The sequence below is a fragment of the Bradyrhizobium sp. genome (assembly GCF_030646015.1).
Lineage (GTDB): Bacteria > Pseudomonadota > Alphaproteobacteria > Rhizobiales > Xanthobacteraceae > Bradyrhizobium.
The window spans coordinates 1-55,910 of sequence record NZ_JAUSLT010000068.1 but is presented as its reverse complement, the minus strand read 5'-3'; the positions used below and the strand labels follow the sequence as shown (position 1 = coordinate 55,910).

The following is a 55,910-nucleotide window of genomic DNA, read 5'->3' as shown; positions in this document are numbered from 1 at the left end:
TCAGCTATAGCGCTTGCTCGCGGCTCGCTCCACTTACCCTCCCCTGGAGGGGGAGGGTCGGGTCGCATGAGCGTAGCGAAATGCGAGACGGGGTGGGGTGATCTCTCAACTCGCGCACCTGTTCGAAACGAGAGACTGTCACCCCACCCCGGCGCTACGCGCCGACCCTCCCCCTCCAGGGGAGGGTAAGGGCTGCCGCCGTCATCTCTCCTTCGTCGCGCGCTCCAGGAATTTCACCAGCGCGGCGCGGTCGGCTTCCGAGCCGATGCGCTGCTCGGGCATCTTGGTGCCGGGCGTGTAGGCCATGGGGCCGACCTCGAACAATCTGGAAACCGTCTCCGGCGTCCAGACGATGTCGAGGCGCTTGAGGGCTTCGGAAAAATGATAGCCCGGCGCGGTGGCGATGCGGCGGCCGAAAATGCCTGATAGTGTCGGTCCCGCCCGGTTGGCCTGATCGGGCCTGAGGGTGTGGCAGGCGACGCAGGCGCGATAGATTTCCGCGCCGCGGTCGCCGGCATAGGGGGCCAGCGGATCTGCCGCCGCTTCCACCAGCAGCGAATCGACGGGCTCTCCGGTCACCGCGTTCCAGCGCCGGATGATGCTGTCGGCGCCGCCGGTCAGCAGCGTGCGGCTGTCCGGCATGAATGCGACCGACCACACCGGCAGCCCGGGGCCGACCAGCGTGCGCGCCAGATCGCGCGTCCTGCGATCGATCACGGCCACCGAGCCGCCGATCCCGGCGGCGGCCAACCATGCACCGTCAGGCGAAATCGCAAGCGAGATCACCGGCCGTGGCCCGGCGGCGGCCTCGCCGGAGCGTGTGCCATTGCCGGTGAGAAAATAGATCCTGCCGTCGGCGCCGCCGGCCGCGATCTCGCCGTCGCCGCCGATCGCAACCGCATTGAGCGGGCTCGGTATCGTCACCACGGTCGCGGCGGACGGACCCGACAGCGGCCAGATCCGCACGGTCAGATCGTAGCTGACGCTGACCAGCGTGCGGCCGTCGGGTGAGAACGCCACGCCGTTGACGTTCTGGGTATGGCCTTCGAGCGCGCGCGCCGGACCGCCCGCCAGCGGCCACAGCCTGACGGTTCGATCCCATGACGCCGAGGCCAGCGTCGCGCCGTCGGGGGAAACCGCGAGCGCCGCGATCGGCGCCTCATGGCCTTCCAGCACCGCATCGGGCTCGGCCTTGCCGGCCGTCCAGATCGCGATGCGCCCGTCGGCGCCCGCGGTCGCCGCGCGTCCATCCCGCAGCAGCACCACCGCGTTGACGGCGTCGGCATGGAAACGCAGCACCTGTTCGGCGGCATTGCGCGCCAGCGACCAGCGGATCGCGGTCGAATCAAAACTGCCGGTCAGCGCGGTTTGCCCGTCCGGCGAAATCGCCAGCGCCCGCACCGGCCCGCCATGGCCGCGCAACTGCGCCGAGGCAGGGCTCACCGTCAGGGGCAGAATGACCAGAAGGGTGGCACAGGTCAGCGATGTGAAGCGGGTTTTGCGGCCGGGATTTGACATTGACGGCGATCGTTTCGTCGGTTCGTGCCGTCGTCAAGGGGCCGCTCTTCAGGTTCCCGTAATCGCATGCCCGGGCTGCGCGTCATCGCATGCCCGGCTTGTCACGATCGAGGCCCTTGGCGCCGAGATCGTCGAGATAGTCCTGGAACCGGCGCTCGGCGTTGATGCCGAGATCGCGCAGAAACGCCCAAGAATAGATGCCGGTGGCGTGCATGTCGTCGAACCCGAGCCGGACCGCGTAATTGCCGACGGGATCGACGGAGAGGATGGTCACGTTGCGCTTGCCGCCAACGGTCTTGCGTTCCGCTTCGGAATGACCCTGCACTTCGGCCGACGGGCTGGTGACGCGGAGCAATTCGGCGGAGAGGTCGAACGCCTTGCCGTCGTCGAAGCTGACCTGCAGCGACCGGCGATCCCTGGTCAGCCGGATTTCGACCGGCCAGGCAGCGGAAACGGCTGGTGAACTCAACGACGCAATCAGCCCGGCACCATCAGGTTGTTGCCGGGGTCGCCGACCCTGGCGCCGCTGGTGGAGAAAGCAGAAGAAACCGGCTGCTGGATGCCGCCGAGAAATATCGCGGTGCCGACGGCGACGACCGCCGCAAACACCAGGGCCGCAAGAAAGACTTTCATGACACTACCCCAAGAATTCTGAATTGGACCGGCTGAACTATTCAGCCGGCATGGCTCGCGGGGTGGTTCCCGATGGCGCCTGTCCCTTGGCCTGCTCTTCCTCGACCCAGAGCGAGTGATGCTCCTTGGCCCAGTTGAGATCGACCTCGCCGGTTCCCATCGCATCGAACGCGCCCTCCATCCCGATCGATCCGATATAGATGTGCGCCATCATGGCGGCGATGAAGAGCATCGCGATCACGGCGTGGATCACGGTCCAGAACTGCAGCGTCGTCACATTGGCCGGAAGGTAGGGGAACAGCAGGAACCAGCCGGACACCGACATCAGCGCGCCGCCGATGATCACGATCCAGAAGATGCCCTTCTGCCCGGCGTTGAAGCGCCTGGCCGGCGGATGCTTGTCTTTGAACAGGACGCCGCCGCCCTGCTTGAACCACTCCAGATCGACCTTGCCCGGGATGTTATCCTTGATCCAGATCAGGAACATGATCACGAGGCCGAGCATGAACGGGAACGCCAGATAATTGTGGGCCCATTTGGCGTAGGCCGACATGGTCGCAAAACCTTCGGCGCCGAACAGCGGCAAAATCAGGCTGCGGCCGAAACTGATGTTCAGGCCCGACAGTGCCAGAATGATGAAGCAGCTTGCCGTCAGCCAGTGGGTGAAGCGCTCGAACGAGGCGAAACGCAGGATCGTGGTTCCCGCGAAACCGCGATGGATGCGAATCTTGCCGCGCACCATCAGGAAAATCAAAAGCGCCGCGAACATTCCGACAATCGCGATGCCGCCGATGATCGGCAGCTTGCTGCGGTGGAAGTCGCGCCAGTCGCGGCCGGCCGGCTGGATCAGGCTGGCGGACATCGCGTCCGGAATGCTGACCCGGCCGCTGATCTTGTCGCCCTCCTTCAGCGCGTTCAGGAGCTTGTCTTCCTGCACCGCTTCGGCCGTGGGCTTGAAGGAAAGTTGCGCCGCGGCCGGTTGGGCGACCACGAAAAGCAGCGCCAATGCGGCGCATAGGACCTTGAGAGTTGAAAGTGAGCCTGGCATTTGCACAACGCCCTTTCGGTGTCTTGAGATCGGTGCTTGGTTACGCGAGCGCCGCCGCAACCGGGGCGGCGCCCAAATTGCATCAGCCGGTCGGCGAATCGCTGTAGGCGGTTTTCCAGCCCCACATGCCCGATCCGTAACCGCGCTTCATCACGCGCTCCTTGTAGATTTCGGCGATGATCGCGCCGTCGCCCGCGAGCAGCGATTTGGTCGAGCACATCTCGGCGCAAATCGGCAGCTTGCCCTCGGCCAGACGGTTCTGGCCGTACTTGGCATATTCGGCCGGCGTGTTGTCCGCCTCCGGTCCGCCGGCGCAATAGGTGCACTTGTCCATCTTGCCGCGCGAGCCGAAGTTTCCGACCTTCGGATATTGCGGCGCGCCGAACGGGCAGGCGTAGAAGCAGTAGCCGCAGCCGATGCAGAGGTCCTTGGAGTGCAGCACCACGCCGTCGGCTGTGGTGTAGAAGCACGACACCGGACAGACCGCGGCGCAGGGCGCGTCGGTGCAATGCATGCAGGCCATCGACACCGAGCGTTCGCCGGGCTTGCCGTCATTGATGGTGACGACGCGGCGGCGATTGATGCCCCACGGCACTTCATGTTCGTTCTTGCAGGCGGTCACGCAGGCGTTGCACTCGATGCAACGGTCGGCATCACACAGGAATTTGACGCGAGCCATGATCTATTCTCCCCTCACGCCGATTGAATCTGGCACAGTGTCACCTTGCCCTCGTGCATGGCGGTGACCGGATCGTAGCCGTAGCTGGTGATCGTGTTCACGCTTTCGCCGAGCACGATCGGATCCGAGCCCTTCGGATAGTTGCCGCGCTGGTCGACACCCTGGAACCAGCCGGAGAAGTGGAACGGCATGAACGCCACGCCCTTGCCGACCCGGTCGGTGACCAGCGCCTTGACCCGCGCCTTCGAGCCGTTTTCCGGACCGAGCACCCAGACCCAGCCGCCGTCCTTGATGCCGCGCTCGGCGGCATCTGCCGTATTGACCTCGACGAACATGTCCTGCTGCAACTCGGCCAGCCATTTGTTCGACCGGGTTTCCTCGCCGCCGCCTTCGTATTCCACGAGACGTCCCGAGGTCAGGATGATCGGAAATTGCTTGGCAAGCCCCTTGTCCACCGCCGCCTTCTGAATCGAGAAGCCGAGATTGGCCATGCGGAACTGGCGGCCGTCGGGCCGGGTCGGATATTTGGCGACCAGTTCGGGGCGCGCGGTGTAGATCGGCTCGCGGTGAACCGGCACGGGATCGGGCAGGTTCCACGCCACCGCGCGGGCCTTGCCGTTGCCATAGGCCATCACGCCATGCTCCAGCGTGACGCGAATGATGCCGCCCGACAGGTCGACCGCCCAGCCGACGCCGTCGGGATTGTTGCCGCCGATCTTGTTGATGGTGGCGAGTTCGGCCTCGGTGAGATCCTTGTCCCAGCCGAGCTTCTTGAGCACGCCATAGGTGAATTCGGGATAACCGTCGGTCAGTTCCGAACCCTTGCTGTAGGAACCTTCCGCCAGCAGATTGACGTTCTTCACCGAACCGTCCGGCTGCTTCTCTTCGTAGACGACGCCGAAGCGTGCGCGGAAGGTGCCGCCGCCGTCCTTGGCGTGCAGGTTGGTGTTGTAGAGCGTATGGGTTCCCGGATGCTTGATCGCCGGCGTGCCCCAGCACGGCCAGGGCAGGCCGTAATAGTCGCCGCCGACCTCAGGCACGTCGGCCTTGGCGCGCAGGGTCACCAGGTCGAACTTGTCCTGGTTCTTCATGTGGGCCTTCAGCCGCTCCGGCGACTGGCCGGAATAGCCGGTCGAGAAGCCGCCGCGGTTGATTTCCCGCAGCAGATCCTCGGGCACCGGGCGCTTGTTCTCCACCTTGATGTTCTTGAACATGCGGTCGGCAAAACCGAGCTTTTCCGAAATCCGGTAGATGATCTCGTAGTCGTCCTTCGATTCGAAGATCGGCTTGACGACCTGCTCGCCCCACTGCAGCGAACGGTTGGAGGCCGTGCGCGAGCCCGAGGTCTCGAACTGGGTGCAGGCCGGCAGCAGATAGGTGCCGTTCTTGCGGTTCGAGATCGCCGCGAAGGTGGTCGGATGCGGATCGGCGACCACGAGCAATTCGAGCTTCTCGATACCCTTCACCATTTCGGTCATGCGCGGCACGGTATTGCCGCCATGGCCCATGATGAACATGCCCTTCAGGCTGTCGCGCTGATCGACATCGTCGGGATTGGCGAGCGTCGCATCGAACCAGCGGGTCGACGGGATGCCCGGGGCTTCCATGTTCTGCTTGCGGGTGCGGGCCGGGCGGCCCGATTTCGCCGGCACTTCGTCGAAGCGCGCCTGCAGATAGTCGTATTCGACTTCCCAGACCCGGGCCCAGTGCTTCCAGGCGCCTTCGACCAGGCCGTAATAGAGCGGCAGCGTCACGATATCGAGACCGAGGTCGGTGGCGCCCTGCACGTTGCAGTGGCCGCGGAAGATGTTGGCGCCGCCGCCGAAGGTACCGACATTGCCGGTCGCCAGCAGCAGGTCGCAATAGGCGCGGACGTTGGCGGTGCCGACGGTGTGCTGGGTGCCGCCCATGCACCAGATGAAGGTCGAGGGCCGCTGCTTGGCGAAGGTCTCGGCGACCTTCTTCAGCTGTTCGCCGGGGATGCCGGTCACCTTCTCGACTTCTTCCGGCGTCCACTTGGCGACTTCGGCGCGGATCTGGTCCATGCCGTAGACGCGCTGGGCGATGAACTGCTTGTCTTCCCAGCCGTTGTTGAAGATGTGGTGCAGCATGCCCCAGATCACCGCGATGTCGGTGCCGGAACGGAAGCGCACATAATCGGTGGCGTGGGCCGCGGTGCGGGTGAAGCGCGGGTCGAGCACGAACACGTTGGCGCGGTTGATCTCCTTGCCGGTGAGGATGTGCTGCAGCGACACCGGATGCGCTTCGGCGGCATTCGAACCCATGAAGACGATGGTCTTCGAGTTCCGGATGTCGTTGTAGGAGTTGGTCATCGCGCCGTAGCCCCAGGTATTGGCGACGCCGGCGACGGTGGTGGAGTGGCAGATGCGGGCCTGGTGATCGATCGAGTTGGTGCCCCAGAATGCCGCGAACTTGCGGAACAGGTAGGCGCCTTCATTGGAGAATTTCGCCGAGCCGAGCAGATAGACGGAATCGGCGCCGGATTTGGCGCGGATCTCCATCATCTTGTCGCCGATCTCGTTGATGGCGACGTCCCAGGAGATTTTCTGCCACTCGCCGTTGACCAGCTTCATCGGCCATTTCAGGCGGCGGTCGCCATGCACGAGCTCGCGCACCGCGGCACCCTTGGCGCAATGCGAGCCGCGATTGATCGGTGAGTCCCAGGCCGGCTCCTGGCCGACCCAGACGCCGTTCTGCACTTCGGCAATCACGGTGCAGCCGACCGAGCAATGGGTGCAGATGTTCTTCTTGATTTCGGTCGGCGCGCCGACGATTTGCGGACCGGCCTCTGCCTTGCGCACCGAGCCGAGCGGCATCAGGCCAAGGGCGGCGCCTGCTCCGGCGGCGAGGCCGGACCGGCGCAGGAAGGTGCGGCGGTCGAGCACACCAGAGGCGAGGCCGGCGGCGATACCCTGCAAACGCGCGTTGCCTGCGGATCCATCTCTTCGCTTCATCAACATGTGCGTGATCCCATCAGTAGCGGTTGACGCGATAGTAATTCTTGACGTGATCGGATTCCTTGTAGCGGGCCTTGACCCGCTCGGACTGCGACTCGTCGGCGATGGCCTCGCTGCCCGCCAGCGGCACCACCGCTGCGGCCGCGACCGCCGATCCGCCCATCATGAAGAAACGGCGACGGTCCACGACTGCGGCCGTCTTGCCTTCGCCTGATGGCGCCGTGCTGTCGGATGGCTTGCGCATTGCAATCTCCCCTTTCGCTTGCCTTCTGCTGTCAGGACAGCGTGAAGGCCTCGGATTCCAGTTCCATGTAGATGCGGCCGACGCGCCCGACGGTCCGGTAGAATTTGGCCGACTGCGACATCTCGAGATCGGCGAACATCCGCGCCGCCCACGGCTTGAGATGACGCTCGAAGAATCGCTGCTGTTCGCTGAAGTCGGCCTCGAAGTCGCCGCGCGCGAGGCCCGACATCACCTCAAGCAGGATCGCGACGTGATCTTCCGGCTCCCGCGACGGGCCGGCGCGCTCGATCCCGAGCCGATCGAAATCCTCGCGCACCCGCGCCAGCGGGCGCTCGTGCAGAAAACCGGTCAGGTAATAGGAGGCATAGGGCAGCAGTTCGCCGCGGCCGAGCCCGATGAACAGGTCGAAGAATTCCTTGCTGACGGTGCGATCATCCGTTGCCGCCGCCGCCACCGAGAGTTCGATATGCGCGATGCCGAGGTCGGAGGCGTCGCCCTTCAGCGTGGCGACGCGCTTGAGCGTCTCCGCGTCGGGCGCCTTGCCGAGCAGCAGCGACAACAGGCCGTATTCCGCGGCGCGCAGCTGATCGATCTCGTCGATTTCGGGTTTCGATGTCACCTGATCCTCGGATGGTCCGTAGAGATCGGGGCGAAGAACGGTTCGTTGCACCCGTGTCAGCGCTTCGACCGCGAGGACCCGTTCGGCAGGAATCCGCGACCATGCCGAAACCGAAGGCTGCGCAATGCCGATCCCCCGCGCGAGAGATGCGACGCCGCCTGCTGCCTTGATGGCTTGTTCCAGTCCGGCCTCACGCATGCTGGACCGCCTTATCCCCCGTGTGCCTCTTAATCGGGCATACAATTTAGAACTGGAATTATTCCAGTGTGAAATCTGTAACATAGGCAGAGCCTATGTCTGCAAAAACTTTTGTCTAAACAGTCGGTTTTGCCGAGCCATGGCGTCGCACCGGCTGTTGCGGTGCAGCAGGAGCTTCCTCTGACGGATGAGTTTCGACGCTCACATTCTGGGCCGACGAAATAGCTGCGTCGTCACTCAGCCTCAGCGCTTCGCCAGGCAATCCCGGTTCGGGGGCAGGCGCGGCGACATTTTCCAGCGTTGGTTCGGGATCGCCGGGTGCTTTTTCTGACTTGGCGGCAGAGGTGACAGGTTCGGCCGCCGGTCCGTCGCCCATGATCTGCAACACCATCCGCGCGACATCCATGCCGGCGCTGATCTCGCTGGTGCCCGGCACGCCCCCGGGCGTGTTCCAGTCATAGGCGTATTCGAGCGCGGGGTTGACGTAATTGCGGATCGCCGGATCCAGCGCCCAGGATTTTCGCAGCGCCGCATTGCGCAGATGTTCGGGGACGCCCTTCTGCAGGAAGCCGGTGATATCGGTCGCGCCCGTCATCTCCTCCAGCTTCGGCAGGCTGGAGAGGTCGAATTCTTCCGCGGCCTCGGCTTCGGCCACCGGTGCGGGCGGGATTTCGGCCGCAGGTGCTGGCGCATCCGGCGTGGGTTCCGGCTGCTTTGCCTCCTGCTTGCGCTGCGACCACCGCGCCAGAAAGCCCTTGTCGTCGTCCTGGTCCGGACCGCTCATGAGCGCCCCGTTCCCTGATCCGACGGATCATCCCGCATGCCGCCGCGTTCGCCGCTCTTGCGATCGCGCTTGCGCTTGTGGAACGCGCGCTCGACGTGGAACTGGTCGACAAAGGCCGCGATCCACGCCGCGATCTCCGGCGGCATCGGCACGGTGCCGATCACGTCGCAACCGCTCTCGAAGATCGCTTCGCCTTCGGTCGGGTCGGCGGTGACCTTGGTCAGTTCGAGCTCTGGCCCGCCGTCCTGGCGCCGCAGCGCGATCCAGATCCGTGGCTCGCCGTCGGCGAGGTTGTCGCGGTAATTGGCGGTATCCGAACTGAACAGGTCGATGCTGGCCGCGCCCGCATAGTAGATCGTCGCATCGGCGTCGCTGGACAGCACGGTCCACGGCGCCGTGTCGGGCACTTCGTCGAGGATCATCGCCGGCGACCACATATGGTCGATCCAGGGATTGTCGATGGCGCGGCGGCGCAGCACCACGCCGACCTGGCGGGAGGTCTCGGTCAACGCCATGCCAGATCCTCCATTCTCCAGCCGATCATGCCACGTTCGCGGTCGTCGCGAGCGGCAATCCCGCGACCAGATTCTGCGGCTTCAGCCGCACCACCCTGTCGGCGCCGCAGGCCAGAATGAGATAGACCGGCCTGGTGCCGACGCGCTCGTCGACCAGCCTTGTATCCTCGATGGTCAGGCGCATCAGCGCGATGATGCGCTCGGCGGCATTGCCTTCCAGTTCAGCCCCGTTCCACAGGGCGTTGCCGATCTTCGTGCCCTCGCTGTCGAGGCCGATGAACCAGCGCCAGTCGCGGTCCTCGATCGAGGCCACGGTCTCGACCTTGACGGCAACGCCGAGCAGGTGGGCGATCCAGCGTTCGATCACCCGGGCGAGTCCGGCGCGCGCCTTCGGATTGCCGCCGATGTTCATCACCATCGCGTGGGCATCGGAACGCGACCAGTAGGTCCAGGCGTTGTCGTCGTCCATCACGTCCATCTCGCCGAACGCCTTGGATGGAGCCAGCATCGCGGTCAGCGGTGAGGAATGGATGTCGGCCTGCGCGTGCTGCTGCGCCTCGATCACCTCCGCGTCGGCCAACAGCAGCGTGCCGTCGTGCACGGTGGCGAGCTGGCTGCGGAAGAACAATTCGGCGGCGCGCAGCATGTAGGGATCGTCGCAGCCCTCCAGCGCGTTGCGCAGGATCAGGTGGCAGAGCTGCGACAGGAAGATCGGCGGCATGTCGCCGGCGCCCTTGCGGGCCAGCGCGACATACACCGCCTCCAGCGACGGCGCCGCCACCAGCCGGTCGCGGAAATTCACCATGAAGGTCCAGTTTTCCCGCGCGTCGGCGTCAGCCAGCGCGGCGATATCAGCCGCAGCAACCGGGCGCAGCGGATCGGCCAGCAGGTGCGCATGCAGCCGCAGCTCGGCCGGGCAGGCGTCGGCCGGCGGCATCAATTCGGGCCGCGCCAGATAGGCCATGATCAGTTCGGGCGTCGCGATCAGCCCGCCATGATCGCCACGGCGGGTGAGGTGATGGCCGGAGGCGACCCAGAACTCTCTCATGTGCGATCCCTGGTCATGCGGTCAGTTCCGATCAAGCCCATCAGATCGACCTTTTCTTCCGGCTCTTCGTCACCCTCGACCTCGTGAAAGGTAAAGGCGCTGGCATGGGCGTGCAAGGAATCGGCGTGGCCCGCGGTCTCGCGCGGCCGCAGCGTGCGAAAGCGCTCGCGGATCTCGCCGTCCTCGACGCTGCGCTGCACCGCGAGCAGGGTCTGCGGGGCGTGATCGCACAGCGAGGCCGCAAACGCGACCTCTTCCTCGGCGGCCCCCCGCGCCGCGGCAAGATCCGGTGCGCCGAATTTTTCCAGCAATTGTGCCGCGAGGCGCTCGACCACCGTCTCGCGTTCCGCTTCGCTCGCCTCGGTGACGATGGCCAGCGTCGACCAGCCAAGACTGTCGACGCCGAGAAAGCCCGAGCGCAACGCCACGCGCGCCTTGGGGCCGAGCGCGGCGGGGTCCTGGTTCCAGAACACGAACGCGCCGGAGACCGCCCATTCGCCGGGCTCCGCCGCCCGCTCGAATACGAAGGTGTCGGACGGATCGAGCCGGATGGTGCGCGGCAGTTTCAGCATCGCCGCCTCATCCGAGCTTTGGGCCGCGCGCCTGGCGGTCATACCAGTCCGCCCGCGCCAGCGCCGCCAAGAGGCTGGTCCGTTCCGGCGGTCCCTTTCCGGCGGCGGTTCGCACCAGCAGATCGCCATTGACGTCGATGCCCCTGATCTCGCCGGCCTTGGCCAGCGCGAGCCGCGACAGATAGTCCCGGGCGATCGCCTCGAATCCGCGTTCTTTCCAGCGGTCGAACGCGGTCATCAGGTGCCGCGCAAAGCTTTCGATGATCGCGTTGGTGTCGACCATCTCGAAACCCTCGCTCAACAGCGCTACGCCGGAGGCGGCCTGCACCTCCTCGATATGGGCCATATCGGCGGCGCGCAGGATGACGCCGAACACCAGCCACGCCGGAACTTCATCCTCGGCGCAATCTGTCGGCCAGCCGAGCCGGGCACCGCCCAGCAGTCCGCCATCGAACCTGACGGCGTCGGGCCAGTCGAAACCGATCTCCCGCTCTGGCGGGCAATGCGACGAGATCGCGTCGCCCAGCGCATTCATGCCGGCAAAGAACGCCCGGCGCGCCGAGACCAGCGCCTCGTCGGGTTCGAGCACCACGGCGAATTCGACCAGGTCGTAGCGCCGCACCCAGACCAGTGTTCCCGCGCCTGTGTCGGCCGCGATTGCGCAGCCATGGGCGAACGCGTCGCCAAGCTCGCGCAACGCGACCAAAGTATAGCCCGGGGGCAGATCGAGTGTCTGTTCCACGTCCGCGAGGCGCGACGTCATCGAAGGGCTCATCCTTAATCGCTTTGCAATCCGCCGGTCTATGCTATCCCCCTCCGGCTCGTAACGCGAGCGTGAGGCCTTGCGGACTTTCGATCCAGCAGGTACCGCGGAACCGGACAACGAAGCAACCGTGCGCGCTGCGCGCCGGTTCAGGACATTTGTATATGGGTGCGGTGCCGTCTCATCTCCTGATCTGCAGTTGCGAGAAGACCATGCCGCTCGATGCGGCGGCAATCGGTCGCGGCTGCGGCGGCACCATCACGCAGGCCAACCAGCTCTGTGGCCTCGAGCTCGATCGCTTCAAGGCGGCGCTGGCCGACGGCGCGCCGATTACCGTGGCCTGCACCCAGGAAGCCCCGCTGTTTCGCGAAGTCGCAGAGAATTCGCCGCAGGCTGAGCTCACCTTCGTCAACATCCGCGAAACCGGCGGCTGGTCGAAGGATGCCGCCGCCGCCGGACCCAAAGCCGCGGCGCTGATCGCGGCGGCGCAAGAGGACATGCCGCCGATCTCGCTGGTGACGCTGGAGAGCAGCGGCGTCGCGCTGGTCTATGGCCGCGACGAGGTCGCGATCGAGGCCGCGCAGCGTCTCGCCGACCGGCTCGACATCACGGTGCTGCTGAGCAAACCCGGCGACGTGATCCCGCGCCGCAGCAACGAGTTTCCGGTGCTCAAGGGCACCATCCGCAACGCCAAAGGCCATCTCGGTGCCTTCGAGCTTGCGATCGACGACTATGCGCTGCCGCAGCCTTCGTCGCGCGCAAGACTGGTGTTCGGGTCTTCGCGCAATGGCGCCACCTCGACCTGCGACCTGATCCTCGACCTCTCCGGCGGCGCGCCGTTGTTCCCCGCGCATGAATTGCGTCCGGGCTATCTGCGCGCCGATCCGCGCGACCGCGCCGCGGTCGAACGCGCCATCGCGGAAGCCGGCGGCATGGTCGGCACTTTCGACAAGCCGCGCTTCGTTCAGTTCGAAGCCTCACTGTGCGCCCATTCGCGCTCCGGCATCACCGGATGCACCCGCTGTCTCGATCTCTGTCCGACCGGCGCGATCACGCCTGACGGCAATGCGGTCGCGATCGACGCCAATGTCTGCGCCGGCTGCGGCTCCTGCGCCTCGGTATGCCCGACCGGCGCGGCGTCCTATTCGCTGCCCAGCGCGGATGCGCTGATGCGGCGGTTGCGCACGCTGCTGCAGAGCTATCACAAGGCCGGCGGCGGCGACGCCATCGTGCTGTTCCACGACGGCGAGCATGGCGAAGATATCATCGACGCGCTGGCGCGCTTCGGTGCAGGCCTGCCGGCGAATGTGCTTCCCGTCCGCGTCAACGAGGTGACCCAGCTCGGACCGGAAAATATCGCCGCGGTCTTCGCCTATGGCGGCAGCGGCGCCGTCATGCTGACGCGCGCCAAACCGAAGCACGACATTGCCGGGCTGCGGCGCGCGGTGGAGATGTCGGACACCATCGTCTCGGCGCTCGGTTTTGGCGCCGGGCTGGTGCGGATCCTCGAAACCGACGATCCCGACCAGTTGCGCGTCATGCTGGATGCGCAGCCGGCCGGCGTCGCCACGCCAAAGCCGGCGGGCTTCGTGCCGCGCGGCGCCAAGCGCGGCGTGCTCGAAACCACGTTTCGCGAACTGCATCTCGCCGCCCCCGCGCCGGTTGATGTCGTGCCGCTGCAGCCGGGCGCGCCGTTCGGCGGCGTGAATTTGAACGTCGAGGGCTGCACGCTCTGCCATGCCTGCGTCACCGCGTGCCCGACACATGCGCTCTCGGACAATCCCGATCGCGCCATGCTGCGCTTCACCGAAAGCCTCTGCGTGCAATGCGGGCTGTGCCAGTCCACCTGTCCCGAGGATGTCATCACGCTGGAGCCGCGGCTCGATTTTGGGGCGTGGAACGCGCCGCTCACCGTGCTGAAGGAAGAAGAGCCGTTCCATTGCATCGCTTGCAACAAGCCGTTCGGCACCAAGAGCTCGATCGACCGCGTACTTGCAAAACTCGGCGAGAAGCACTGGATGTTCCAGGGCGCCAATGCAAGGCGTCTCGACGTCATCAAGATGTGCGCGGACTGCCGCGTCGAAGCCGTGGTCAACGAGAGCTTTGACCCGCATGCGGCGCCGCAACCACGTCCTCCTGTCATGACGACGGAGGATTATCTGCGCGCGCGCGACGCCGGGAAGGGCGATCCGCTGGATTCGTAAGGAAGAGATTTGTCAGCCGCTCAGCCAACCATGCAAGCCCGCGCGACCTCGAAAGCGTCCGGCATTCCCGGCGTCAGGCACGTCATCGCAGTCGCCTCCGGCAAGGGCGGCGTCGGCAAGTCCACCACCTCCTGCAACCTCGCGCTCGGCTTCGCCGCGCTCGGGTTGAAGGCCGGCATCCTCGATGCCGACATCTACGGGCCCTCGCAGCCAAAGCTGTTCGGCCTGCGCGGCAAGCCCAGGCAGATCGGACCGCGCATGCTGGAGCCGATGGAGCGTTTCGGCGTCAAGGTGATGTCGATCGGCTTCCTGGTCGAGGAAGACCTCGCCATGATCTGGCGCGGCCCGATGGTGATCTCGGCGATCACGCAGATGCTGCGCGAAGTGGCGTGGGGCGATCTCGATATCCTGGTGGTCGACCTGCCGCCCGGCACCGGCGATGCGCAGCTCACCATGGCGCAGCAAACCCCGCTGGCCGGTGCGGTGATCGTCTCGACGCCGCAGGACATCGCCTTGATCGACGCCCGGCGCGGCATCGCGATGTTCGAGAAGGTGAACATTCCGCTATTGGGGCTGATCGAAAACATGTCGAGCTTCTGCTGCCCGACCTGCAACCACGTCACCCCGATCTTCGGCCATGGCGGCGCCAGGCTGGAAGCGGAGCGGCGCGGCATTCCGTTTCTCGGCGAGATCCCGCTCGACATGCAGATCCGCCAGACCTCGGACGACGGCCGCCCGATCGTCGCGACCGAGCCGGACGGTGTTCACGCGCGGCATTATGTCGAGATCGCCCGCGAAATCTGGACCGCGGTCTCTACGGGCGCGGCGAGCAAGCCTGCGCCGCGCATCGTGATCGAGTAGGAGGCTGTCTTCACCCTGCCCTGGAGGGGGAGGGTCGGCTCGCATTGAGCGAAGCGAAAATGCGAGACGGGGTGGGGTGACAGTCTCTCAACTTCGGCACTGCTCGCGACGAGAGACTTTCACCCCACCCCGCCGCTCATTTCATTCGCGTCGACCCTCCCCCTCCAGGGGAGAGTGAAAGCGCGAGCGCGAAATCACCTTGCCTTGAAGTGAAATTATTTCGCCTTGGCATCCGGCGGGCAATCCTTGCGGACTTCCATCGGCTTGCCGCCGCTTTGCACCGTGGGGGCGGCCGAATTTGTACCGCCGGCGTCAGGCAGGATCGCGCTGTTTCCGATGGCCATGGAGGTGTTGGTTTTATCCTCGCCGTGCCCCGAGGTCGCGGATCCCGTCGTTGCGCAATTGGTCTCGGCCTTGTTCTTGTCGCCTGCCGGCGGCGTCGTTTGGGCGAACGCGGCCCCGGCGGCCATGAACACGACTAGAATGGCAATCGCAGCACGCTGAATCATTTTTGTCTCCTCCGAGCGAAAATCGCTTCTCAAATCCAGAGGAAAGAACGGACCTCGCTGCCGAAAGTTCCGTCCTGGAGCTTTGCGGATTGGGGAAGTAAGGGCGGCGACCTCTTTTCCCCTCTCCCCGTGTGGGAGAGGGTGGCCGCGACGCAAAGCGTCGCGGACGGGTGAGGGGTCTGTCTCAACCAACAATGTGCTTGCGGATAGAGACCCCCATCCGGGGTGCTTCGCGCGCCACCTTCTCCCACAAGGGGAGAAGGGAAGAGGGCCTCTAATACCCCCGCTTTCGATCCACCACGTTCTCCAGCGCGTCGCCCGCCTCGAATCGTTCGATCTGGCGCGCGACGTATTTTGAAATCTCGTCGGGGTCGGTATCGGCGGCGTTGTGCGGCGTCAGCACCACCTTCGGATGGGTCCAGAACCGGCTGTCGGCCGGCAGCGGTTCGTTGCAGAACACGTCCAGGGATGCTGCGCCGAGCGTGCCGTCGTCGAGGCAGGCCAGGATATCAGGCTCGTTCTGCAAGCCCCCGCGCCCGGCATTGATCAGGACCGGCGCGCCCATCGGACCGCTGCGGTTGAGTTTTGCAAACAAACCCCGATTCAGGATCTGCCGCGTCTCCGGCGTCAGCGGCAGCAGGCAGACCAGCATATCGGTCCGCTGCAGGAACGCCTCGAGTTGTCCCTCGCCATGAAAGCATTCGACGCCCTCGATCTGCCGCGCGCTTCGGCTCCAGCCCGCCACCCGGAAACCGATTCGCCGCAACGCGTCGGCGGCATCGGATCCGAGCGTGCCGAGCCCCATGACGCCGACCGAAACGGCGTTGGCCGCCCACTGATAGGTCGGCTCCCAGCGCTGCTCGCGCTGGCAGGCGCGCAAATAAAGCTCCTGGCGGTGGTGCATCAGCGCGTGCAGCACGACATATTCCGTCATGCGGCCGGTGAGGTCGCCGACCGCGACGCGAACCAGCGGCACGTCCGGCAGGCTGGAATCGGCCATCAGCGCATCGACGCCGGCGCCGAGATTGAAAATGACGCGCAGGTTCGGAAACCCCGCGAGTTCGCCCGGCGCGGGCTTCCAGACCGCGGCGTAATGCACCCCGGCGGGATCGAGCGCGGGATCGGGCAGCAGCAACACCCGGCGATCGCCGCAGACGTCGTCGAACCGGCTCTTCCATCGTTCGGGAGACCAGTTTTGAGCCCCGCCATGGATCAGCAGGGCCAGCGCGCCTTTGTTCATTGATTTTTGCCCCATACTTCGCCGAATCCCGGATGACCTTACCGGGGCGTGGTGGCTCTGCAAAATATTTCGACTATCCTGTAGGAAACCTCCGTCACCCCTCGTCTTTCAGTCAACGGGACACGCTCACATGCTCTACGCCATCCTCTGCTATCACGACGAAGACACCGTCGGTTCCTGGAGCAAGGAACAGGACGCCGCCGTGATGACGAAACTCGCCGTCGTGCAGGACAAATTGGCCAAGCAGGGCCGGCTCGGCCCGGTAGCGCGGCTGTTGCCGACGACGTCGGCGACCACATTGCGCAAGGACGATCCGCCGGTCGTGATCGACGGCCCCTATGCCGAGACCAAGGAACAGCTGCTCGGCTTCTACGTGGTCGACTGCAACAATCTCGACGAGGCGCTGGATGTCGCGCGCGACCTCGCGGCCGTCAATCCCGGCGGCGCCTACGAAATTCGCCCCGTCGGGGTGCTGTTTCCCGGGGGCCTTCCGACGTGACCGACGCCGCCTGGATCGATACCGCGCTGACCTCGGCGCGCCCCCAGGCGGTCGGTGCGCTCTTGCGTTATTTCCGCGATCTCGACACCGCCGAGGAGGCGTTCCAGAACGCCTGCCTGCGCGCGCTGAAGAACTGGCCGCAGAACGGCCCGCCGCGCGATCCCGCGGCGTGGCTGATCATGGTCGGTCGCAACGTCGCGATCGACGACATCAGGCGCAACCGCAAGCAGCAGCCGCTGCCGGAGGACAAGGCGATCTCCGATCTCGGCGACGCCGAGGAGCGGCTGGCCGAGCGGCTCGACGGCTCGCATTACCGTGACGACATCCTGCGGCTGCTCTTCATCTGCTGCCATCCCGATTTGCCGGCGACGCAGCAGATCGCGCTGGCGCTGCGCGTCGTTTCGGGCCTCACCGTGAAGCAGATCGCCCGCGCCTTCATTGTCTCGGAGGCGGCGATGGAGCAGCGCATCACGCGGGCGAAGGCCCGCGTCGCCGGCGCCGATGTGCCGTTCGAGACCCCGGGCGCGGTGGAGCGCAGCGAGCGGCTCGCCGCGGTGGCGGCGATGATCTATTTGATTTTCAACGAGGGCTATTCGGCCAGCGGCGATACCGCCGAGATCCGCAAGCCCTTGTGCGAGGAAGCGATCCGGCTGGCGCGGCTGTTGCTGCGATTGTTCCAGACCGAGCCGGAGATCATGGGGCTGACCGCGCTGTTGATGCTGCAGCATGCCCGCGCCGCGGCGCGCTTCGACGCCGAGGGCGCCGTGATCCTGCTCGACGACCAGGATCGGTCCTTGTGGAATCAGAAGATGATCGCCGAGGGACTGGCGCTGATCGACAAGGCGATGCGGCATCGCCGCAGCGGTCCCTATCAGATCCAGGCGGCGATCGCGGCATTGCATGCCCGCGCCGCAAAACCTGAGGATACCGACTGGACCCAGATCGACCTGCTCTACGGCGCGCTGGAGGTGATGCAGCCGTCGCCGGTGGTGACGCTCAACCGCGCGGTCGCGGTGTCCAAAGTGCGCGGCGCCGAAGCGGCGCTGGAGATGATCGAGCCGCTGGCGTCGCGGCTGTCGAATTATTTTCATTTCTTCGGCGTGCGCGGCGCCTTCCTGATGCAGCTCGGCCGCAACGAGGAAGCCCGCGTGGCGTTCGACCGCGCCATCGCGCTCGCCAACACTTCGGCGGAAGCCGCCCACATCCGCATGCATCTCGACCGCCTGAAGCGCGACAGCGCCCCGCGCGATGCGAAGGCGGGGAAGTGAGAGGACTCTTCCCTTCTCCCCTTGTGGGAGAAGGTGGCGCGAAGCGCCGGATGAGGGGTCTCCATCCGCGGAGACAGACCCCTCACCCGTCGCGATGCTTCGCATCGCGCCACCCTCTCCCACAAGGGGAGAGGGGAAGACAGTTCGCCGCGAATAGTTTCGCTCCCCCTGTCGGCCCGCGCCCGGCTCGTTCGTCCTTGAGAGGAGCTTGCGCGACCTGATGCCGTCGCGGCGTTGATTTTGCCGCAGGGACAATTCACAAATAGCAGATTGGAGAGTTTGCCATGCTGAAAGCCGTTACCATTATCGCCGTCGTGCTGGCGATCGCGATTGCGGTCGTGCTGATCCTGGCTGCGACCAAGCCGGATACGTTCAGCGTCCAGCGCGCGGCCATCATCAGCGCGCCGCCGGAAAAGATCTTCCCGCTGATCAACGATTTCCGTCAATGGGGAGCCTGGTCGCCCTACGAGCACAAGGATCCCGCGATGAAACGCACCTACAGCGGCGCAGTGCGCGGCAGCGGCGCGGTCTATGCGTGGGAGGGCGACAGGAATGTGGGCTCCGGCCGCATGGAAATTCTCGAAGCGTCGGCGCCTTCGAAGATCGCCATCAAGCTGGATTTCTTCACGCCGTTCGAAGCTCACAACACCGCCGAGTTCACCATGCTGCCGCAGGACGATGCCACCCGGGTCACATGGCGCATGCACGGGCCGGCGTCGTTCATGGCCAAGATCATGCACGTGTTCATCAATATCGATAAGATGGTCGGCAAGGATTTCGAGGCCGGCCTCGCCAATCTGAAACGGCTGGCCGAAAAGTGAAAGCCGCCGTTCGACACGTCATTCATCCAAGGAGCATGCGATGCAGGTCAATCCCTATCTGTTCTTCGACGGCAATTGCGAGGCGGCGCTGAAATTCTACCAGAAGGTACTGGGCGCAAAGATCGAGGCGATACTGCCCTATTCGACCGGCCCGGCCGACATGCCGATGCCGCCGGACTGGAAAGACAAGGTGCTGCACGCCAGCATACTGATCGATGGCGAGGTGATCATGGCGTCCGACGCGTCGCCGGGCGATTTCCACAAGCCGCAGGGGTTTGCCGTCGCGTTGCAGGTCGAGGATCCCGCCGATGCCGAGCGCCGCTTCAAGGCGCTGGCCGAAGGCGGCAGCATCAGGATGCCGTTCGGCAAGACGTTCTTCTCCAGGGGATTCGGCATGTGCGTCGATCAGTTCGGCACACCCTGGATGGTGAACTGTCCGATGAAGGATTGAACTCGCCTTCACGGTGTTGTCGTCACCTCTCCCGCTTGCTTGCGGGAGAGGGAGAAGAACGCCTACCCATTCCTTCGCTGGCCGCGCAACGTCGGCAGGCCGATGCCGGCGGCATCGAAGCCGCCGTCGACCGCGAGGATCTGCCCGGTGATGTAGCTGGCGCGGTCGCTGCACAGGAAGAACACCGCTTCCGCCAGTTCCTCTTCGAGGCCGTAGCGGTTGAGCGGGATGGCGTCGTGATAATCGGCGCGGATCTCGGGGGTGTGCACCTGCTTGGCCATCGCGGTCTCGACCGGCCCCGGCGCGACACCGTTGACACGTATCCCGAGCGCGGCCAGTTCGACCGCGAGCTGTTTGGTCAGATGCGCCAGCCCGGCCTTGCTGGTGCCGTAGGCCGAGCGCAGCGTCGAGGCCCGCACCGCCGAGATCGAGGTGATGTTGACGATCGCGCCGCCGCCAAATTCGCGCATCAGCGGCACCGCCGCCTTGGTGCACAGGAATGGCCCGGTCAGGTTGACCTCCAGCACCCGCTTCCAGTCCGCGTCGGAGGTCTCCAAGAGCGGCGCGAACACCGCGATTCCGGCATTGTTGACCAGCGCGTCGAGCCGGCCAAATCGCGTGGCGGTCTTGGCGACCGCGTCCGCCACCGCGCCGGCGTCGGAGACGTCGCAAGGCAGCGCCAGGGTCGAATCGGGATTTTTCAGGCCGGCGACCGCGCCCTGCAGCAAGGCAGCCTCGATGTCGAGCAGCGCCACGCGCCAGCCCTCGGCGAGAAACCGTTTGGCTACCGCCAGGCCGATGCCGCGGGCGGCGCCGGTGACCAGTGCGACTTTTTGCGGGGCAGGGAGCATCGGTGTTCCATTTCGCCTGAAGTTGAATTCGCGGCCTCTATAACCCATGCCGCCAGCTGTGTCCCTTGCATGCTGCGTTGCGTCCGGGGCACGCTCCAGCGGCCTGCGGCAAAGCGAAAGGGCCAGCCAATGATCGTCATAGACGTCAGGGACATGACGCCCGAGCCATGGCGGCTCGGTGTCGAGACCCGCATGCTGGTCTCGGCCAGCAACGGGGCTGCGCAACTATGCGTGTTCGAGCAGTGGATCGCGCCGGGCGCCGGCGCGCCGACCCATTCGCATCCGGTCGAGGAAGTGCTGACGGTGCGCGAGGGCGAAGCCGAGATGTGGATGGGCGAGGCGCGGCTGACCGTCTATTCCGGCCAGTCGCTGATCGTGCCGGCCGACCGCATGCACGGCTTTCGCAATTCCGGCAATTTGACGCTGCACATCCACGCCGTGCTGGCCGCGCCGTTCTTCGAGGCAAATGTGGAGGGGGAAAAGGAGACGGTGCGGAGGTGGAGAGCAAGCTAAGCATACACTGCCGTCGTCCTGAGGATGACGGAAACCGCCCGTTGGTCAACTCTTCCCCTTCCTCGCCATCACCTTCTGATACGCCGCCTGCAACCGTTCGCCGACACTTGGTCCCGCCTTGCGCTTCCGCTTTGCGCCGAGATGGGTCTCGCGCAACTCGTCCATGAACTCCGCCCACATCTTCGGGCCGCCTTCGCTCAGTAATTTGGCGCGGATGCCGAGTTCTTCGGTGACATCGAGATATTTGAATCCCCAGCCCGACATCTGCGCCAGCACCGGCAGCAGTTCGATGCCTTGCTCGGTCAGCGAGTAGATTCCCTTCTGCTTGTGGCTGGGGTCGTCGGCCCAGGAGACGATGCCATGGTCGAGCAGCGTCTTCAGCCGGTCGGCGAGGATGTTGGAGGAAATGCCTTCCTCGGACTTGGTCAGCAGTTCGCGAAAATGGCGGTGGTTGCCGAACATCATGTCGCGGATGATCAAGAGGCTCCATTTGTCGCCGACCACCTCGAGCGTGAGGTTGATCGGGCAACCGGAGCGTTGTGGCTCGGTCATGGCGCGGTCCCGAAGGCGCGACGAAAATGCCGCGAAAAAACCGCTTGCAATATCGCATCAGTGACGCCAATCTACAACCAGTTGCATAACAAGAGTGGTTTGCGGGGTGATATGGCGAAGCTGATCATGTGGAACCTGATGACGCTGGACGGCATGGTCGAAGGGCCGAACCGCGACATTTCCTGGCATGAGGCTGTCTGGGGAAAGGAACTGGAGCAGCTTTCGATCGAACAGCTGAACGCCGCCGGCGGGCTGATGTTCGGCCGCGTCACCTATCAATTGATGGCGAGCTACTGGCCGACCGCGTCAGGGGAGTCAGGCGAGATCGCGGACTTCATGAACGCTGCGCCGAAATATGTGTTCTCGCGCACGCTGACGCGATCGGACTGGAACAACACGCAGATGTTCGGCGCCGATGTGCCCGGCACGGTCGCCCGGCTGAAGCGCGAGAGCAAAAAGGATATCTTCCTGTTCGGCAGCGCCGATCTGGCGGCGAGCCTCGTTCGGCACGGGCTGATCGACGAATTCCGGATCGGGATAGCTCCGGTCACCCTCGGCGGCGGCACGCCGCTGTTCAAGCCGGACGAGCGCGTCAAGCTCAGGCTGATCGACTCCCGGGCGCACTCGACCGGCGTCGTCATCCTGCGCTACGAACCGGCGAAATGACGGAGGGCTGATCGACGTCCGTTTCGGCGCCACCTGCGAAAACGGCGTCTTCGTCTAGCAGCACCCTCCGACCTCATCCTGAGGAGCCGCGCGCGCTTCGCGCGGCGTCTCGAAGGATGGCATCAGGTCGTGTGCCAGATGGTTCGAGACGCACGTTGGCAGCGCAAAGGCGCTGCCGACGTGCTCCTCACCATGAGGGAGATGGGTCTGCCGCCCACGGAGGCTCCGCAATGGCCTCCGAAGTAATTTCGTCGGACATGTCGGCGCCGCAAACCCGCGTTCGTCTTGTTGAGGAGCGGCGGCTTCCCCGACAACGGGGAACCGGCCGGATAAATCGACAAACGGAGCGTGACGATGCGATGCATGGTGATTGTGAAGGCGAGCAAGGACACCGAGGCCGGGGTGATGCCGGGCACGGAACTGCTCACCGCGATGGGCAAGTTCAACGAGCAGATGGTGAAGGCCGGCGTCATGCTGGCGGGCGAGGGGCTGCATCCGACAGCGAAAGGCGCCCGGATCAAATATTCCGGCAAAGCGCCTGATGTGAGCCACGGTCCGTTTGCCGTGACCAGCGATCTGGTCGCCGGCTTCTGGCTGATTCAGGTCAAGTCGCTGGACGAGGCGATCGACTGGATGAAGCGCGCGCCGTTCGACGGCGGCGCCGAAATCGAAATCCGTCAGGTCTTCGATACCGAGGATTTTGGTGAAGCGCTGACGCCCGAACTGCGCGAGCAGGAGACGCGGCTGCGTGCGCAGGTGGGGAGGAAGTGACGGTCCCTCGACCGTCATTCCGGGGCAGCCCGCAGGGCTGAACCTGGAATCCATAGATTGCCTCGCGAGATTCCGGGTTCGATGCTCCGCATCGCCCCGGAATGACGACCTCTCAGAAGGACACCCGACCATGCGATTCATGATGCTGATGATCCCCCTCGGCTACGAGTCCGCGCCGCCGGACGTCCAGCTCGATCCCGAGCGCGTGAAGTCGATGATGAAATTCAACAAGGCGCTGCAGGATGCCGGCGTGCTGATCGCGCTCGACGGCCTGCACCCGCCATCGATGGGCGCGCGGGTTTCCTTCAGGACCGGCAAGCCGCTGGTGACCGACGGTCCGTTTGCCGAAGCCAAGGAAGTGCTCGGCGGTTACTGGATGATCGAGGTCAAGTCGCGCGAGGAGGCGATCGCCTGGGCCAAAAAGTGCCCGGCCTCCGGGAACGAGATCATCGAAATCCGCCAGGTGCAGGAAATGAGCGATTGGTCGGAAGAAGTACAGGACGCCATGGGCGGATTGCCCGAGCTGCGGAAGGGCAGTGCGCGTTAATCTTTATGAACGAAGGTTCCGCGGCCTGCCGCTAGTGACCTTTGCCGCCGGCTCATGTAAAAGCCTTTCACATGAGCTGGCGCAAGGAACAACGCCGCGCCGAGCGCGGTTATCATCACGGCAATCTGAAAGAGGCGCTGCTGCAGGCGGCGCTCGGACTGATTGCGGAAAAAGGCCCTGGTGGATTCACCTTTGCCGATGCCGCGCGCATGGCCGGCGTCAGCCCGGCCGCGCCCTACCGGCATTTTCGTGACCGCGACGAGCTGTTGTCCAGCATCGCGCAGCGCGGTTTCGAGCAGTTCGAGGCGCAGCTGACGGAAGCCTGGGACGACGGCCGTCCCGACACCGTCACCGCGTTCGAGCGGCTCGGAAAAGCCTATCTCGCCTTTGCCCACAACGAGCCCGCGTTCTACTCGGCGATGTTCGAATCCGGCCTTCCTGTCGATCTCAGCCCCACCTTGCAGGCAGCGAGCGAACGCGCCTTCGGTGTGATCAGGGCTGCCGCCGAACGTCTCGCCGCCATGGTTCCGCCCGGCATGCCGCGGCCACCGGCGATGATGATGGCGCTGCACATCTGGTCGATGTCGCACGGCGTGGCGTCGCTGTTCGCGCGAGGCGACCAGGCCCGTCGCAAGCTGCCGATGTCGGCGGAGGATCTGCTGGAAGCGGAAGTGCTGATTTATCTGCGCGGATTGGGTTTCCCAACCGACCGCAGGCCGTCCGGTCCGAGCGATCCATCGGCAAAGACGGCCACGCCGCCCCCCTTGCCACCCGCCGGCCCTCCCGCCGGCCCTTGGGGCACCCCAAAATAAATTCGGCGCCGCCGCTGGCGCCCGGCTTGACAAAAACCCGGGATCGTTTATCTATGTAAATGTTATTTACATTCACAACGGCGTGATCGCCGTGACGGAGAGGGAAATGGCCTACACCGCAGATGTCAATCGATGGCGCGGCCCCACTGAAGAGGTCCACCGCCCGCATATGTTTGATTCGCCGTGGCACCCCGGCTGGATCGCCGTGACCGTGCTGGGCTTCATCATCTGGTGGCCGATCGGCCTCGCCCTTCTCTTTTTCACACTCGGGAGCAGAAAAATGGGTTGCTGGAGCAATCAGAACCGTTTCGCCAACAAGATGGAGCGGATGCAGTACAAGATGGACCGGATGCGTGAGCGCGGCGGTTTCGGCTTCGGCTTCGGCGGCACGCCCTCCAGCGGCAACCGCGCCTTCGACGAATACCGCGTCGAGACGCTGAAGCGGCTCGAGGAAGAGCAGGTCGAATTCAAGGATTTCCTCGATCGCCTGCGCCACGCCAAGGACAAGGCCGAGTTCGACCAGTTCATGGCGCAGCACAAGCAGCGTCCGACCCCGCCGAACGACCAGCCGCAGGGCTGAACGACAAGGCTGAACGATCCGAAGTCAAAGCCTCGGGCGTAGTGCCCCCACAGAACCCGATGGCGACAACGCCGCCCGTTTGCGAAAGCAGACGGGCGGTTTTGTTTATGCGCCGCGCCTTCGCGCTGGCGCCGTGCCCTGTTGGGGCCTAGATTTCGTATCGGCGATACCGAGGCGGACGGCATGATCCACAACGAAATTGCACCAGCCGATCAGCTTTGGCTGTCGGTGCGCCGCGAGGCCGAAGCCGCTCTGGCCCGCGATCCGCTGTTCGGCGCCTCCCTGTCGGCTTCGATCCTCGATCATTCCGACCTCGGCTCCGCGGTGGCCCATCAGATCGGCGAGCGGCTCGGCAAGCGCGCGGCCGACCGCCAGCTTTTCGCACACGTCGCGCGCGAGGCGTTTGCGGCCTCTCCGGATCTGGTCGATGCGGCGAGCCGCGATCTGCAGAGCATTGCCGTTCATGATCCCGCGACAACCGGATTGCTGCCGCCGCTGTTGAACTTCAAGGGCTACGTCGCCCTGCAGGCCTTCAGGGTGTCCAGCCGGCTTTGGCGTCAGGGCCGCACCGATCTCGCACTCTTGACGCAAAGCCTGTCGTCCGATTGCCTCCAGGTCAGCATTCACCCCTCTGCCTCGATTGGAACCGGGGTGTTCCTCGATCATGCCACCGGCATCATCGTGGGGGCGTTCGCCGTCATCGGCGATGACACTATTATCCTCCAAAACGTCACGGTTGGCCGGAGGCCGTCGCTTCCGAACCACGCCCCCCGGATCGGCCGCGGAGTCCTGCTCAGCGCGGGGGCCACGGTTCTCGGCGACATCCGCATCGGCGACTTCGCCAGGATCGGCGCCGGCTCGCTGGTCGAAAATGACGTCCCGGGCGGCTGCACCGCCGTCGGGGTGCCCGCGCGCCTGACCAACTGCCCGGAAGAGGTATCTGCGTAGGGCGGACATATGCCGCGCGTCCAGGCCTTCTATCTGTGCATGGGGTTGTTTTCGCGTTTTTGTGCCGGCCTCGGCTTCGAGCCCCGATGCAAGCGCTCCCGCCCCGATTTCCCGCTCGCAAAATCCCCTTTGGTAACCGTCCGTTAACCATGATTAGCGTCTGGTTAGGAGCGGAAAGACGCGCCGATAGCCCTCGTTTTGACACGTTGGCAGGGGATGCAGGACCCGGCTTTGGACGGGCCACCCATGCGACACAGAACAAGGCTCTCGCGCAGGCTTACCGCCGCGGCTGACGCGCGGCTGTGGAACCGGCAGCTTACGGCTTCCGGGGGATTTGGGACATCTGCGTTGAGAGGATACCGGACATGAATCCCGCCGACGTGGCCCAGTCAGCCCTGCCGCTGGCCTCCACCGACGTCTCGCTGATCACCCTGTTCCTGCAGGCCCACTGGGTCGTGAAAACGGTCATGCTGGGACTGCTGGCCTGTTCCGTCTGGGTCTGGGCGATCGCGATCGACAAGATATTTCTCTATTCGCGCACCAAGCGCGCGATGGATCGCTTCGAACAGGCATTCTGGTCGGGGCAATCGATCGAGGAACTCTACCGCGCGCTGTCGGCCAAGCCGACGCAGTCGATGGCGGCGTGTTTCGTCGCGGCGATGCGCGAATGGAAACGGTCGTTCGAAAGCCAGTCGCGGTCCTTCGCCGGCCTGCAGATGCGGATCGAGAAGGTCATGAACGTCTCGATCGCCCGCGAGGTCGAGCGGCTGGAACGGCGCCTGCTGGTGCTGGCGACGGTCGGCTCGGCGGGCCCCTTCGTCGGCCTGTTCGGCACGGTCTGGGGCATCATGTCGAGCTTCCAGTCGATCGCCGCCTCCAAGAACACCTCGCTGGCGGTGGTGGCGCCCGGTATCGCGGAGGCGCTGTTTGCCACCGCAATCGGCCTTATCGCCGCCATTCCGGCGACTATTTTCTACAATAAGTTCACGTCCGAGGTGAACCGGCAGGCCCAGCGGCTGGAAGGCTTTGCCGACGAATTTTCAGCGATCCTGTCGCGCCAGATCGACGAGCGGGCGTGAGGACAGGATCTTGAGGGCCGATATATATTGTGAGCGCATTGTGAGCATCCGATCATGTCGATGAACATGGCAGGGGCGTCTGGCGGCGGCGGGCGGCGTGGCCGGCGCCGCGCGGCTGTGATGGCCGAGATCAACGTCACCCCGATGGTCGACGTGATGCTGGTGCTGCTGATCATCTTCATGGTGGCGGCGCCGCTGATGACGTCGACCATCGATATCGACCTGCCGGTGGCGAGCGGCGGCAAGTCGCTGGCCTCGAACGCGCCGCCGCTGACCCTGTCCGTCAAGCGCACCGGCGGTGCCTGCAATTCCAACATCGAGCTCTATCTCGGGGAAACGCTGATTACGGCCGCCGAGTTGCAGCCCAAGATCAAGGCGATCCGGGAAACCAGGTCGGATGCCGACAGCGTCGTCTACCTCCGGGGCGACAAGGATGTCTGCTATACGGATATGATGAAATTGCTGGGCTATATTCGCACCGCGGGCTTCAAGGCGAATATCGTTATCGTTCCCGAGGGGGGATGAGCTGACGTGAAGGTCAAGGTCGACAAAACGCTGATTGCCTCGGTTGCCCTGCACGTCTGCGTGCTGGGCTGGGGCCTGATGTCGTTTTCGTCCAAGGCCTTTGACCTGATGCCGGAAGATTCCGTGCCGGTCGACGTCATTTCCTCCGATCAGCTCGCCAAGGTCATGGCCGGCATGAAAACCGGCCAGAAGGCACCCACGCCGCTGGTGGAGAAGGTCGCCGAAGCCAAGCCCGTGGAAGACGCGGTCGGCAAGATCACCGAGAAGCCGCCTGTCGTGACCGAGACGACGCCGCCGCCGGCGCCGGAAAAGCCGGTCGAGAAGAAGCCCGATCCGCCCAAGCCGGTCGCCGAGGCCAAGCCCAAGGAAGAACCTAAAAAGGAAGAGCCGAAGCCGATCGAGAAGAAGCCGGATCCGAAGGTCGATCCGATCGCCGAAGCCATCAAGAAGGAAGAGAAGAAGCCGAAGCCGCCGGTGCAGGCCGCCAAGCCGCCGGAGCCGGTGAAGCCGAAGACCGAGCGCGCCTTCGATCAGTCGAAGATCGCAGCCCTGCTCGACAAGCGCGATCCCTCCAGGCAGGCCGTCACCGGCGATACGCTGAATTCCAATGCCGCACTCGGCCTCGCCAAGGGCAAGGCCGCGGATAATTCGGCGACCTGGGGCGCGCTGTTCCAGGCCCAGGTCGAGCGCTGCTGGAAGAAGCCCTATGGCGGCATCGAGGCCCAGAAATCGGAAGCCGCCTTCGCCATCAAGCTGAAGCGCGACGGCACGCTGGAAGGGATGCCGGTTCCGGAAGGCACGCCGGCCACGCCTTATCTTCGGGTCTATCAGGAGAGCGCGCTGCGCGCGATCATCGAGTGCCAGCCGTATAAATTGCCCGCGGCCTATTTCGATGAATGGAAATATTTCGCGCCCGTGTTTACCGAACGAAAGACTTGAACGCGCTCGCCCCGTGGACGAACGCCAATATGGAACAAAGTCCGTAACAATGACTGACAACAATGAATTGCCCGAGATGCCGTTCCGCCTGAGCCGCCGCCAGATCATCTCCGGAATGGCCGCGCTCGGCATGGTGACGGGCTCTGCCCGCCACGCCTTGGCGCAAGGGCCGAAGCGCGTGATCATTCCCGAGGGCGACTTTGCGCCCCTGCCGATCGCGATCCCGAATTTCGTGGCGGGAACGCCTGCCGATGCCGAGGTCGGCGTCGGCGTAACGCAGGTCATCACCAACAACCTCAAGCGCAGCGGGCTGTTCGCGCCGATCGATCAGGCGGCCTATATCGAAAAAGTCATCAATATCGATGCGGCGCCGCAGTTCCAGAACTGGAAGACCATCAACGCCCAGGCGCTGGTGACGGGACGCATGACCCGGCAGGGCGACGGGCGGCTGAAGGCCGAATTCCGTCTCTGGGACGTCAACACCGCCCAGCAGCTGGCCGGCCAGCAGTACTTTACCTCGCCGGAATACTGGCGGCGGATCGCGCACATCATCTCTGACCAGATCTACGAACGGCTGACCGGCGAAAAGGGCTATTTCGACAGCCGCATCGTGTTCGTCGATGAGACCGGGCCCAAGGAGCGGCGCGTCAAGCGGCTGGCGATGATGGATCAGGACGGTGCCAATGTCCGCTATCTGACCCGCGGCGCCGACCTCGTGCTGACGCCGCGGTTCTCGCCGTCGACCCAGGAAATCACCTATATGGAATTCGGCCAGGGCGACCCGCGTGTTTATCTGTTCAACATCGAAACCGGGCAGCGCGAGATCGTCGGCAACTTTCCGGGCATGTCGTTCTCGCCGCGCTTCTCGCCGGACGGCCAGCGCGTGATCATGAGCCTGCAGCAGGGCGGCAATTCGAACCTGTTCGTGATGGACCTGCGCTCGAAGTCGACCACGCGCCTGACCGACACGCCCGCCATCGATACCTCGCCGTCCTATTCGCCCGACGGCAGCAGGATCTGCTTCGAATCCGACCGGGGCGGCAAGCCTCAGATCTATGTCATGGCGGCGACCGGCGGCCCGGCGCAGCGCATCTCCTTCGGCGAAGGCAGTTACTCCACGCCGGTGTGGTCGCCGCGCGGCGACTATATCGCCTTCACCAAGCAGGGCGGCGGACAGTTCTCGATCGGCATCATGAAGACCGACGGTTCGGGCGAGCGCCTGCTCACCTCCGGCTACCATAATGAAGGCCCGACCTTCGCGCCGAACGGCCGTGTCCTGATGTTCTTCCGCGAACCCGGTGGCGGCGGCGGGCCGTCGTTGTTCACGGTGGATATTTCCGGCCGCAATGAACAAAAGGTCCCGACCCCCGGTTTCGCGTCCGATCCGGCCTGGTCGCCCCTGCTGTCATGAGTTCGGCGCCCGTCAATCGGCAAAGCTTGCCTAGCTTGCTGAATTAGCGGGCAGATTCTTGTTTTGGCCAGGCCGAGAAAACGTTCCGGTAACGATATTCCCTCAGAAAGGCTTCATCTGCGACGGGTAGAACTACGCGCTGAAATAGGACGCATGCACGCCCGATGCAGTTGGCAACCGAAAGCAGAAGCCTCGATCACAACATGTCGCCGTCGACTTACGCGGCGCTGATCGATTCGCTTTTTCAGAATCCCGCACCGTTGTTCGCTGGCGCCATCATGGTGGCCGGCGCCGCGGTCATGACGGCCCTCAAGACAGAAGTAGCTCTGCTCTGGCCATGCGTCGTGTTTCTGATCGCATCCGGAGCTGCCCGTGCGGTCGATATGCACTGGTACAAGACCCGCAGGTCGATGCTCACCGCCGACGAAGCCGCGCGTTGGGAAGCGCGCTATCAGATCGGAGCGATGGTCTATGCCATCGCGCTCGGAACGTGGTGCGCGGTCGCCTTGCTGTTCAGCGATGATGCCGTGGCGCACATGATCTGCGTGACCGTCACGACGGGATATGTGGCGGCGGGTGCCGGCCGGACCTACGGACGGCCGTGGATTTTCCATGTGCAGATTGCACTCGCCTGCGGGCCGACGGCGATCGCGCTGGCGCTCAAGGGCACTCCCTATTACATCGGCATGGCGGTCGTCAGCGCGGTGTTCTTCCTGGCGCTGAAGCAGATCTCGACCAATCTGCAGCGGATCTTCGTTCAGGCGCTGGTGGCGCGCGAACGCGAGGCGGCGCTGGCCGGCCAGTTCGACACCGCCCTGAACAACATGCCCCATGGCCTGTGCATGTTCGCCGCCGACGGGCGGCTTGCCGTCATGAATCACCGCTTCAGCGAAATGATGAACCTGTCCGACGACCTGGTGCAGCGCGGCGCCGGCGCGCGCGACATCATCGCCGCCTGCGTCAGCGGCGGATCGATCTCGGCGGCGAGCGGAAGGATGATCCTCTCGGAAATCGAGAATACGCAGGCCAGGGATATCATCACCGCCGATCCCGACATCGCCAGAAGCCGGTCGCTGTCCTGGACATTCCAGCCGATGGCGGGCGGCGGCGCCGTCGTGCTGCTCGAAGACATCACCGAGCGGCGCAACGCCGAAGCCAGGATCAGCCACCTGGCGCGTTACGACGAGCTGACCGCGCTTCCCAACCGGGTCAATTTCCGCGACGAGATCGGCCGCTTGCTGGCCATACGGCACGATGCCGAGCAGTTGTCGGCGTTGCTGTTCATCGACCTCGACCAGTTCAAGCAGGTCAACGACACCCTGGGTCATCCGTGCGGCGACCAGCTGTTGTGCGCGGTCGCCGACCGGCTGCGCGCCATGCTGCGCCCGGAGGATTTCGTGGCCCGCTTCGGCGGCGACGAATTCGTGGTGTTCCAGCAGAACCTCAAATCCACCGAGGAAGCCGCGGTTCTGGCCCGGCGGATCGTCGAGCATCTGAGCGAGCGCTACAAGATCGACAATCATCTGGTCGAGATCGGCGCCAGCATCGGCATCGCGATGACGGGTCCCGGCGTCAGCGCCGATACGCTGCTGAAGAACGCCGACATGGCGCTTTATCGGGCCAAGGCGGACGGCCGCGGAACCTTCTGCTTCTTCCGCGACGAGATGGCGCAAACCGTCGAGGCGCGCCGCATCCTGGAACTCGACCTGCGCAAGGCGCTGGCCAACGAGGAATTCGAGCTGTTCTACCAGCCGCTGGTCAATCTCAAATCGGGGCGGATCGCGACCTGCGAAGCGCTGCTGCGCTGGAATCATCCAGTTCGCGGCACGGTGTCCCCGATCGATATCATTCCGGTCGCCGAGGACATGGGCCTGATCGTCGACCTCGGCCGCTGGATCCTGCGCAAGGCCTGCATGGAATGCATGAAATGGCCCGATGCCGTCAGCGTCGCGGTCAATTTCTCGCCGCAGCAGTTCCATCAGCGCGACGTGCTGAGCGAGGTTCGCTACGCGCTCGAGGTCTCCGGCCTGCCGGCGGACCGTCTCGAAATCGAGATCACCGAATCCTCGCTGCTGCGCAACACCCAGCTGACCCATGACGTGCTGTCGCAGCTGCACGCGCTCGGCGTGCGGATCTCGCTGGACGATTTCGGCACCGGCTATTCGAGCCTGAGCTACCTGCATAATTTCCCGCTGCAGAAGGTCAAGATCGACCGGTCCTTCCTGCAAGGCATCGATACCGACCGCCCGCTGACGCTGCTGCGCGGCGTGGCGCGGCTTTCCGCCGATCTCGGAATGTCCGTCGTGGTCGAGGGCATCGAGACCAACGAACAGCTGGAGCTGATCAGCGCTGACGGCACCGTGACCGAGGCGCAGGGCTACCTGTTCAGCCGGCCGGTGCCGGCGATGCGGGTCCGCCAGTTGCTCAATGCCTCGCACGGCCGCCGCCTGCCGGACGACCAGGTACTGGTGCTGCCGTCACGGTCGATTGCCTGAAGACGCCGACCCGCCTGCGGGCGGAATTTCCACTGGCCTGCGCGATAGGGCCCGATGATTAAAATGCCACAGGTTAACCCTAACCCCGTGATGGCTTTGCATTTCGTTAAGAAGCTGTTAATCTTTTTTCATACGCGCAGAAGTTGCCGCAAACCTGCGCAACGTTGCTGGGAAGTTGTATGGAGTATCCAATGAGGTCCACGGCCGAGCGAGCCATCGTGCCCAGTGGACGTAGTCTGGATCTGGTAGACCAGGTCGATTATCGGCTGGCGACGACACCGCAGGAAAAGGAAGCGATTTATAATCTTCGCTACCGGGCCTATCTGCGCGAGGGCGCGATCAGGCCATCGGCCGACGAACGTGTGGTCGATCAATTCGAGGACGCTCCCAACGCCTGGACATTCGGCGTTTATTTTCATGGCGAGCTCTACAGTTCAATCCGCATCAGCGTACTGACGTCGGAATGGCGGATGTCGCCGTCGGTCGAGCTTTTCGGGGACGTTCTTCATCCGAGGCTGGATAAGGGCGAAATCTTCATTGATTCGACCCGGTTCGTCGCTGATCCCGACAAGGCGAGAAATTTTCCGGAACTTCCCTATGTGACGGTCAGGCTGGGTTCGATGGCCGGGGTTTACTTCCACGCCGACTACGGGCTGGCCATCGTTCGTCCCGAGCATCAGGCGTTCTACCACCGGGTGTTTCTGCAGGAAACCTGGTGTGAGCCGCGATTGTACCCGGGTCTCGTGAAGCCGGTCGGATTGATGGCTGCGCATTTGCCGACGGTGCGTGAACGGGTCCTGGCCCGGTATCCGTTTCTGCGTTCAAGCGCTTTCGAGCGGCGGATGCTGTTCGAACGCGCCGGCGAGCATCAATCGCCGCCGGCGGATGTCTCCCCGTCCGAAGGTACCTCGCTGGTCCCGCAGTCCTGCCGGGTCGGCAGCTAGAACCCGATCCGGCTTCGCTGAATCGGAGGCGGCCGGGGTCGGTTCCCGTCCGCTGCGCGTCCTTCCGCGCCCCCCAGTCGGTCGGACTGGATGCCCTGCTGGCTGAAAAGCAGGTGATCGCGGTTGCGCCCCCGGGCACCCTTCACCGTCGCGCCACATTTACAAATCATTAACTATCCGGGTTGCTTTTCGCGGTTTGCCGGCATTTGATCCGATCCGGCAACACCTCATCAAGGTTGACGGAACGTTCGCTTAACCATCGCCCTGTAGACCGGATAACAGTTGGAAAACGTGAGCGCGGAGGCTCCGGAATGATACATCAGATGCGCATTCTGCAGGGATTGAAGCTGGCCGCGGTGCTCGCGGTGGCGCTGTCGATGGGCGCCTGCGCCAACAAGAACCCGCTTGGCGCCGACGGCGCGATGGCGAGCGCCGCGACGCCGGGCAGCCAGCAGGACTTCGTGGTCAATGTCGGCGACCGCGTATTCTTCGAGAGCGACCAGACCGAATTGTCGCCGCAGGCGATCGCCACCCTGGAAAAGCAGGCGCGCTGGCTGCAGAGCTATAACCGCTACGCCTTCACCATCGAGGGCCACGCCGACGAGCGCGGCACCCGCGAATACAACATCGCGCTCGGCGCGCGGCGCGCCCAGTCGGTTCGCACCTTCCTTGCCTCGCGCGGCATCGAGGCGAGCCGGATGCGAACCATCTCCTACGGCAAGGAGCGCCCGGTCGCGGTCTGCAACGACATCTCGTGCTGGTCGCAGAACCGCCGCGCCGTCACGGTGTTGAACGCCAGCTCCTAAAAGCATTGGCTTGTCGCAAAGTCCTTCCGGCGCCCATTGGGCGCCGGTTTCGTTTTGGCGGGTGCTCCTGCCGGTCGTTTGTTTCAGTCACAATTCTGTCGTACTCCCTCTCTCAATGTGTTTCGCTTTCGATGTCACGCCGATCTCGTCAGGCCAAAATGTCATCCAGAATTCATGGAATTACCCGCGCCGTGGCGATTGCCGCGATGCTCGCGCTGTCGTCACCCGCTTGGGCGCAGCAGTCCGATGATGCCGATGCGGAGTTGCGAATCCAGCAGCTGGAGAACCGGCTGCGCCAGCTCACCGGCCAGAACGAGGAGTTGCAGTACCGCAACCGGCAGCTCGAGGAGCGGCTGAGGGCGCTGCAGGGTGGTGCGCAGGCAGCCCCCGGCGGACCGCCCGCCGCAGCCCCGCCCAATATCGCTGCGCAGCCTGCTCCGGCACCGCTCCGGCAGCCCCAGATCCAACCGGGTCCGCAGATTGCGGCGCCGGCGCCGATCGTGCAGGAGCCCCCGCAAGGCGGGCCGCCGGCGTCAGGCCGGCGCCGTGGCGATGCCTTCGACCCCAGCCAGAATCCCAATGCTCCGGGCGCACCGCAGGCGCTTGGCGGCGGCCAGCTGCCGATTCCTGCCGAGGGCCCGGTCGGCGCTCCCGGCGGCCGCGGGGCGGGGGAGCCGCTCGATCTCGCCAACACCGGCGGGCCGCGCAATCCGGCCGGCGTCTTGCCGCCGCCGTCGCGCGCCCCCGGCGCGGGGGCCGGGCTGACCACCCTGCCGCCATCCGCGACCCCGAAGGACGAGTTCGATCTCGGCATCGGTTATATGCAGCGCAAGGACTATGCGCTCGCCGAAGAGACCATGCGCAACTTCGCGCAGAAATATCCCAGCGATCCCCTGATGGCGGATTCGCAGTACTGGCTCGGCGAGAGTTTCTTCCAGCGCCAGCTCTATCGCGACGCCGCGGAATCCTTCCTCGCGGTGACCACCAAATTCGATAAATCGGGCAAGGCCCCGGACGCCCTGCTGCGGCTCGGCCAATCGCTGGCGGCCCTGAAGGAGAAGGAAGCCGCCTGTGCGGCGCTCGGCGAGGTGACGCGAAAATACCCCCGCGCCTCGGGTAGCGTCAAAACGGCGGTGGACCGCGAGCAGAAGCGGAATAAGTGCTAACCTCGGTTGCTCGGGTCTGCCATCAGGCCTCGATATCAGCCGGCGGCGCCATGCCCGACGACGACAATGATCCGATTTCGGCGAGGGACGCGAAGCTGCTGTTCGCGGACTGGAAGACCGCGCCGGCACTTCTGCTCGCGGTTTCCGGCGGCCCCGATTCAATCGCCCTGATGTGGCTGGCGGCGCGCTGGCGCCGCAGTCTGACGCGTGGTCCGCGGCTTGTTGCCGTCACGGTCGATCATGGCTTGCGCGCCGAGGCCGCCGCCGAGGCACGTGAGGTGAAGCGGCTGGCGCGTACGCTCGAGCTGGAGCATCGCACGCTGCGCTGGACCGGTCCGAAGCCTGTGGCCGGATTGCCGGCCGCGGCAAGATCGGCGCGCTACCGACTGCTGGCGAAGGCGGCGCGGCAGAGCGGCGCCACCCACATCCTCACCGCCCATACCCGTGACGATCAGGCCGAAACGCTGCTGATGCGCATGCTGCGCGGCAGCGGCATCGCCGGCCTTTCGGCCATGGCGCGGCAATCGGAGCGCGACGGCGTATGGCTGGCGCGCCCCTTTCTGGACGTTTCGAAATCGCGGCTGATCGTCACGCTCCAGAAGGCGAAGGTCGGCTTTGCCGACGATCCGACCAACCGCGACCCGCACTTCACCCGTCCGCGGCTGCGCGCCCTGATGCCCGCGCTCGCCGCCGAGGGCGGCGATCCGCGCAATCTGGCGCGGCTGGCCGCGAGGCTGGCCCGGGCCAACGCCGCGGTGGAAGTACTGACCGATGGCGCCGAGCGCTATCTCGCGTTGACGGACCGCGACGCTCCGGGTTCCCCATTCAGTGCCCGGTTCCTTGATGCGCAGTCTTTTGATGCCATGGCCTTTGCCGCCATGCCGGAAGAAATCCGGCTTCGGCTGCTGAAGCGCGCGATTGATCGATTCGGTCATGAGGGAGCGGCGGAACTCGGCAAGGTCGAAGCCCTGCTGGCGGCGTTGGACCGAGCCATGGCGGAACGGCCCGGACTTGGCCGACGACTTGGCCGACAGAGGCTGAAACAGACCCTTGCCGGCGCGCTGGTCAGCCTGATCGGCGGCCGGATTCGGGTCGAACCGGCGCCCGCACGCCGCCGCCGGACGGAATGACGTCCGGATCGAACCCCTGCTGGCGGTCTGATGGGTCCGATGGAGTCTTAACCACCCCGGAAAACACCGGTTTCACCGCCATTATTTGCGCGGGAATCTGGCTAACATGCGTTAAATAGTCCTGTCTGGTTCCCTTGGCATTGACCGGGGCGACACCTAGATTGGAATGCAGCGGACCGGGAGATTCCCGGGTGCCGGCCTCAAGAACAATACCCAAGGACATAAGGCCGCGATCCGCGCGACCACGAAGGAAGATCGATGAACGCCAATCTGCGCAATTTCGCCCTCTGGGTAATTATTGTTTTGCTGTTGTTGGCACTGTTTACGCTCTTCCAGAATCCTGGTCAGCGCGCTGCCTCGCAGGAAATCACCTTCTCGCAGCTGTTGAGCGAGGTCGATCAGAACAAGGTTCGCGACGTCGTCATCCAGGGGCCGGATATCCACGGCACCTTCACCAACGGGTCGGCTTTCCAGACCTATGCGCCGAACGACCCGACGCTGGTCAAGCGTTTGTATGATGCCAAGGTGAACGTTTCCGCCAAACCGCCGGGCGACAACGTGCCATGGTTCGTGTCGCTGCTGGTCTCCTGGCTGCCATTCATCGCGCTGATCGGCGTCTGGGTGTTCCTGTCGCGGCAGATGCAGGGCGGCGCCGGCAAGGCGATGGGCTTCGGCAAGTCGCGCGCCAAGATGCTGACCGAGGCGCATGGCCGCGTCACCTTCGAGGATGTCGCCGGCGTCGACGAGGCCAAGCAGGACCTGCAGGAGATCGTCGAATTCCTGCGCGACCCCGGCAAATATCAACGGCTGGGCGGACGGATTCCGCGCGGCGTGCTGCTGGTCGGCCCTCCCGGCACCGGCAAGACGCTGATCGCGCGCGCGGTGGCCGGCGAAGCCAACGTGCCGTTCTTCACCATCTCGGGTTCGGACTTCGTCGAAATGTTCGTCGGCGTCGGCGCCTCTCGTGTGCGTGACATGTTCGAACAGGCCAAGAAGAATGCGCCCTGCATCATCTTCATCGACGAAATCGACGCGGTCGGCCGCCATCGCGGCGCCGGTCTCGGCGGCGGCAATGACGAGCGCGAGCAGACCCTGAACCAGTTGCTGGTCGAGATGGACGGCTTTGAGGCCAACGAGGGCGTGATCCTGATCGCCGCGACCAACCGGCCGGACGTGCTCGATCCCGCGCTGCTGCGCCCGGGCCGTTTCGACCGCCAGGTGGTGGTGCCGAATCCGGATGTCGTCGGCCGCGAACAGATCCTCAAGGTTCACGTCCGCAAGGTGCCGCTGGCGCCGGATATCAACCTGAAGACCATCGCCCGCGGCACGCCCGGTTTCTCCGGCGCCGACCTGATGAACCTCGTCAACGAAGCGGCCCTCACCGCCGCGCGCCGCAACAAGCGCATGGTGACCCAGTCCGAGTTCGAAGAGGCCAAGGACAAGGTCATGATGGGCGCCGAGCGCAAGTCGCTGGTGATGACCGAAGAAGAGAAGATGCTGACCGCCTATCACGAGGGTGGCCACGCCATCGTCGGCCTCAACGTCATTGCGACCGATCCGATCCACAAGGCCACGATCATTCCGCGCGGCCGTGCGCTCGGCATGGTGATGCAGCTGCCCGAGCGCGACAAGCTGTCGATGTCGCGGGAGCAGATGACCTCGCGGCTGGCCAGCATGATGGGCGGACGCGTGGCGGAAGAACTGATCTTCGGCCGTGAGAAGGTCACGTCGGGCGCTTCGTCCGACATCGAGCAGGCCACCAGGCTGGCGCGGATGATGGTGACGCGCTGGGGCCTGTCGGAAGAACTCGGCACCGTGTCCTATGGCGAGAACCAGGACGAGGTATTCCTCGGCATGTCGGTATCGCGGACCCAGAATGCTTCGGAAGCCACGGTTCAGAAGATCGACACCGAGATCCGGCGCTTCGTCGAAGAGGGCTACAAGGAAGCGACCCGCATTCTCACCGAGAAGCGGGCCGACCTCGAGGCCCTGGCCAAGGGCCTGCTCGAATTCGAAACCCTGAGCGGCGACGAAATTCAGGACCTGCTTCAGGGCAAGAAGCCGAACCGCGAGTCGGTGCTGGAGCCGACCACGCCGCGCACTTCGGCGGTGCCGCCGGCCGGCAAGCCGCGCCCGCGTCCCGATCCGGACGCCGGGCTGGAGCCGCAGCCGCAGGCGTGATGCGGCGCATCTGCTATCGATTGATTTGGAAACGGGCGCATCATGCGCCCGTTTTCTTGTGTGAATGCTCGCGTCGTGGGGGAGCTCGCCATGTCCGTCGTTGAATGCGATGTCCCGCCCGCCAGCGCTCTGAGCCGGCACCTGGCCGGCAATGCCTATTTTCACGATTCATACCGTGCGCCGCTGTTGCGTCCGGACCTTGCAATCGTCGATCTGTTCTTTGCCCTGTTCGGGCATACGCCGCTCTACGGCGGCGCGCTGAGTTGGGAGTGAGGGGCTCTGCCGAAATCCCTCAACGAGTCGTCCCGGCCTCCGAGCCGGGACCCATACTCCGTGCCGGTGCGATTGGAATACGGTGTTGAGGCATCTGTGCGAGGCGATAGGCCGGTGGCTATGGTCCCGGCCCGGAGGCCGGAACGACAGGGTAATTCTCATCACCACCACCCAAAACCTTAAGATTTCTTAACGGCTGTCGGCCTATTGGTGGAGAACGCGCGCGTCGCGAAGGCTGCGGGCGTGCGCAAGGGATCTCGCATGGCCACGCCCGTATCCGTCCCGACCGTTCCAAGCGAGCACAGTGCGATCCCGCCCGCGCTGCTGAACGTCTGTTTCGCGCTCGCCGTCATCAACCTTTCGTTTTTCCCGACCGCGTATCTGGCCAACTGGTGGATCTATGATTCCGCCGGCCTCGGCATCCCGACCGATTTCGTCAACGTCTGGGCAGCGGGCCGGCTGGCGCTCGATGGTCATCCTGCGCAGGCCTGGGACTGGAATATTCAGAAGCAGGTCGAAGTGGCGCTGCTCGGCCAGACTTTTACCGGCTATTTTGCCTGGCATTATCCTCCGCCCTTCCTGTTCGTCGCCAGCCTGCTGGCGCATTTTCCCTACGCCGTGGCGTTCATCGGCTGGGCGCTGGCAAGCCTCGTACCCTATCTCGCCATGATGCGCGCGATCGTCGGGCGGCCCTTCGGCCTGTTGCTGGCGGTGGCGGTGCCGATGGCGTTCAACAATGTGCTGGTCGGCCAGAATGGTTTTCTGACCGCGGCGCTGATCGGCGGCACGCTTTACCTGATGCCGGTGCGGCCGATTCTGTCAGGCATTTGCCTTGGGCTGCTCAGCTACAAGCCGCAATACGGTTTGCTGTTTCCGCTGGTGCTGATCGCGGCGTCGCAATGGACGGTGTTCTTCACCGCCGCGATCGTGACCATCGCGATGGCCGTTGCATCGTGGCTCGCCTTCGGCACCGAGAGCTGGCAGGCGTTCTTCCACTGGATGCCGATGTTCTCACAGGCGTTCCTCACCGAAGGCAAGGCGCCGTGGTGGAAGATGCAGAGCCTGTTCGCGCTGGTGCGCACCTTCGGCGGCACCGAAGCGCTGGCCTGGATATTCCACTGGATCTTTGCGGGCTCGGTGGCGGTGGTGCTGGCGCTGATGTGGCGGAGCCGGGTGCGCTATTCCGTGAAGGCCGCCGCCCTTGCGACCGGCACCTTGCTGACCACGCCATACCTCTTCATGTACGACATGATGGTGCTGGCGATACCGGTCGCGTTCCTGGTGCGTATGGGATTGTCGAGCGGCTTTCTCGTCTGGGAGCTTCCGGCGCTGGCCTGCGCGCTGGCCATGATCGCGGGCTTCATCCTCACCGGCGTGCCGCTCGGCTTCGGCGCCACGCTGATCGTGGCGGCTCTCGTCCTGCGCCGTGCCAGCCTGTGGCGGCGGCCTGAGCCGGCACCCTCGATGGTGTCGGCCGCCACCTGACCTGATCGCGGGCGATCGAGGCGGGCGCTTCCGCCTGCATTCTGAATCCCGAACTTTGACCCTTGTCATCAGGCCTGAATAGTTGTTCAGTTCTTCAAAGCGGTTTGTGCCAAACTGCTCAAAACAACTGAAGACGCACGCGTTTTGCCGAGCCCGGTTTGGCCGGCAGGGCGCCCGGGACGAGAAACGCGCCATGGTCTATCGGCGAACCCATCAGGTGGTGAAGCGGCTGGCGGCGCGGCGCAGCGCCATCCTGGCGGCGGCGCGGGATGCCGCCGCCGAGGGCGGCATGGCCGCGGTGCAGATCGCGCCCGTGGCGATCCGCGCCAATGTCGCGGCCGGCACCGTCTATCGCTACTTCCCCTCCAAGGCCGATCTGATTTCCGAATTGATCGCCGACGTCTCGCGCGACGAACTGGCGGCGATCCGCCGCGCCGCGGACGCGGCTCCCGGCCCGTCGTCGGCGCTGGCCGCCGCCGTCACCACCGTCGCGGTGCATGTGCTGTCGCAGCGCAAGCTCGCCTGGGGCATTTTGGCCGAGCCGGTCGATGTCGACGTCACCGCGTCGCGCCTCGCCAGCCGGCGCGAGATCGCCGGCGAGATTGCTGGCCGAATCGACGCCGCGGTGCGCGCCGGGCATCTGCCGGCGCAGGACACCGCGCTGGCCGCCACCGCGCTGCTCGGCGCGCTGCATGAATCGCTGGTCGGGCCGCTGGCGCCAGACAACACCGATGATTCCGGAAAGCTGCGCGACGCCGTGCAAACCGTGACGCTGCTCGCGCTGCGCGCCGTCGGTGTGATGGACGCCCGCGCCCGCGGCCTCGTGGTGCAGGCGGTGCTGCCGGCGAAGGCGCTGGTCGGGGCTTAGGAAAAATCGCAAAACTGTAGGGCGGGCAAAGCGTCTGCCGTAGCTCGAAGAGCGAAGGCGGACGCGTGCCCACATCTTCGTTCAACACACGTCAATGGTGGGCACGGCGCGAAGAGCGCGCCTTTGTCCACCCTGCGAAGTAACGAAAACGACCCGACGGGCAAATAACTTCTGTTTATCGGAAATCAAAGTCAAGCCCTCGAAACAAAAATATTTTGCTTAACACGTCGGGCAAATCACCCGTAGTGATTCGCCCGTCCCACCCGACAAGGGGCGTTGCGCACGTCACGAACGCGCGGTGGGATGCGATGGACGCGACAGCGTCGGGCGCGCAAGGGATCGCAGGGCGGATTGAACTCCGTGAGCGATGATCCGGCGCACAGACGGACGGCGCTGCTAACTGTCTTCGACGAAACCCGCATGATGGGCGCGAGGTCCGGCGGGAGCTTTGGCGAGACGGGCGCGGACGGCGAAATCGTGTGGTCCTGACGCCCCCATGCTGGCGTCAAGTCGTGTGGAGATGCATCCGGCCCAACCGGGCGTGATGCATCTGCGATCCGCACGGCGACGGTGGCAATAGTGCAAGGCTCACCGGGGAGATCACGAATAAGCCGTAACCCACCGTGCAGGGAAAGCCGGATGATCCGGTTCACCTGTGGTCTACTCGTGCACTCTATGTGCACGACCGCGGGTGCAATCGGCGCCCGGCTTTCCCTGCGCCCTTCTTTCTTGAGAAGGGTGAAGTTGATGCAAACCTCGGGCGCATCGCGTCGCGAGAATGCGGACGTGTATCGGCGCGATGTTTGAAATTTTGAATCCTGAATGCGCGGCGATCCCGCTTACCCTCCCCTGGAGGGGGAGGGTCGACGCGACTGAAAGGAGCGGCGGGGTGGGGTGACGGTCTCTCATATCGAACGGTGCGTGCGTTGCGAGACTGTCACCCCACCCCGTTTCGCATTTCGCTGCGCTCAACGCGAGCCGACCCTCCCCCTCCAGGGGAGGGTGAAGACCGGTGCCGCCACGCAACTCACATATCCGCGTCGCTGACCGGGCCGATCGCGGCTCTCCTAATGCGGGCCGGATCTAGAGGGCGTCGAACCAGTTCTTCCATTGCGGCACCGCGCGGGCGAAGGTGCCGCGGTGGCTGGTCTCCCCGGTCGAAACCGCTTCGACCTGCGGGTTACCGTTTCCGATCGCCCGTTGATAGGTCATCGCCAGTTGTCCCAAGCCGATGCTGATGGCCTCGTCGGCCTCACCGTAATAATTCCGGACCGGCGACTTGATGAGCCAACGGTAGGCCTCGGTCTGCGCCACCAGTCGGCCATAGGCTGACGCCGCGAAGAACTGCGGATCGAAATATTCGGTCCGTATCAGCTTGCGAAGGTCGGTCGGAACGTCGGCGGCCTCGAAAGGCTGCCGCTCATACGCCTTGCGCGAGACGTCGTAATAGGCGTCGTTGAGGAGAGAACGCGCCAGGCCCGGCACACCGTAATAGTGCTCGAAGGCGAACGACGACAGGATAAACAGGGTGGGCACCCAGGCCGCATCGTTCTTCCTCGGGAAATTGAGAAAGCCGTTCAGCGCGACGAAAACGTCGACGGGCGCGCTCGCCGTGGCGGCCGCCTGCACGGTCACGCCGGCGCTTTCGAGCTTCTGCAGGAATGCCATGGTGACGAACCCGCCCTGTGACCAACCGGCGAGGAAGAGTTTGGTACTGTCCAGTCTCAAATGGCCCAGGACGGCCCGGCTTGCGGTCAGGAGGTCATAGCTGGCCTGTTGATGACTCGCCTTCACCATGTAGCCTTCGGGCTCGTCAGACAGGCCGAGGCCGAAATAATCGGCGCCGATCAAGAGATATCCCTGTCCCGCGAACTGCGCGATCATCAGTTGGGTTTCCGGCGATTGCTCTGCAAAGGACGGGACCTGCTGCTTTCCGTACACAGTCCCGTGCTGATAGGAGACCATCGGGAAGGTCGTGTCCTTGGTGTCGGGAACGGCGAGGAGTCCAGTGGCGACGGTCGGCTTGTTGCCGCGCTCCGGGACCACCGAGGAATAGGTGACCCGGTAGAGCCGGACTGCATTGCGGGCCGGCGTGTAGGTTACCGGGATGCCGGAGAATTTCGGCGTATCGGTCTGGAGGATCTGGTTCAGGCGACCGATATCCCAGCGGTCCAGGAATTCGTACGTCACTCCGGATGCGATCTGGATCGGGCCCTTGTCCTGTGCCCGCGAACCCGTAGAAATCAGAGTGATCGCAAATAGCAGTGCGAAGCCAGAGTTGCGAATGACGGACCGCATCATGTTCTCCAGGGGAAACTGGCTTTGCCGCCAGGGTGGCGATGGGAATCGCTCATGCAGGCTTCTGGGTACCGGCGGTAGGTAAAGATTGGGTGTGGCGTCCCTCACATATCCGCGTCGCCGTCCGGGCCGACCGAGGCGATGCGCAGCATGTTGGTGGTGCCGGGCGAACGCAGCGGCACGCCGGCGACGATGATGACGCGCTGGCCGGCTCTGGCAAAACCGTCGCGAAACGCAATCGAGCCGGCGCGGCTGACCATGTCGTCGAGATCCTGCGCGTCTTCGGCGACCACGCAATGCACGCCCCACACCAGCGACAGCTTGCGTCCGGTCGCCAGATTCGGCGTGATCGCGACCACCGGCGGTTTCGGCCGCTCGCGCGCGACCCGCAGCGCGGTCGAGCCCGAACTGGTCCAGCAGATGATCGCCGACAGGTCCAGCGTTTCGGCGATCTGCCGCGCGGCATCGGCGATGGCGTCGCCGACGGTCGGCTCCGGCTCGGCGCGCTGCGCATTGAGCACGCCGCGATAGGTCGGGTCGCGCTCCACTTCCTCGCCGATCCGGTTCATGGTCGAGACCGCCTCGACCGGAAACTTGCCGGCCGCCGATTCCGCCGACAGCATGATGGCGTCGGCGCCTTCATAGACGGCGGTAGCGACGTCGGAGACCTCGGCGCGGGTCGGCACCGGGCTCTGGATCATCGATTCCAGCATTTGCGTCGCGACCACCACCGGCTTGCCGGCGCGCCGCGCCATCCGGGTCATCTGTTTCTGCAGGCTCGGCACCCGCTCCAGCGGCAGTTCGACGCCGAGATCGCCGCGCGCCACCATCAGCGCGTCGGAAGCCTCGATGATCTCCGGCAGCCGGTCGATCGCCTGCGGCTTTTCGATTTTCGCCATCACCGCGGCACGGCCGCGGATCATTTTCTTGGCCTCGAGCACGTCCTCGGCGCGCTGCACGAAGGACAGTGCGACCCAGTCGATTCCGGTCACCAATGCGGCGTCGAGGTCCGCGCGATCCTTCGGCGTCATCGCCGAGACGGGAAGATCCGTGTCGGGCAGGCTGACGCCCTTGCGGTCCGACATCCTGCCGCCGATCACGACGCGGGTGACGGCGCGCTCCGGCGAGGTTTCTTCGGCGATCAAGCGGACCTTGCCGTCATCGAGCAGCAGCGCGTGGCCCGGCCGCAGCGCGGCCAGAATTTCCGGATGCGGAAGGTGGACACGGGTGTTGTCGCCCGGGGCCTTGCTGGAATCGAGCACGAAGCTTTCGCCGTTCTTGAGCTGGATCGCGCCTTCGGTGAATGATCCCAGGCGAAGTTTCGGGCCCTGCAGATCGACCAGGATGCCGATCGGGCGGCCATAGCTGCTCTCGACGTTGCGAATGGTCTTGACCAGTTCGCGCATGGTGTCGTGCGAGGTGTGGCTCATATTGATGCGGAACAGGTCGGCGCCGGCCTCGAACAGCTTGCGGATCATCGCGCTGTCGGAAGAGGCGGGGCCAAGCGTTGCCAGGATCTTGATGCGGCGAAGGCGTCTCATTGTTTGCTTCCAGGCGCCGGCGGCAGACCAGGCGCGCCCGGAGGCGGCCCGCCCGGCGAATTCGGCATCCCTTGAAAGCCACCGGGGCCGCCGGGGCCAACCGTTCCCGGCATCCCCGGCAAACGCGGCGCGGGGGTTTCGTTGGATTCGGTCAGTTGCACGGTCCAGGCGCGCTGCTCGCCGGTGTCGACCTCGAAGAACCCGGTGCGGTCAAATCCGCGCGCCAGGCAATTTTCGGTGCCCTTGATGGTGAATTCCTTGTCGCGCGAACACATGAATGCCTGTCCCGACCACTCGCCGCCGCGGTCGTAATCGAGCGCGTAGATATAATAGAAGCGTGCGACAAGCGTGCCGCGCAGCAGGGTTTCGCAGCTCCGCGAGGACACGTTCCACCAGCCTTCGGTGGTCCAGCCCTCGGCATCCTTGTAGCCGAGCGCAATGCCGACCCGGCTGGAGGTATTGTTGCAGAGACGAAAATCCGCCGCCGCCGAACCGTTCCACAGGCATGTCACCGCAAGCACCAGCGCCGGGATCAGACCGGCGGTCAGGCGAGCGGGAAGGGAATGCCGACGGTGGGAATCGCTTGCGATCATTTAGTGAAGCTATATCAGTTCCTTGATGATTTCGCGTAGGCCATCGGCAGCTGTCAACGCCGGCAGCTGCCGTTTTGGGCATTGGAGCCGAAATTCGGCCTCAAGTTCCCCCTTTGCGCTGCGATATGGTAAAATCTGTGACAACTCCCACCTTATGACAATATCACCCTGGGGAAGAGACGCGGCCATGGCCATCGACGACAAAACCAGAACGGAACTCGAGGCGGCGGCCTTTCGGCGCCTGGTCGAGCATCTGCGCGGGCGCACCGACGTCCAGAACATCGATCTGATGAATCTGGCGGGTTTCTGCCGCAACTGCCTGTCGAACTGGCTGAAGGAAGAAGCCGACGCCAAGGGCGCCGCCATGACCAGGGACGAGAGCCGCGAGGCGGTCTACGGCATGCCCTACGAGACCTGGAAGGCGACCCATCAGGGCCCCGCCACGCCCGAGCAACTCGCGGCGATGAAAAAGAGCCATAGCCACTGAGTCGAAATCCGTAGCCCGGATGGAGACGGCGGGTCGGCGAAGCGCCGAGCCGATGGCGCAATCCGGGGCCAGCCTCACGTTCATTCCCGGATTACGCTTCGCTCCATCCGGGCTACGGGCCGAACGCGCATGCGGGGGTCTTTCTCCTGTGGGCGCGCTGTGGATGAGCGCGATGTTGCCTTGACGCAAGCCACCGCACTCATGAGGGTCATTCCGGAATGCGGTGCGTGGAAAGCGTGCGGCGCTCTCTCACACCTCAACATCAGTTCATTCAGGAGTACCCGATGGCCACCCCAGCCGCTGCCGTCCAGGACGAGCCCGCGACCAAATTCGCCAAAGACCAGCTCAAGGCCATCATCGAGCGCATCGAACGGCTGGAAGAGGAAAAGAAGACCATCGCCGACGATATCCGCGACGTCTATGCCGAGGCCAAGGGCAACGGCTTCGACGTCAAGGCGCTGCGCACCATCGTGCGCATGCGCAAGCAGGACGCCAATGAGCGGGCGGAAGAAGAAACCATCCTGGAAACCTACCTGCAGGCGCTGGGAATGCTGTGAGGCGCCAACGCCTCTCAGCTCGTCGCCCCTGCGAACGCAGGGCCCATAATCCGCGGCCTTCGTAAATGACATGAGATATCTGACGCCGTGCTCCAACGAGAGGGCACGGCGTATGGGTCCTCGCGTTCGCGAGGACGACATCGAATATGTTGAAGCGTTTGAGTGCTCGACAGGACTGCTAAGTCGAACTTATCGCAGCGCGGCGGTTCGCATCACGAACGACTGGGTAGCCAGCCTGGCGGTGGCCGATCCGGTAAAGCGGTCGCAGATCAGTCCCAGCTGCGGATCGTCCGAGAAGCTCATCGCGACGATGGCCTGCGGCTTGACGAAATGGGCGCGCATCACGGTCATGTCGGAATCGCCGAGCACGGTCGCGGACATCGAGGTGCTGGCGCTTGGCGCCAGGATCATGACCCGCATCCAGACGTCATTATTGCCCTTGGCAGCGGCCATTCGGGTCGCGGTCGCAACCACGCTCGGCTGGCCCTGCGGTCCCTTGGCGACCACCGTATCGATCGTCGGGGCGACCAGCGGGTTGCGGGCCGGGCGGGCGCTGCGGGGGATCGGCGCGCTGGCTGCGACGATATTGGCGCGGTCGACCGGCGAGGAGGCCGCCGGCGCGTAGGCCAGCGCCTTCTTGAAGGCTTCGGTGACGCTGGCGGTCGCCTGCGGATCGGCTGAATTGACGGCGTTGCGGGCGCTGATGGCGGCGATCTGTGCCGGCGTGGCCTGCTTCGGCGCGGCATCCCAGAAGCCGCGGGCATTGATGATGTCGGCCGGCGTCTGCGGCTTGGCTTCGCCCTTGTCAGCCGCGGCGGCCTGCTTCGGCTTTGAGGGCTGTGCGATCTGGGCGTCGGCCGAGGCCAGCTGGAACGTCGAACCGACAGGCTTTGCGCGCGGCATCGGAACCGGGTCGGCGGACTTTTCAGCGGACTTGGCGGGCGCGGCTGCGGCCATCACGCTAACAGGCGAAGGCTTTCCGCGGACGGCGGGGGCGCTGGCGCCCTCGTCATCCTCGTCGTTCGACTTGCTCCGGAACAAGGCGGCGAACAGGCCGGGCTTGCTCTTGCCGGAGACTTCATCGCCGGTTCCACGCTTTTCGATGTCGGCCAGCGCCAGTTCATAGCCCTTGAGCGGCTTGCCGTTGGAAGGAACATGCACGGTGCGGCCGTCGGGAAACACCCGGGCCAGCTGGTCGTGGTTCATGCGCGGCCAGTGCCGGATGCTGCCGGTATCGAGGTGGACGAACGGCGATCCGGAGGTTGGATAGAACCCGACGCCGCCGCGCTGCAGGCGAAGCCCGGCGGTGCGGACCTGCTCGAGCGGCACTTCCGGAATGAAGAAATCGATGGCGTGGCCGAGCACGTGCTGGCTGTTGCGGGCCACTCCCGAGGAGCGGCGGCGGAGCATCGAGTTGGTGGCGGGGGAGCGGTAGGAGGAGATGATGTTGATGGGCTTCTTGCCGTCGACGTCGCGGTAGACTTCCCAGAGGATGTCGAACAGCCGACGGTCCATCGTGGTCTGTTCCTGGCTGCGCCAGTCGCGGAGGAAGTGATTGAGTTTCTTCAGCGCTTCTTCGTCATAGCGCCCGTCGCGCTTGAAGGTGACGGTGACAGCTTCATCGGAATGGGTGTGGTGGAACGAGAGGGTGCGGGTTTCATTCAGCGCGGTCGCGTCCTGGACAGCGCCGGCGCCGGCCAGCAGCAACAAGCATGTCAGGCCGGCGTGACAGCCGGCTTTCGGGAACGACAGCGAGTTGAATTGGCGTGCGAAACCAGACAGCACGTATGAGCCCACCCAGAGGACAACCGAACGAGGAACCCTTTCGCTACCCCATGTGGCGAAAGAGGGTTAATGCAGACTTAACGCTGGGTGGGTTATTTGAGATTTTAGTCCCACCCCCCAAGTAGGCATAACCTAACCCGTCGAGTGTGGCGAAAAAGTGCCCGCAGCTTTAATCGGGGTGGAGAATGGTTAACGTAAACGATCTCGCCCATCAGACGAGATCGTTGATATTGTTCCAGAATTTACTCAAACCGGCGAAATCCGGGAATTAACGGGTGATCACCCGACGCTGCTGCTGCCGGCCGACGGGGGCGGGGGGTGTCGCCGCGCCGCCGAACAGCCGCTCGAAGAACGAAGGGCCGGAATTGTCGTTGAAGGCGACGTTGGAGGGCAGCGACGAGCCGCTCGGCCGGCCATAGCTCGGATTGGCGTGGGCGACGACGTTCTCCAGATCCCTGGTCCCGTTGTTCTTGAGCAGCGGCATCATCTTGGCGTCGCGGCCGTAGACATCCTTGCGGAATTGCAGCTTGCCGGCGTCGTCCACGAACGCCGTCTGATAGGTGATGTGGACCGGGACCGGGGTCGAGAAATTGAGGTTGGTCTCGCCGCGGCCATACATGCCGCGGATTCTCTCCGGGGTGTATTTTTCATTCGGCATCACGATGTTGAGCAACGTCGAGGCGTACTGATCCGGATTTTGCACCCGCATGCAGCCGTGGCTGAAGGCGCGCTCTTCCTTGGCGAACAGATGCTTGTCCGGGGTATCGTGCTGATAGACCAGGAACTTGTTCGGGAAGTTGAAACGAATGCGGCCGAGCGCATTGGCTTCGCCGGGCGGCTGCGAAATGCGGATGCTGCCATCACGCGCGCGTTCCATCTTCAGGCCCATGCGTTGCAGCACGGTCGGATCCTGCTGCAGCGCCGGCAGGTATTCGTTGTAGATGATCGACGGCGGCACGTTCCAGGTCGGATTGACGGTGATGAACTTCATCGTCTCGGTCAGCATCGGCGTGGCGTGGTTGCCCGGCTTGCCGGTCACCACGCGGGTGGTCCAGACCTCGCCGCCGCCCTGCATCACCTTGAGCGTGAAGTCGGGCACATTGAGGATCACGTAGGCATTGTTGAGCGCCGGCGCGCCGAGCTGGCGCGGCAGCCAGCGCAGGCGCTCCATGTTGACGATCACGGTGTCGATCTGGCGGTCACGCTTCGGGCTGTTGATGGCCTTGACGGTCCGGTCGTCGAGCACGCCGGTCGGCTTGAGGTCGGCGCCTTCCTGGAACTTGCGCACCGCTGCGGCGACCTTGGCGTCGTATTTGGTGTCGTCGGGGTTTTCGGTGATGCCGAGCTTGGCGCGCAGTTGCGGCACCCGCGGATCTTCCGGCGTCACCGCCGGCTGTTTCTTGGTGGCGGCCTTGAACGCGAGCGGCGCGCCTTCGGCGATCTGCATCACCGGTCCTTCGCCCTGGCCGCGCAGTTCGGCCAGCTTGGCCTTCAAATTCTTGTAGAGCTTGTGCGGAGGATTGTAGCTCTCGAGCGCGGCCGATGCGTCCCTGGCGGTCGTGACATTGGCCAGCACTTCGGCGGGGTCGGTCGGGTGTTCGGGATAGAGGATGTCGTACGAGACCTGCGACCAGTGCATGCGGCTGCTCTGGGCCTGGCGTGCGTAGTCCAGCATGCTGGCGGTAAGTTTCAGTTCGGCTTCCGCGAGCGCGTCGGGCGTTGCCGCCGCGGTGAAATCCGGCACCGGATAATCGGCCGCGTTCAGGCCTTCGGCGGCGGCATCCTTGAGCCGCGCGATGACGCCCTTGGCGCTGGCGGTCGCCGCGCCGCTTTGGGTCCACAGCGGGGCAAATTCGCGTGCCGCATAAAACTTCTCGACCGCGGCCCGTTCGCCCTTGCGATCGAAATAGCGCGACGCTTTCGCGCCCATCAATTCACGAAGCTTGTCGGCGACGGGCTGGTCTGCCGCCGGGACGCTGCTCGCGGCCTTGACCGGCTCGGGAGCCGGCGTTGCGGTGGCAGCAGCCGGAGGTGCGGCGGCGGGCGCGGTGACGACATCGGCAGGTTTGGGCTCGGCGGCTTTCTCCGCCGGCGTCGCGGCCGCGGTCTTAGGCTCCGCGGTCCTGGGCTCCGCCGCGTCGGGCAGCGTCGCGGTGGAATCCAGCTTGAAATCGCTGGCGGTCGGGGGCGGCACGTTGGCGGGTTCGGGACGCGGGATCGCCGCTTCGATCGCGAGTTCCGCGGCGCTGCTGCGGGTCGGACCGGCCTGCGCGAATGCCGAAGTTGCGGACACCGTGAGGAAGGTCGCCGCGACAGCCATCAGCACGCGGTCATAACCAGCACGGTTGGTCGAACGGTCACGCATCGTCACACCCCTTGGGCGAAACTGCCCCGGCATTGGAACAGTTCTTGAAAATTCCGGTACGGCATTCGTTCCGTACAGCTTCGCTAAAGCGCCGGCCTTGTTGTTCGGAAGCAACATTCAGCAACGTCATTGGTTCGTTTCTGAACGCATTCCGGATCTCTCCAGTGTTGCTACGCCTGCACGCAACGATTCATACGCAGACGGTACATGCGCCCCCTTGAAGCGGCCAGCGCCACGCGGGGCAACTCACGAGAAACTGACTTCAAAGCACCCCATTGGCAATGAATTGCGCGCTTTTGCCACGCTCTTTGCCTTTTGTCTGTCACCGCCAAGCAACGGTTCAAATGTTCCGGAACAGCGATGTCTGCGGTCTTGGCATCGCGGACACCGGATCGCCACAATCCAACTCCCGTTCAGCTTGCCTCGTCCGCGCTGCCGGATGCCGGATCGTCCGCGGCAGCCTCGTCGAGCTTGCGGTAGAGCGTCGAGCGGCCGATTTTCAATCGACGCGCCACCTCGGACATCTGGCCGCGGTAATGCGAGATTGCGAACCGGATGATCTCGCTTTCCATCTCCTCGAGCGGCCGCATTTCGCCCGCGCTTGTCAGCATCGCCAGGGTCCCGGCCGAAGGCAAGGGAGCGATTGGTATTTCACTACCGGAGATCATCGTGGGCACGGTCGAGTGGAAGGCGGGACCGACGATCAGGGGCTCGGCATGCTGGTTGTGCGCGTCGGGTGCAGACGCGGACTGCGCCGCGCTTACCGGAAAATCGGCCAGCCCGAGCTGGTCGTGGTCGCTCATGACGACGGCGCGATAGACCGCGTTCTCGAGCTGACGGATATTGCCGGGCCACTCCAGTTGCGACAGCTGCGCCATCGCCTCGCCGCTGATGCCGGTGATCGGGCGGTTTTCCTCGGCGCAGAACCTCGCCAGGAAATGCCGCAGCAGATGCGGGATGTCCTCGCGCCGCATCCGCAAGGGAGGAATCGTCAGCGGCAGCACGTGCAGCCGATAGAACAGGTCCTCGCGAAACTTGCCGTTCTTGACGTGGTCGAGCAGCTTGCGGTTGGTGGCCGAAATGATGCGGACGTCGACCTTGACGGGCTTGCGTCCGCCAACCGCCTCGACGGTGCCTTCCTGCAGCGCGCGCAGCAGCTTGACCTGCGCCGCCAGCGGCAATTCGCCGACTTCGTCGAGAAACAGCGTGCCGCCGGAGGCTTCGACGAATTTGCCCAGATGGCGTTCGGTGGCGCCGGTGAAGGCGCCCTTCTCGTGGCCGAACAGGATCGACTCCACGAGATTGTCGGGGATCGCGCCGCAATTGACGGCGACGAACGGCTTGGCCTTGCGCTCGCCGCTGCCATGGATGGCGCGCGCGAATAATTCCTTGCCGACGCCGGATTCGCCTTCGATCAGCACTGGAATGGTCGAGGCGGCGGCCTTCTGCGCGGTGCGCAGCACGCCGGCCATGGTTTCGCTGCGGGTGACGACATCGGCAAACGTCAGCCGGCCTTCCTTGGCGTGGCGGATGCGCTGCAGTTCGCCCTTCAGCGCGCTGGCGTTGAGGGCGTTGCGCAAGCTGACCTGCAGCCGCTCGACGCCGACCGGCTTGACCACGAAGTCCTGGGCGCCGGCGCGCATCGCCGACACCACATTGTCGATGCCGCCATGGGCGGTCTGCACGATGACGGGGATGTTGAGGCCGGCCTCACGGATTTTGGCCAGTACGCCCATGCCGTCGAGGCCGGGCATGACAAGATCGAGCACCACGGCGTCGATGGCCTGCGCGTCCGCTGCGGTCAGTGCCGCAATGGCGGCGTCGCCGCTGTCTACGACAACCGTTTCATAGCCGCATTTCTGCACCATGTTTTCGACCAGGCGGCGGGCTACCGCATCATCATCGGCAATCAGAATGGTCGCAGCCATGGCTTTTCCCCGCACGTTACGCTGTCTCGATTCGGGGCACTCTCGCCGATGCCGATTAACGCCTGCTTAATCGTTGGGGGACGGCATCGTTGGGGCAAAGGCTACGCGGTGAGGTGTGGCCAAACCTCCCGCACGCCGCGGTAGCACATGTCGATAGCTACATAGAGGATGATCAGAAGGCCGACGTAAGCCACCCAGCGGTGCTTTTCCAGAAGCCGGGCAATGAAGTTGGCGGCGAACCCCATCAGTGCGATGGAGAGGGCCAGGCCGAATATCAGTATCGTCGGATGCTCGCGCGCCGCGCCCGCGACCGCGAGGACGTTGTCCAGCGACATCGAGACGTCAGCAATGGTAATTTGCCATACGGCTTGACGAAGTGTCTTTTCATGGCTCCCGACAGATGTATCCATCGTACTTGCCGACGAAAGACTCTGCGTTTTGGGCTGATGATATGAGACATGCAACTCGCGCCACATCTTCCAGCATACCCACAGCAGCAGGACCCCGCCGGCGAGCAGCAGTCCGATGATCTGCAGGAGTTGAACCGTGATCGATGCAAAGCCAATGCGCAGGATCGTGGCGGCCAATATGCCAATAAGGATCGCCTTCTTGCGCTGACCCTCGGGGAGACCTGCGGCTGCAAGCCCGATGACGATCGCATTATCACCGGCAAGCACCAAGTCGATCATCACGACCTGGAAAAGCGCTGTCAGGGATTCCGAAGAGATTAATTCCAGCATGCGGGCCACTCCGTTGAAGTCCAATCCGACATCGCAGTTCGCTTGAACTGCCAGAGGGGCCCGGGCTTGGACGCGCAGAAAAAAACGACGCAGTCAGACTGCGCAAAATGCGTTCCCGTTATTCAGGTTGATCCGAGAGAGTGAAAAGCCTGACCATCTGGTCCGGCTCGATCAGAACGGAGAAGACAACGCCGATGAAGGTCAGGCTTCCGGCGAGGTCGAACCACATGATGCGGAACCGATCGCCCCGGCACAGCAACGCGAACCCGGCTGTCATTGCGGCAACGGCAAAGAAGAGTGTGACGATTGCCGGCGCCAGAGCATCCACCGGCACCACGTTCCGGATTCCCACGCTCGCGATCAGCGCCACGAGCAGGATGCCGGCAAACAACTCCTTGCCGCGGGCCAAGGGCGGCCGGGGACTCGTTTGAACAATCTGACTGCGGTCTAAGAAAACCATTTGTTCTTATTCGCGAGCTGAGATTGTGGTAGGTAACATCACCTACCCTGTAATTCAACTCAGATAGTTTAGTAATCATGAAACGAGCAAAACATCAAGATGTTTTCGCTGGACGGCCGCCGGGCAAGGCTGTGCCGGAAGCCAGGCAGTTGCGGAAACTGGCTGGGGATTGGCTCAAGTTGCGCAGGGCGGATGCCGAATTGTCGCAGGCAGATCTCGCTGCACGTCTTGGCTTGAAATATTACACGTTCATATCCCAGGTCGAGAACGGGTTCAGTCGAGTTCCAGCGGAAATCATGGGGGCATGGGCCAACGAATTGGGTATTGAACAGGCCGCCTTCGCTAGGCATCTGTTAATGTATTACGAGCCGGAATTGCACCGGTTATTGTTCGGAGCGGAAAGCAAATGAGTGTAGTTGCGTTCGAGCGCAAACCGGCCACCGGCGTGTGGAGCGAAAGCGAACTCAACACCATCGTCGTGGCATTGAGCGCCGCGCTCGCGCCGGCGAACGGTCGCGAATGGGAAACCGGCGCGACCGAAAGCGGCGACGCCCAGTTCTATCTGCTGGATTCGCTGCCGGATCAGGCTTGCGAATTGTGCGTGTCGCGGATCGGCGGGCGCTACATTCTCGAGGATGGATCGGGCCGGCTCCTGTTCGAACACCGAAGCCTGCCTTTGGTTGCGCAGCATGCAAGGGCGGCAATGAGTTCCCGCAGTTGGTCGCTTGTCGCACGTCTGGTGCTGTTGTCGTTTACGGTTCGGCACACGGTCCAGGAAAAGATCGAACCACTGCTCATCGAGGGTGAGGAACTGCTCGTCCATGTAGCGCCGCAACTTGCCGTTTTCGCCTGATCGTCCACGCCAACCCTGAAAGTATGCATGCCGACCAAGACCGCGCTTTCCCGTGCCAAGACATCCCGTAAACCAGGGCCGAGCAGGGGAGCCACCACGAAGGCGAATCGCAAGGCATCCGGCAGGTCGTCAACGCCAAGACTTCCGGAATGGAATCTGGCCGATCTCTATACCGGGATCGACGCGCCGGAAATCACCCGCGACCTGCAAAGGATGGATGCCGAGTGTGTCGCGTTTGAGACGGACTACAAGGGCAAGCTCGCGGAACGAACCGCCGGCGAAGGCGGCGGCGTATGGCTCGCCGAGGCGGTCAGGCGCTACGAGGCGATCGACGATGTCGCCGGGCGTCTTGGATCCTTTGCCGGGCTGGTTCACGCCGGTGACAGCGTCGATCCCGCGATCACCAAATTCTACGGCGACGTCTCGGAGCGGCTGACCAATGCGTCGGTGCATCTGTTGTTCTTCGCGCTCGAACTCAATCGCGTCGACGATGCGGTGATCGAACGCGCGATGGCTGTGCCGGAACTGGCGCATTATCGCCCGTGGCTGGAGGATCTGCGCAAGGAAAAGCCGTATCAGCTGGAGGATCGCCTCGAGCAGCTGTTTCATGAGAAATCCCAGACAGGTTACGGTGCCTTCAACCGGCTGTTCGACCAGACCATCTCAGGCCTGCGCTTCAGGGTCGCGGGCAAGGACCTCGCGATCGAGCCGACGCTGAACCTGCTGCAGGACCGCGCGCCCGAAAAGCGCAAGGCGGCAGGGCAGGCGCTGGCGAAAACCTTCAAGGCCAATGAGCGAACCTTCGCGCTGATCACCAACACGCTGGCCAAGGACAAGGAAATTTCCGACCGCTGGCGCGGCTTTGCCGATGTCGCGGATTCGCGTCACCTGAACAACCGCGTCGAGCGCGAGGTGGTCGATGCGCTGGTCAGTTCGGTGCGCGCTGCCTACCCAAAACTGTCGCATCGCTATTATCAGCTCAAGGCCGGCTGGTTCAAAAAGAAGAAACTGGCACATTGGGACCGCAATGCGCCGCTGCCGTTTGCCGCCACCGGCACGATCGACTGGCCCGAGGCGAGGCACATGGTACTGTCGGCCTACCGCGGCTTCTCGCCGGAAATGGCCGATATCGCCGAGCGGTTTTTCACCGATCGCTGGATCGATGCGCCGGTGCGGCCCGGCAAGGCGCCGGGCGCCTTCTCGCATCCGACCACGCCGTCGGCGCACCCTTACGTGCTGATGAACTATCAGGGCAAGCCGCGCGACGTGATGACGCTCGCCCATGAGCTCGGCCATGGCGTGCATCAGG

General features: G+C 64.4%; 56 protein-coding genes. 31 read left to right on the top strand and 25 right to left on the bottom strand.

Going from position 1 to position 55,910, the window contains the following annotated elements:
* Positions 1-201 precede the first annotated feature (201 nt).
* The 13 genes from Q7T45_RS10060 to Q7T45_RS10000 form a co-directional block, all read right to left on the bottom strand.
* Positions 202-1,518: a c-type cytochrome gene (locus Q7T45_RS10060; RefSeq protein ID WP_304870264.1), complete on the bottom strand. Its 1,317-nt coding sequence runs from the start codon at positions 1,516-1,518 to the stop codon at positions 202-204.
* Between the two features lie 82 nt (positions 1,519-1,600).
* Positions 1,601-1,987 (bottom strand): DUF971 domain-containing protein, encoded by a 387-nt coding sequence (locus tag Q7T45_RS10055; protein ID WP_304870262.1) that lies wholly within the window; start codon positions 1,985-1,987, stop codon positions 1,601-1,603.
* An 8-nt stretch (positions 1,988-1,995) separates the two neighbouring features.
* The gene (locus Q7T45_RS10050) at positions 1,996-2,151 is read right to left on the bottom strand and encodes a hypothetical protein (protein ID WP_304870260.1); all 156 of its coding nucleotides are present in this window, start codon (positions 2,149-2,151) and stop codon (positions 1,996-1,998) included.
* 37 nt (positions 2,152-2,188) lie between these two features.
* Complete coding sequence (locus Q7T45_RS10045) at positions 2,189-3,199, bottom strand: formate dehydrogenase subunit gamma (RefSeq protein WP_304870259.1); 1,011 nt, start codon at positions 3,197-3,199, stop codon at positions 2,189-2,191.
* 82 nt (positions 3,200-3,281) lie between these two features.
* Positions 3,282-3,878, bottom strand: coding sequence for a formate dehydrogenase FDH3 subunit beta (gene fdh3B, locus Q7T45_RS10040; RefSeq protein ID WP_304870257.1), 597 nt, complete (start codon positions 3,876-3,878; stop codon positions 3,282-3,284).
* A gap of 14 nt (positions 3,879-3,892) precedes the next feature.
* On the bottom strand, positions 3,893-6,859 hold the full coding sequence (locus tag Q7T45_RS10035) for a formate dehydrogenase subunit alpha (protein WP_304870255.1): 2,967 nt from the start codon (positions 6,857-6,859) through the stop codon (positions 3,893-3,895).
* A gap of 13 nt (positions 6,860-6,872) precedes the next feature.
* Positions 6,873-7,100, bottom strand: a complete 228-nt coding sequence (locus tag Q7T45_RS10030) for a hypothetical protein (RefSeq protein WP_304870253.1) — start codon at positions 7,098-7,100, stop codon at positions 6,873-6,875.
* 31 nt (positions 7,101-7,131) lie between these two features.
* Positions 7,132-7,917, bottom strand: coding sequence for a molecular chaperone TorD family protein (locus Q7T45_RS10025; protein ID WP_304870251.1), 786 nt, complete (start codon positions 7,915-7,917; stop codon positions 7,132-7,134).
* Positions 7,918-8,032: 115 nt separating this feature from the next.
* A complete protein-coding gene (locus tag Q7T45_RS10020; protein ID WP_304870249.1) occupies positions 8,033-8,701 on the bottom strand; it encodes a DUF3306 domain-containing protein in 669 nt (222 codons plus the stop codon).
* Positions 8,698-9,216 (bottom strand): DUF3305 domain-containing protein, encoded by a 519-nt coding sequence (locus Q7T45_RS10015; RefSeq protein ID WP_304870247.1) that lies wholly within the window; start codon positions 9,214-9,216, stop codon positions 8,698-8,700. The genes Q7T45_RS10020 and Q7T45_RS10015 overlap by 4 nt, the downstream gene beginning before the upstream one ends.
* A gap of 25 nt (positions 9,217-9,241) precedes the next feature.
* Positions 9,242-10,264, bottom strand: a complete 1,023-nt coding sequence (locus tag Q7T45_RS10010; protein WP_304870245.1) for a DUF6352 family protein — start codon at positions 10,262-10,264, stop codon at positions 9,242-9,244.
* On the bottom strand, positions 10,261-10,836 hold the full coding sequence (locus tag Q7T45_RS10005; protein ID WP_304870243.1) for a DUF6505 family protein: 576 nt from the start codon (positions 10,834-10,836) through the stop codon (positions 10,261-10,263). Before Q7T45_RS10005 ends, Q7T45_RS10010 begins: the two co-directional genes overlap by 4 nt.
* 7 nt (positions 10,837-10,843) lie before the next feature.
* Positions 10,844-11,599: a biotin/lipoate--protein ligase family protein gene (locus tag Q7T45_RS10000; protein WP_304870241.1), complete on the bottom strand. Its 756-nt coding sequence runs from the start codon at positions 11,597-11,599 to the stop codon at positions 10,844-10,846.
* A gap of 164 nt (positions 11,600-11,763) precedes the next feature.
* On the opposite strand from Q7T45_RS10000, the gene Q7T45_RS09995 reads away from it, so the two are divergent.
* The gene (locus tag Q7T45_RS09995) at positions 11,764-13,803 is read left to right on the top strand and encodes a 4Fe-4S binding protein (RefSeq protein WP_304870239.1); all 2,040 of its coding nucleotides are present in this window, start codon (positions 11,764-11,766) and stop codon (positions 13,801-13,803) included.
* A gap of 30 nt (positions 13,804-13,833) precedes the next feature.
* Positions 13,834-14,664, top strand: a complete 831-nt coding sequence (locus Q7T45_RS09990) for an Mrp/NBP35 family ATP-binding protein (protein ID WP_370691250.1) — start codon at positions 13,834-13,836, stop codon at positions 14,662-14,664.
* A gap of 215 nt (positions 14,665-14,879) precedes the next feature.
* On the opposite strand, the gene Q7T45_RS09985 is transcribed toward Q7T45_RS09990, so the two are convergent.
* Positions 14,880-15,173 (bottom strand): hypothetical protein, encoded by a 294-nt coding sequence (locus Q7T45_RS09985; RefSeq protein WP_304870237.1) that lies wholly within the window; start codon positions 15,171-15,173, stop codon positions 14,880-14,882.
* Positions 15,174-15,447: 274 nt separating this feature from the next.
* On the bottom strand, positions 15,448-16,413 hold the full coding sequence (locus tag Q7T45_RS09980; RefSeq protein ID WP_304870235.1) for a glyoxylate/hydroxypyruvate reductase A: 966 nt from the start codon (positions 16,411-16,413) through the stop codon (positions 15,448-15,450).
* 130 nt (positions 16,414-16,543) lie between these two features.
* Between Q7T45_RS09980 and Q7T45_RS09975 the strand changes: the two genes are divergently transcribed.
* From Q7T45_RS09975 to Q7T45_RS09960, 4 genes are all read left to right on the top strand, one after another.
* Entirely contained in the window at positions 16,544-16,912 is a 369-nt protein-coding gene (locus tag Q7T45_RS09975) for a YciI family protein (RefSeq protein ID WP_304870233.1), read from the top strand.
* Positions 16,909-18,180 (top strand): RNA polymerase sigma factor, encoded by a 1,272-nt coding sequence (locus Q7T45_RS09970; RefSeq protein WP_304870231.1) that lies wholly within the window; start codon positions 16,909-16,911, stop codon positions 18,178-18,180. The genes Q7T45_RS09975 and Q7T45_RS09970 overlap by 4 nt, the downstream gene beginning before the upstream one ends.
* Positions 18,181-18,464: 284 nt before the next feature.
* Positions 18,465-19,001 (top strand): SRPBCC family protein, encoded by a 537-nt coding sequence (locus Q7T45_RS09965; protein ID WP_304870229.1) that lies wholly within the window; start codon positions 18,465-18,467, stop codon positions 18,999-19,001.
* A gap of 40 nt (positions 19,002-19,041) precedes the next feature.
* Positions 19,042-19,452: a VOC family protein gene (locus Q7T45_RS09960; RefSeq protein WP_304870227.1), complete on the top strand. Its 411-nt coding sequence runs from the start codon at positions 19,042-19,044 to the stop codon at positions 19,450-19,452.
* Between the two features lie 62 nt (positions 19,453-19,514).
* On the opposite strand, the gene Q7T45_RS09955 is transcribed toward Q7T45_RS09960, so the two are convergent.
* Positions 19,515-20,303, bottom strand: coding sequence for an SDR family NAD(P)-dependent oxidoreductase (locus Q7T45_RS09955; RefSeq protein ID WP_304870226.1), 789 nt, complete (start codon positions 20,301-20,303; stop codon positions 19,515-19,517).
* A gap of 129 nt (positions 20,304-20,432) precedes the next feature.
* Here Q7T45_RS09955 and Q7T45_RS09950 point away from each other — a divergent pair, with 129 nt between their 5' ends.
* Entirely contained in the window at positions 20,433-20,816 is a 384-nt protein-coding gene (locus tag Q7T45_RS09950) for a cupin domain-containing protein (RefSeq protein WP_304870224.1), read from the top strand.
* A 45-nt stretch (positions 20,817-20,861) separates the two neighbouring features.
* Here Q7T45_RS09950 and Q7T45_RS09945 read toward each other — a convergent pair whose 3' ends face one another.
* A complete protein-coding gene (locus Q7T45_RS09945; protein WP_304870223.1) occupies positions 20,862-21,368 on the bottom strand; it encodes a helix-turn-helix domain-containing protein in 507 nt (168 codons plus the stop codon).
* Between the two features lie 111 nt (positions 21,369-21,479).
* On the opposite strand from Q7T45_RS09945, the gene Q7T45_RS09940 reads away from it, so the two are divergent.
* The 19 genes from Q7T45_RS09940 (at position 21,480) to Q7T45_RS09850 (ending at position 40,994) form a co-directional block, all read left to right on the top strand.
* A complete protein-coding gene (locus Q7T45_RS09940; RefSeq protein ID WP_304870221.1) occupies positions 21,480-22,034 on the top strand; it encodes a dihydrofolate reductase family protein in 555 nt (184 codons plus the stop codon).
* Positions 22,035-22,388: 354 nt separating this feature from the next.
* The gene (locus tag Q7T45_RS09935) at positions 22,389-22,805 is read left to right on the top strand and encodes a YciI family protein (protein WP_304870219.1); all 417 of its coding nucleotides are present in this window, start codon (positions 22,389-22,391) and stop codon (positions 22,803-22,805) included.
* A 130-nt stretch (positions 22,806-22,935) separates the two neighbouring features.
* Positions 22,936-23,352 carry a YciI family protein gene (locus Q7T45_RS09930; RefSeq protein ID WP_304870217.1) on the top strand — a complete coding sequence of 139 codons (417 nt, stop codon included), beginning with the start codon at positions 22,936-22,938 and terminating at the stop codon, positions 23,350-23,352.
* Positions 23,353-23,423: 71 nt separating this feature from the next.
* Positions 23,424-24,164 (top strand): TetR/AcrR family transcriptional regulator, encoded by a 741-nt coding sequence (locus tag Q7T45_RS09925; RefSeq protein WP_304870215.1) that lies wholly within the window; start codon positions 23,424-23,426, stop codon positions 24,162-24,164.
* Positions 24,165-24,270: 106 nt separating this feature from the next.
* Positions 24,271-24,744 carry a DUF2852 domain-containing protein gene (locus Q7T45_RS09920; protein WP_304870213.1) on the top strand — a complete coding sequence of 158 codons (474 nt, stop codon included), beginning with the start codon at positions 24,271-24,273 and terminating at the stop codon, positions 24,742-24,744.
* 183 nt (positions 24,745-24,927) lie between these two features.
* Positions 24,928-25,692, top strand: a complete 765-nt coding sequence (locus Q7T45_RS09915) for a serine acetyltransferase (protein ID WP_304870212.1) — start codon at positions 24,928-24,930, stop codon at positions 25,690-25,692.
* 365 nt (positions 25,693-26,057) lie between these two features.
* Entirely contained in the window at positions 26,058-26,771 is a 714-nt protein-coding gene (gene tolQ, locus Q7T45_RS09910) for a protein TolQ (protein WP_304739620.1), read from the top strand.
* A 54-nt stretch (positions 26,772-26,825) separates the two neighbouring features.
* On the top strand, positions 26,826-27,296 hold the full coding sequence (locus Q7T45_RS09905; protein WP_304870211.1) for a biopolymer transporter ExbD: 471 nt from the start codon (positions 26,826-26,828) through the stop codon (positions 27,294-27,296).
* 6 nt (positions 27,297-27,302) lie between these two features.
* Complete coding sequence (locus tag Q7T45_RS09900; RefSeq protein ID WP_304870210.1) at positions 27,303-28,235, top strand: protein TolA; 933 nt, start codon at positions 27,303-27,305, stop codon at positions 28,233-28,235.
* A 76-nt stretch (positions 28,236-28,311) separates the two neighbouring features.
* Positions 28,312-29,646 (top strand): Tol-Pal system beta propeller repeat protein TolB, encoded by a 1,335-nt coding sequence (tolB, locus tag Q7T45_RS09895; protein WP_304870285.1) that lies wholly within the window; start codon positions 28,312-28,314, stop codon positions 29,644-29,646.
* Between the two features lie 164 nt (positions 29,647-29,810).
* Positions 29,811-32,141 carry a bifunctional diguanylate cyclase/phosphodiesterase gene (locus Q7T45_RS09890; protein ID WP_304870209.1) on the top strand — a complete coding sequence of 777 codons (2,331 nt, stop codon included), beginning with the start codon at positions 29,811-29,813 and terminating at the stop codon, positions 32,139-32,141.
* Between the two features lie 191 nt (positions 32,142-32,332).
* On the top strand, positions 32,333-33,085 hold the full coding sequence (locus Q7T45_RS09885; RefSeq protein ID WP_304870206.1) for a hypothetical protein: 753 nt from the start codon (positions 32,333-32,335) through the stop codon (positions 33,083-33,085).
* Positions 33,086-33,396: 311 nt separating this feature from the next.
* The gene (gene pal, locus Q7T45_RS09880; protein ID WP_304739611.1) at positions 33,397-33,891 is read left to right on the top strand and encodes a peptidoglycan-associated lipoprotein Pal; all 495 of its coding nucleotides are present in this window, start codon (positions 33,397-33,399) and stop codon (positions 33,889-33,891) included.
* Between the two features lie 158 nt (positions 33,892-34,049).
* Positions 34,050-35,057: a tol-pal system protein YbgF gene (ybgF, locus tag Q7T45_RS09875; protein ID WP_304870204.1), complete on the top strand. Its 1,008-nt coding sequence runs from the start codon at positions 34,050-34,052 to the stop codon at positions 35,055-35,057.
* Between the two features lie 50 nt (positions 35,058-35,107).
* Positions 35,108-36,187, top strand: coding sequence for a tRNA lysidine(34) synthetase TilS (gene tilS, locus Q7T45_RS09870; protein ID WP_304870283.1), 1,080 nt, complete (start codon positions 35,108-35,110; stop codon positions 36,185-36,187).
* A 258-nt stretch (positions 36,188-36,445) separates the two neighbouring features.
* Complete coding sequence (gene ftsH / locus Q7T45_RS09865) at positions 36,446-38,368, top strand: ATP-dependent zinc metalloprotease FtsH (protein ID WP_304870202.1); 1,923 nt, start codon at positions 36,446-36,448, stop codon at positions 38,366-38,368.
* Between the two features lie 90 nt (positions 38,369-38,458).
* Entirely contained in the window at positions 38,459-38,641 is a 183-nt protein-coding gene (locus Q7T45_RS09860) for a hypothetical protein (protein WP_304870200.1), read from the top strand.
* A gap of 261 nt (positions 38,642-38,902) precedes the next feature.
* Positions 38,903-40,126, top strand: a complete 1,224-nt coding sequence (locus Q7T45_RS09855) for a glycosyltransferase family 87 protein (protein ID WP_304870198.1) — start codon at positions 38,903-38,905, stop codon at positions 40,124-40,126.
* Between the two features lie 193 nt (positions 40,127-40,319).
* The gene (locus Q7T45_RS09850) at positions 40,320-40,994 is read left to right on the top strand and encodes a TetR/AcrR family transcriptional regulator (RefSeq protein ID WP_304870196.1); all 675 of its coding nucleotides are present in this window, start codon (positions 40,320-40,322) and stop codon (positions 40,992-40,994) included.
* 1,083 nt (positions 40,995-42,077) lie between these two features.
* Here Q7T45_RS09850 and Q7T45_RS09845 read toward each other — a convergent pair.
* From Q7T45_RS09845 to Q7T45_RS09835, 3 genes are all read right to left on the bottom strand, one after another.
* Positions 42,078-43,295: a S9 family peptidase gene (locus tag Q7T45_RS09845; RefSeq protein WP_304870194.1), complete on the bottom strand. Its 1,218-nt coding sequence runs from the start codon at positions 43,293-43,295 to the stop codon at positions 42,078-42,080.
* A gap of 101 nt (positions 43,296-43,396) precedes the next feature.
* Positions 43,397-44,833, bottom strand: a complete 1,437-nt coding sequence (gene pyk, locus Q7T45_RS09840) for a pyruvate kinase (RefSeq protein ID WP_304870192.1) — start codon at positions 44,831-44,833, stop codon at positions 43,397-43,399.
* Positions 44,830-45,426, bottom strand: a complete 597-nt coding sequence (locus tag Q7T45_RS09835; RefSeq protein WP_304870190.1) for a DUF1036 domain-containing protein — start codon at positions 45,424-45,426, stop codon at positions 44,830-44,832. The genes pyk and Q7T45_RS09835 overlap by 4 nt, the downstream gene beginning before the upstream one ends.
* Positions 45,427-45,613: 187 nt before the next feature.
* Between Q7T45_RS09835 and Q7T45_RS09830 the strand changes: the two genes are divergently transcribed.
* Both Q7T45_RS09830 and Q7T45_RS09825 read left to right on the top strand, forming a co-directional pair.
* Positions 45,614-45,913, top strand: a complete 300-nt coding sequence (locus tag Q7T45_RS09830) for a DUF1244 domain-containing protein (protein WP_304870188.1) — start codon at positions 45,614-45,616, stop codon at positions 45,911-45,913.
* Positions 45,914-46,197: 284 nt separating this feature from the next.
* Positions 46,198-46,470 (top strand): DUF2312 domain-containing protein, encoded by a 273-nt coding sequence (locus Q7T45_RS09825; protein WP_304739596.1) that lies wholly within the window; start codon positions 46,198-46,200, stop codon positions 46,468-46,470.
* 189 nt (positions 46,471-46,659) lie between these two features.
* Here the strand turns inward: Q7T45_RS09825 and Q7T45_RS09820 are convergent, their stop codons facing one another.
* From Q7T45_RS09820 to Q7T45_RS09800, 5 genes are all read right to left on the bottom strand, one after another.
* Entirely contained in the window at positions 46,660-48,255 is a 1,596-nt protein-coding gene (locus Q7T45_RS09820; protein WP_304870186.1) for a DUF882 domain-containing protein, read from the bottom strand.
* A gap of 268 nt (positions 48,256-48,523) precedes the next feature.
* A complete protein-coding gene (locus Q7T45_RS09815) occupies positions 48,524-50,620 on the bottom strand; it encodes a murein L,D-transpeptidase (RefSeq protein WP_304870184.1) in 2,097 nt (698 codons plus the stop codon).
* A gap of 413 nt (positions 50,621-51,033) precedes the next feature.
* Complete coding sequence (locus Q7T45_RS09810; RefSeq protein WP_304870183.1) at positions 51,034-52,548, bottom strand: sigma-54 dependent transcriptional regulator; 1,515 nt, start codon at positions 52,546-52,548, stop codon at positions 51,034-51,036.
* 101 nt (positions 52,549-52,649) lie between these two features.
* Positions 52,650-53,288, bottom strand: a complete 639-nt coding sequence (locus Q7T45_RS09805) for a TerC family protein (protein ID WP_304870181.1) — start codon at positions 53,286-53,288, stop codon at positions 52,650-52,652.
* A 118-nt stretch (positions 53,289-53,406) separates the two neighbouring features.
* Complete coding sequence (locus Q7T45_RS09800) at positions 53,407-53,697, bottom strand: hypothetical protein (protein WP_304870179.1); 291 nt, start codon at positions 53,695-53,697, stop codon at positions 53,407-53,409.
* Positions 53,698-53,825: 128 nt separating this feature from the next.
* Here Q7T45_RS09800 and Q7T45_RS09795 point away from each other — a divergent pair, with 128 nt between their 5' ends.
* From Q7T45_RS09795 to Q7T45_RS09785, 3 genes are all read left to right on the top strand, one after another.
* Positions 53,826-54,158 carry a helix-turn-helix domain-containing protein gene (locus Q7T45_RS09795; protein ID WP_304870177.1) on the top strand — a complete coding sequence of 111 codons (333 nt, stop codon included), beginning with the start codon at positions 53,826-53,828 and terminating at the stop codon, positions 54,156-54,158.
* 35 nt (positions 54,159-54,193) lie between these two features.
* Positions 54,194-54,601, top strand: coding sequence for a hypothetical protein (locus Q7T45_RS09790; protein WP_304870175.1), 408 nt, complete (start codon positions 54,194-54,196; stop codon positions 54,599-54,601).
* Between the two features lie 27 nt (positions 54,602-54,628).
* Positions 54,629-55,910: M3 family oligoendopeptidase (locus Q7T45_RS09785; protein ID WP_304870174.1), on the top strand; the 1,282-nt coding region annotated here is incomplete at its 3' end.

Bases quoted from the DNA above. Each gene is read 5' to 3' on its own strand.
- Q7T45_RS10060 (WP_304870264.1), bottom strand. From the start codon at position 1,518: ATGTCAAATCCCGGCCGCAAAACCCGCTTCACATCGCTGACCTGTGCC.
- Q7T45_RS10050 (WP_304870260.1), bottom strand. From the start codon at position 2,151: ATGAAAGTCTTTCTTGCGGCCCTGGTGTTTGCGGCGGTCGTCGCCGTC.
- Q7T45_RS10045 (WP_304870259.1), bottom strand. From the start codon at position 3,199: ATGCCAGGCTCACTTTCAACTCTCAAGGTCCTATGCGCCGCATTGGCG.
- fdh3B (WP_304870257.1), bottom strand. From the start codon at position 3,878: ATGGCTCGCGTCAAATTCCTGTGTGATGCCGACCGTTGCATCGAGTGC.
- Q7T45_RS10035 (WP_304870255.1), bottom strand. From the start codon at position 6,859: ATGTTGATGAAGCGAAGAGATGGATCCGCAGGCAACGCGCGTTTGCAG.
- Q7T45_RS10030 (WP_304870253.1), bottom strand. From the start codon at position 7,100: ATGCGCAAGCCATCCGACAGCACGGCGCCATCAGGCGAAGGCAAGACG.
- Q7T45_RS10025 (WP_304870251.1), bottom strand. From the start codon at position 7,917: ATGCGTGAGGCCGGACTGGAACAAGCCATCAAGGCAGCAGGCGGCGTC.
- Q7T45_RS10020 (WP_304870249.1), bottom strand. From the start codon at position 8,701: ATGAGCGGTCCGGACCAGGACGACGACAAGGGCTTTCTGGCGCGGTGG.
- Q7T45_RS10015 (WP_304870247.1), bottom strand. From the start codon at position 9,216: ATGGCGTTGACCGAGACCTCCCGCCAGGTCGGCGTGGTGCTGCGCCGC.
- Q7T45_RS10010 (WP_304870245.1), bottom strand. From the start codon at position 10,264: ATGAGAGAGTTCTGGGTCGCCTCCGGCCATCACCTCACCCGCCGTGGC.
- Q7T45_RS10005 (WP_304870243.1), bottom strand. From the start codon at position 10,836: ATGCTGAAACTGCCGCGCACCATCCGGCTCGATCCGTCCGACACCTTC.
- Q7T45_RS10000 (WP_304870241.1), bottom strand. From the start codon at position 11,599: ATGACGTCGCGCCTCGCGGACGTGGAACAGACACTCGATCTGCCCCCG.
- Q7T45_RS09995 (WP_304870239.1), top strand. From the start codon at position 11,764: ATGGGTGCGGTGCCGTCTCATCTCCTGATCTGCAGTTGCGAGAAGACC.
- Q7T45_RS09990 (WP_370691250.1), top strand. From the start codon at position 13,834: ATGCAAGCCCGCGCGACCTCGAAAGCGTCCGGCATTCCCGGCGTCAGG.
- Q7T45_RS09985 (WP_304870237.1), bottom strand. From the start codon at position 15,173: ATGATTCAGCGTGCTGCGATTGCCATTCTAGTCGTGTTCATGGCCGCC.
- Q7T45_RS09980 (WP_304870235.1), bottom strand. From the start codon at position 16,413: ATGAACAAAGGCGCGCTGGCCCTGCTGATCCATGGCGGGGCTCAAAAC.
- Q7T45_RS09975 (WP_304870233.1), top strand. From the start codon at position 16,544: ATGCTCTACGCCATCCTCTGCTATCACGACGAAGACACCGTCGGTTCC.
- Q7T45_RS09965 (WP_304870229.1), top strand. From the start codon at position 18,465: ATGCTGAAAGCCGTTACCATTATCGCCGTCGTGCTGGCGATCGCGATT.
- Q7T45_RS09960 (WP_304870227.1), top strand. From the start codon at position 19,042: ATGCAGGTCAATCCCTATCTGTTCTTCGACGGCAATTGCGAGGCGGCG.
- Q7T45_RS09955 (WP_304870226.1), bottom strand. From the start codon at position 20,303: ATGCTCCCTGCCCCGCAAAAAGTCGCACTGGTCACCGGCGCCGCCCGC.
- Q7T45_RS09950 (WP_304870224.1), top strand. From the start codon at position 20,433: ATGATCGTCATAGACGTCAGGGACATGACGCCCGAGCCATGGCGGCTC.
- Q7T45_RS09945 (WP_304870223.1), bottom strand. From the start codon at position 21,368: ATGACCGAGCCACAACGCTCCGGTTGCCCGATCAACCTCACGCTCGAG.
- Q7T45_RS09940 (WP_304870221.1), top strand. From the start codon at position 21,480: ATGGCGAAGCTGATCATGTGGAACCTGATGACGCTGGACGGCATGGTC.
- Q7T45_RS09935 (WP_304870219.1), top strand. From the start codon at position 22,389: ATGCGATGCATGGTGATTGTGAAGGCGAGCAAGGACACCGAGGCCGGG.
- Q7T45_RS09930 (WP_304870217.1), top strand. From the start codon at position 22,936: ATGCGATTCATGATGCTGATGATCCCCCTCGGCTACGAGTCCGCGCCG.
- Q7T45_RS09925 (WP_304870215.1), top strand. From the start codon at position 23,424: ATGAGCTGGCGCAAGGAACAACGCCGCGCCGAGCGCGGTTATCATCAC.
- Q7T45_RS09920 (WP_304870213.1), top strand. From the start codon at position 24,271: ATGGCCTACACCGCAGATGTCAATCGATGGCGCGGCCCCACTGAAGAG.
- Q7T45_RS09915 (WP_304870212.1), top strand. From the start codon at position 24,928: ATGATCCACAACGAAATTGCACCAGCCGATCAGCTTTGGCTGTCGGTG.
- tolQ (WP_304739620.1), top strand. From the start codon at position 26,058: ATGAATCCCGCCGACGTGGCCCAGTCAGCCCTGCCGCTGGCCTCCACC.
- Q7T45_RS09905 (WP_304870211.1), top strand. From the start codon at position 26,826: ATGTCGATGAACATGGCAGGGGCGTCTGGCGGCGGCGGGCGGCGTGGC.
- tolB (WP_304870285.1), top strand. From the start codon at position 28,312: ATGCCGTTCCGCCTGAGCCGCCGCCAGATCATCTCCGGAATGGCCGCG.
- Q7T45_RS09890 (WP_304870209.1), top strand. From the start codon at position 29,811: ATGCAGTTGGCAACCGAAAGCAGAAGCCTCGATCACAACATGTCGCCG.
- Q7T45_RS09885 (WP_304870206.1), top strand. From the start codon at position 32,333: ATGAGGTCCACGGCCGAGCGAGCCATCGTGCCCAGTGGACGTAGTCTG.
- pal (WP_304739611.1), top strand. From the start codon at position 33,397: ATGATACATCAGATGCGCATTCTGCAGGGATTGAAGCTGGCCGCGGTG.
- ybgF (WP_304870204.1), top strand. From the start codon at position 34,050: ATGTCATCCAGAATTCATGGAATTACCCGCGCCGTGGCGATTGCCGCG.
- tilS (WP_304870283.1), top strand. From the start codon at position 35,108: ATGCCCGACGACGACAATGATCCGATTTCGGCGAGGGACGCGAAGCTG.
- ftsH (WP_304870202.1), top strand. From the start codon at position 36,446: ATGAACGCCAATCTGCGCAATTTCGCCCTCTGGGTAATTATTGTTTTG.
- Q7T45_RS09860 (WP_304870200.1), top strand. From the start codon at position 38,459: ATGTCCGTCGTTGAATGCGATGTCCCGCCCGCCAGCGCTCTGAGCCGG.
- Q7T45_RS09855 (WP_304870198.1), top strand. From the start codon at position 38,903: ATGGCCACGCCCGTATCCGTCCCGACCGTTCCAAGCGAGCACAGTGCG.
- Q7T45_RS09850 (WP_304870196.1), top strand. From the start codon at position 40,320: ATGGTCTATCGGCGAACCCATCAGGTGGTGAAGCGGCTGGCGGCGCGG.
- Q7T45_RS09845 (WP_304870194.1), bottom strand. From the start codon at position 43,295: ATGATGCGGTCCGTCATTCGCAACTCTGGCTTCGCACTGCTATTTGCG.
- pyk (WP_304870192.1), bottom strand. From the start codon at position 44,833: ATGAGACGCCTTCGCCGCATCAAGATCCTGGCAACGCTTGGCCCCGCC.
- Q7T45_RS09835 (WP_304870190.1), bottom strand. From the start codon at position 45,426: ATGATCGCAAGCGATTCCCACCGTCGGCATTCCCTTCCCGCTCGCCTG.
- Q7T45_RS09830 (WP_304870188.1), top strand. From the start codon at position 45,614: ATGGCCATCGACGACAAAACCAGAACGGAACTCGAGGCGGCGGCCTTT.
- Q7T45_RS09825 (WP_304739596.1), top strand. From the start codon at position 46,198: ATGGCCACCCCAGCCGCTGCCGTCCAGGACGAGCCCGCGACCAAATTC.
- Q7T45_RS09815 (WP_304870184.1), bottom strand. From the start codon at position 50,620: ATGCGTGACCGTTCGACCAACCGTGCTGGTTATGACCGCGTGCTGATG.
- Q7T45_RS09810 (WP_304870183.1), bottom strand. From the start codon at position 52,548: ATGGCTGCGACCATTCTGATTGCCGATGATGATGCGGTAGCCCGCCGC.
- Q7T45_RS09805 (WP_304870181.1), bottom strand. From the start codon at position 53,288: ATGCTGGAATTAATCTCTTCGGAATCCCTGACAGCGCTTTTCCAGGTC.
- Q7T45_RS09795 (WP_304870177.1), top strand. From the start codon at position 53,826: ATGAAACGAGCAAAACATCAAGATGTTTTCGCTGGACGGCCGCCGGGC.